The following is a 56,948-nucleotide window of genomic DNA, read 5'->3' on the forward strand; positions in this document are numbered from 1 at the left end:
CGCGAGGCGAGGGCGGGCAACCGGAGAGGCGGTCCCACGATGGCGAGCACGGCGACAGCTGACGGCAGCCCAGGCAGCGGCCGGAACTGGACATTCCTCACCAATCACGGGCATGTGCTGCTGGCCATCGCCCGCGATCCCACCGCTCGGCTGCGGGACGTGGCGGCCGAGGTCGGCGTCACCGAACGCGCCGCCCAGGCCATCGTCGCCGACCTGGAGGCAGGCGGTTACCTGCACCGCACGCGGGTCGGGCGCCGCAACGAGTACACCCTCAACCCGGCCGGCCGGTTCCGGCACCCCGCCGAGGCGTACCGCCAGGTCGGTGACCTGCTCGCGCTCTTCGCCGAAGCGCCAACCGAGGACGACGCACACCAGCCGTGACCGGTCCCCGCCGGGACGCTGCCTGATGCGGCACGGCGGTAATCTTTGCGGGTGCGCCAAAGCCTGCCGCCCAGCGCGACCACGGGATCACACCGTGGCGTTCGAGCAGTCCTCAGTGGAACGCTGGCGGCCCTGCTCGGCACCGCCCTGGTGGTCCCCGCCTCCCCCGCCGTCGCGGCACCGCCCACCTGCGGCCCGGCCGGGGAGGACGGTCTGGTGGAGATCCCGTGGGGGCTGCGCCGGCTTGACCCCGCGTCCGCCTGGCCCCTCTCCCGGGGTGCCGGAGTGACGGTCGCGGTGATCGACTCCGGGGTTTCCGCAATCCACCCCCTGCTGAAAGGTCAGGTCCTCGCGGGGCGCGACTTCAACGCCCTGCCCGCCAAGCAGGGCCAGTGCGACCTTGTCGGTCACGGCACGATGGTGGCCGGCATCATCGCCGGCCGGGACGGCACCGGGGCACCCTTCAGCGGCGTCGCCCCGGGGGCCCGCATCCTGCCGATCCGGGTCCTGCCGGACGCCAAGGGCACAAACGACGAAGCCCTACCGGGGCAGATCGCCTCGGCCATCGACTGGGCTGTCGACAACGGCGCCGACGTGATCAATCTCTCCCTGGTGACGCTGCCCCGCCCCGAGCTGGCAAAGGCCGTCGAACGCGCCCTCGCCAAGCGGGTCGTGCTGGTCGCCGCAGCCGGAAACCGGCAGGAGCAGCAGGAGGACAAACCGGCCTACCCTGCCGCGTACCCCGGCGTGATCGCGGTCGCCGGTGTGGACGAGCAGGGCGGCCACGTGGGCACCTCGGTCAGCGGCGCGTACGTCGACGTCGCCGCGCCCGGGTTGAACATCGTCGGCCCCGCACCGGGCGGCGCCGGCTACCGCGCCGAGCCGACGGGCGGCACCAGCTTCGCCGCCGCGTACGTCTCGGGCGTGGCCGCGCTGGTCCGATCCGCCCACCCGGACCTCACACCGGAACAGGTCGCCGAACGGCTGGAACGAACCGCTGACAACCCGCCGGACGGGCACAACGCGGAGGTCGGCTTCGGCGTGGTCAACCCGTACCGGGCGGTGTCGAGCCTGTTGGGCACCCGCTCGGACCCGCCTCCCGACGCGCTCCCGGCCCCTGACAACGCGGCCGACCCGCTGAGCTGGCAACGCACAGTCGCGCTCTGGGCCGCCGTGGTCGGCGGTCTGCTCGCCGGGCTGCTGCTCATCGCGCGACCGATCGTCGCGCGGGGCCGTCGACGCGGCTGGCGACCCGGCCGACGCCCCGACACGCCCGTCACCGGCTGACGACGTCCACCGGCGTCGAACAGGAAACGGTGCCGATGCGGTCGACCGCATCGGCACCGTCACACGCGGACGTTCAGCGCAGGATGCCTGACGTTCCCCCGCCGTCGGCACCCCACACGTCCTCGTCCTCCTCAAGCCAGGTGTTGCGCGAGGTGTCGTCCTCGCCGTAGCCGGCACCGCCGCCCATCCCGGCCATCCCGCCGGCACCTCTGGCACCCGCGCCCCGACCGGCCGCACCGGCACCCGCTGCGCCGCGACCCGCACCGCCCCGACCTGCACCGCCGCCACCAGCGGCGACGCCGCCCATTCCGGGCATCATCCCGCCGCCCGGCTTGCCGCCCGCGCCGAGCCGGCCACCCGCACCCCGGCCTCCACCGCGACCGGCGCCCGCGGCACCGCCGCCGCCCATCATCGGGCCCATGCCAGGGGAGACCGCTCGGCCGAGGGCGCCGCCACCGGCGGGAGCGCCACCGCCCGCTCCTGCGCTGCCCAGACCGCTGCCGCCACCGCCGACCCCACCGCCAGCGCCGAGACCCGCGGAACCGAGGCCGCCACCACCGCCGGAGCCGAGACCCGGCACACCGCCGGCGCCCGCGAGACCGCTGCTGTACTCCTCCTCGGGACCGCCAGTGCCGGGGACACCGCCGACACCCGGGTAGCTGCCCGTGCCGGGCTCACCCGAGAAGGCCGGGTGGATGCCGGACCCCCCGGACAGGTTGCCCGTCTCCGGCACCAGGCTCGCCCCGCTGATCGAGGGCTTGGCGCCCAGACCACCGCCGGGCCCGCCGCCGCCGATGTTCGGCACACCACCGACACCGCCGCCACCACCACCGCCACCACCCAGATTCGGTTGCTGACGGGTCGGGTCCGCGGTGTCACCGGGCAAGGCATTACCGGGGGTGTTCGGGGCGATGGTCTGGTACTCGCCGCTTACCCGCTGATAGACCTCGGCAGCGTCCTTGGACTGGTCGTTGATCCAGTCGGCGACGGCACTCACCGGGTCGAGCCAGCCGAGGAAGTCCGGCGAGACCTTGGCCTCGAAGAAACCGACACCGATGGTCAGCTTGGCGTTGCGCGCCTCCAGGACGTCGTTGACGCAGGTCGCCGGGATCGGGAAGTCCCGCTGGGCGGCGCTGAGGCTGTCGGCGGCTGTCTTGAGCGACTGGACGATGCCGCCGCCCTTCTCGGTGTCCGCCACGAGCTGACCGGTGTCCTTGGCGATCAGCTCGATGTGGCCCTTGAACTCCTCGTACGCCGGACCCTTCCAGGTATTGCCCAGGTCCTTGATGTTGGCTTCGAGGCTCTGCTTGACGTTGTTGAGGTTCTTGATCAGCTGTTCCCAACCGAGCGCCGCGCTCTCCACGTCACCAGGCCGGCCGTCAATGACGACCTTTTGGCACATCTCTTCCCAGCTCAGAGCCATTTGCCGTCCTCCCCGTCCTAACGGCCGTCGCCGCGGCCGGCCACGTCACCGAAGACCCGCTGCATGTCGAGGGCGGACATCCTGTTCTGTTCCTCCGCCGTCTCGTAGTTCTGCTTGACCTGACGCAACGCCTCCGCCGCGTCGTAGAGATTCTGGGCGAGCCTCTGCACACCAGCCTCGGTGTCCCGGTAGAGCCCCTGATGCTTGGCAGCCAACCGGCCCGCCCATTCGAACCCACCGAGCGGGCTCGCCTGGCCGCCGACCCCACCCGCCATGCCCGCGGTCGCTCCACCCATCAGATCCTGGATGTCGACCATCTTGTAGGTGAGCTTGTTCAGGTAGGCGGCGTGGGTTTCCAGCCAGTCGATCGCCGAATCGAGGCTGCTCGCGTCCCACTCGGTCTTGACGCCGGCCTCGCCGGGCGCGGTGACGAGACCCTCCGGCGTGGCGGCATGGTTGACGTTGTCGAATTCCAGACCGGTCAACGCCACGCCCGACACCGGATTCGTGCCCACCGGAATCGGAACGTACATGTCGTCGATCTTGAACCGTTCCGGCTGGCTGGTCCTGTCGTCCGTCATCGGTCCCCTCCCCGAAACCCTGACTTGTGGTCTGTGCTCACTACTGCTGTGGGCCGGATTGCGGCGGCACCTGGCCCGTGCCCGGCCACCCTGGTCCGCCCGGAGGCGGCGCGGCCGGCGGATAGCCCGGTGCGGGCTGGCCAGCCGGCGGCGGATAGCCCGGCGGCGGATAACCGTGCTGGCCCGGCGGCGGACCGTACCCCGGAACGGGCTGCGGCGGCGCGACGTGCCCCGGCGGGCTCTGCCAGCCGGCCGGGCCGGAGGGCCAACCGGGCGGCGGCGGCCCCTGTGCGCCGGCAGACGGGCCGGGCACGGCCGGGGTACGCCGCTTGCGGCGCCTGAGCACCACCAGCAGGACGATCAACGCGACGATCGGCACTGCCACGCAGAGCACGACCTGGACGATCGCGCCGGCCTTGTTCGACACCCCGAACTCGACAGCTGGACCGTCGTCATCGTCGGGCCGGGCGGCACCGCCGGGCCGGGTCGGCTCGGTCGCGCCCTCCAACAGCGGGTTGGCCGTCACCGCTGGCACCGAGCGGGTCAGCGCGGCGACCGGGTCGACCGCGCCGAAGCCGAACTGCTGGTCACGGCCTGCCGGCCCGGCGTCGCGGGCCGTCTTGATCAGGCGGTTGATGACGTTTGCCGCGTCGAGCTGCGGATATTTGGCGCGGATCAGTGCCACCACCCCGGAGATGATGGCGGCGGACGAACTGGTGCCGCTGCCCACCGTGTAGCCGTTGGACGAGACCGCCTTGGGTGCCGGCCCGATGATGCTCTCCATCGGTGCCGCGATCACCGTCTCCGGGCCCCGCACCGAGCCGGCGAAGAAGTTGCCCCGCTTGTCCAGACCGGACACGGCGATGACGCCGGGGATGTTTGCCGGCGAGGTGACGCGCTGATCGCCCTGCTCCACGTTTCCGGCAGACGCCACCAGCACGGCGTCCTTGCTCAACGCGTATGTGATCGCGTCGGCCAACTCCGGGGGCGGAGCGCCCTCGCCGACGCCCACGGAGAGGTTGATGACGTCGGCACCGGCGTCGGCCGCCCACCGGACGGCGCGGGTCACGTCGTCGCTGTTGAACCGGGCACCCATCGAGACCGGCAGGATCTTCGCGGCCGGGGCGATGCCCAACTGCCGCATCTGGTCACCACCACGCCCGGCGATGATGCCGGCCATCGACGTGCCGTGCCCCTTTTCCCGGTCGTCGTCACGTCGCCCGTCCGGCGCGGCGGCGGCGTTGACACCGTGCCCCGCCAACACCTGGCCGCGAAGGTCTGGATGGCTGGCGTCCACCCCACCGTCGATGACGGCGACCACGACGCCCCTGCCCTGCGTGAGCTTCTGCGCCTGGGGGATCTTCAGCGAGTCGAGATACCACTGCAGGCCCCGGACCGTGTCGGCGGCGTGAGCAGGTGCCGGTGCGACAACGGCGGGAACCAGCGCGGCACACAACGCCACTGCGGCCGCAGCCGCGAGCCGGGCCGATCGGAAACGATTCCCCGTACGCATCGCTCTCCCAGAACCTGTGCCGACGCCAACGCAATGCGGCTCCGGCCCGGTCGAACCGGACCGGAGCCGCACCGGCGATTGTCTCAGCCCCACACCTTCGAGTTGCTCATCTCGGTGGAGACGTAGTTTTCACGGGCGATGCCGACAGCACCACCGATCTCGTTCAGGACCCGGTTGATGTCCCGGACGGCCTGGTCCCACTTCGCCTGGTGCTGCTCGTAGGCGACGCGGTCCTGGCCGTCCCACTCGAGCTTCGAGAGCATCGACCGCAGCGTGTCGAGCTTCTCGTCGATGGTCTTCGAGATGGCCTGCATCTGCTGGTTGCTGCTCTCGAGGACCGCGTAGTCAACTTTGATCGCCATGTTTCCTCCTCTGCTCGCTACGGGATCACGGGTTGAGAGCAGAGTGGAACTTGTCCAGCATCTGCTGCTGCTCTTCGTCGTTGACCTGGTGCGTCGTACCCGACTTGTCGAGCAGGTCCGCGATGTCGTCCATCGCGGTCAGCAGCTTGACGGTGTCCTCGTTCCAACGCGTCATCAGCGACTGGAAGCCCGTGGACGCCTGACCCTTCCACGCCATGGCCAGGTCGTCGACTACGTTCCACAGCTTCTTCAGCTCGCCGTCGACCTCGCTACGCGTAGACCGCACGTCACTCGCGGCGGTATGCAGAGTCGCAGCTTCGACCTCGAACGCCATGCTTCACACCCTTCCGTCATGTTGTGGCGTCGGCTTTGCCGCGCCCCCTCCCCCGCGGCAAGGCAGCAAAACACCCCACCGACGGACACTCCAACAGAGACCGTAGCGGAGTCCGTCCAGTCCTCGCAGCCCTGGTAGGCAGCCGTAGGTGAATAGTGATGAATCAGCCGATGTGATTGCGGCTTTACGGGCCAGGTATTTGACGCGGGCGATAAATTCGCGGCGTCGCATTAATGCGCGACTTGACGAACGCGGTTACGACGGCTCGGACCAAGCGGTCTGGATGAGCTGTTGGCCATCGCGCCGACGGACCAGGGTGCCCCGGCCGGGTGGCTGCGGGCTCGGCCGCAGCGTGCCGAAGACCGCGCCCTCCTCCCGACTGCCGGACATCAGCAGGCCGGGCGAGTCAAGCTCCCGCAACCGTTGCAGCACCGGCTCGTAGAGCGCACGGGACACCCCGCCCACCCGCCGGGTGATGATCAGGTGCAGGCCGATGTCGCGGGCCTGCGGCAACAACTCCTGCAAAGCGCTGAGCGGATTGCTGCCACCGGAGGCCACCAGGTCGTAGTCGTCGACAAGGATGTACAGGTCCGGGCCCTTCCACCAGCTGCGGTCGCGCAGCTGGGCGGTGGTCACGTCCGGGCCGGGCAACCGGTTGGACAGCGCGCTGCGGATCGAGCCGAGCCCCTGCGCGAACGCCTGATTGGACGGCGCGTAGTCGAGCAGGTGATCGCCCTCCACCGCGCCCAGCAGCCCGCGCCGGTAGTCGGCGATCACCAACCGGGCCTGAGCGGGCGTGTACCGCTCGGTGATGCCACGGGCGATCAGCCGCAGCAGGTTGGTCTTGCCGCACTCGGCGTCGCCGAACACCGTCAGGTGCGGCTCGTTCGCCAGGTCCAGATAGACCGGGGCGAGCGCCGACTCGTTGACGCCGATCGGCAGGCCGGGCGCCGACCGGTCGATGATCCGCGCCAGCTCGGACACCGCCAGCCGACGCGGCAGCAGCCGCACCTTCGGCGCCGGGCGACCCGGCCAGTTGGCCGCCACGTGCCCGGCAAGCGCGACCGACGCCTCGCTCAGATCGTCGATGTCCCGCCGGCCGTCGATCCGCGAAATGGCGGTGAGGAAATGCAGCTTGTCCCGGGTCAGGCCACGGCCGGGTGACTTCTCCGGCACGTTCATTGCCGCCCGGCGGTCGATCTCGGATTCCGCCGCGTCCCCAAGGCGCAGTTCGAGCTTGGTGCCGAGCAGGTCCCGCATGTTGATCCGGATCTCCGCCCACCGCACCGCCGTGAGCACCACGTGCACGCCGAAGCCGAGGCCCCGGTTGGCGAGCGTCGTGATGGTCTGCTCCAGCTCCTCGTACTCCTGGCGCAGCGTGTTCCAGCCGTCCACCACCAGGAACACGTCACCGAACGGGTCGTCGGCGAACTCGCCCGTTGCCCGGCGACGGCGGTAGCTGGCCACCGAGTCGATGCCGTGCTGGGCGAAACGCGTCTCCCGGTCGTCAAGCACGGCGACGACCTCGGCCACCGTACGGCGCACCGCCTCGACGTCGCGCCGCCCGGCCACCCCCGCCATGTGCGGCAGCCGCTCCAGACTGCGCAGCGCGCCGCCACCGAAGTCCAGGCAGAAGAACTGCACCTCACGCGGCGTGTGGGTGAGCGCCAGCGAGGCGAGCAACGTCCGCAGCATCGTGCTCTTGCCGCTTAGCGAACGACCGACGATGACCACGTTGCCGCCGGCCCCGGCGAGCTCGACCATCATCGGGTCACGGCGCTGCTCGTACGGACGGTCCACAACGCCTACCGGCACCGTGAGCCGACCCCGGCCCGGCCAGGACGCGGTGCACAACCCGTACGTCGGGTCGACGGCCAGCGGGCCGAGCAGCTCGCCCAGACCCGGCGGGTCCGCAAGCGGCGGTAGCCACACCTGGTGCGCCGGGCGGCCCCGGCCCTTGAGCTGGTCGATCAGCACGTCAAGCATCGCGACGGCCTTACCGTCGGCCGGCTGCTCCGGCTCCGGCGCGGAGTCCACAGGCATCTGCGGGGCCTGCGCCGGCAGGAAGTCGACGCCGTACGGCACGATCCGGCGCTGCACCAGTGCCTGCGACGCGGATGCCTGCTGGCCGGGCGCCCGGTACGGCCCGGAGACGTACGCGGCCCGGAAGCGCAGCATCGTGCTGGTGTCGGTCTTCAGGTAGCCGTGCCCCGGCGCGTTCGGCAACTCGTACGCGTCCGGCACACCGAGCACGATCCGGCTCTCCACCGCCGAGAAGGTGCGCAGACCGATCCGGTACGACAGGTGGGTGTCCAGGCCACGCAGCTTGCCTTCTTCGAGGCGCTGGCTGGCGAGCAGCAGGTGCACGCCGAGCGACCGACCGAGCCGGCCGATCATCACGAACAGGTCGATGAAGTCGGGCTTGGCGGCCAGCAGCTCGCTGAACTCGTCACAGATGATCAGCAGGCTGGGCATCGGGGCCAGCGGCTCGCCGGCCGCGCGGGCCTTCTCGTACTCGAAGCGGGAGACGTAGTTGCCGGCCGCCCGCAGCAGCTCCTGCCTGCGCACCATCTCGCCGGCGAGCGCGTCGCGCATCCGGTCGACAAGTGGCAGCTCGTCGGCCAGGTTGGTGATGACGGCGCTTGTGTGCGGCAGCGCCTCCAGCGAGGCGAACGTCGCACCGCCCTTGAAGTCCACAAGGACGAAGTTCAGCTCCTCCGACGAGTGGGTCACAGCGAGCGCGGCCACCACGGTACGAAGCAGTTCGCTCTTGCCGGAGCCGGTCGCACCGATCACCAGACCGTGCGGTCCCATGCCCTCGTGCGCCGACTCCTTGAAGTCCAGCTCGACGACGTTGCCGTCCGGGCCGACGCCGAGCGGGATGCGCAGCCGGTCACGATGGCCACGCGGCCGCCAGGTCTGGTGGACGTCGACTGCCGCCGCGTCGCCGACGCCGAGCAGATCCGGCAGCTCCATGCTGCGGGCCAGCGGCTCCTCGCTGCTGGTCTGCTGCTGGGACAGCCGGTACGGGGCGATCTGCCGGGCCAGCCCTTCGGCGGCCTCGACGGTGAGCCGGTCCGGTCGGCCGAGTGCCGTCGACGAGGTGCCCCGGATCAGTTCGAGTGAGCTGCCGTCGCCGGCGTCAAGGCAGAGCAGCCAACGGCCGGCGTCGCGCGGCACCGTCCCGGAGAGGTCGATGGTGGTGGCGCCGAGCAGACCCTGGCCCACCAGCTGACAGGTCGGCGCGACCTCGCCGCCGTCGATCACCACGACGAGGTGCGGCGCGGTGGTCAGCGGCTTGGCCTCGGCGGTGAAGCGGGGACGCCCGCCCAGTTCGCTGTTCAGCGACTCCTCGGCCTCGGCCAGGCTGGCGAAGACCAGCCGGCGGGCACCCGCTGCGTCCGTCCGACCACTGTGGTGGGCGTGCGGAAGCCACTTCACCCACTCCCAGACGGCCTGCCGGTCGGGCGCGGCGACCACCGCGATCACCATGTCGTCGGGGGCGTGAAAGGTTGCCAGCTGGCCCAGTGCCGCCCGGGTCAGGTCGAGCACCGCCTCCCGGTCACCGCGCAGCACCACCCGGCTGAACGCGCGTACGGAGAGCGCCGTCGGCAGCTCCGGCACTGTCGAGTGCGCCCGCACGAACCGACGCAGCGCGATGGCGCTCATCGGCTCCAGGTCCTCCACCGGCTTGGTCTCCGGCGGGACGATCTCGACGGCCAACCGCTGCGGGCCGAGCGCGATGCGGGTCTCGCCGAAGTCGTCCTCGGTGATCCGCCGTTCCCAGAGCCGGCGGGACGCCGCGATCGACCAGAGCGCGTCCGGTTCCGGATGCCGCCAGGCCATCGCCGCCCGCTGCTGCTCGGCGGCCCTGCGGGTGCGCTTGCGCATCTGGGCCAGGTAGCGCATGTAGTCGCGCCGGTCGGCGTTCAGCTCGGCCTTGTCGCTGCCGCCGCTGTTGGCGAGCGAGCCGATCGCCATGCCGAGCATCGAGACGCCGAAGAGTCCACCGGCGACGTACGTCATCATGCCGCCGCCCCGGCCGGCGTAGAGGAATGCCATCGCGCCGACCCCGCAGACCATCGGCAGGATCATGAGCAGTTGCCCCATGCCGCGTGGCGTCGGCTCGGGCAGCTCGGGCGGCGACTCCAGCAGCACCTCGCCGCGTGGCAGGGCCGGCCCCGGCTGGCGCGGGAGCCGGCGGAACACGACCGTGCTCACGGCTGTCTCCTCCCCAGAAGCGGCCTGATGACGTGCCGTCGCGGATCGAAGCCCGCGGGTGGGCACTGTACGTGCTCGTCATCGTAGGTAATCTCCCGTGGGCGCGGTGCACCCGTACTGCGGCACCGCCGCCCGCCGAGCGTAGGACGACCCAGGAGGCCACTGTGGCGACGAAGACGGCGACCGGTGGCCTGAGCCGGATCACCATCGTGGCTCCCCGTACGCGGATGGACCTGGCTCTGCCGTCGGACGTACCGATGGCCGACCTGCTCCCCACGCTGCTGCGCTATGCCGGGGAGGACCTGGCCGACGAGGGTGTGCGGCACGGCGGCTGGGCGCTGTCCCGGCTGGGCGGCGCACCACTGGACGGCGGGCGTACCGCCGCGCAGTTGGGCGTACGCGACGGCGAGGTGCTGTATTTCAATCCCCGGTCGGCGGCGGCGCCGGAGATCGTCTTCGATGACGTGGTGGATGCGGTCGCGACCGCCACCAACCAGCGCCCCGGCTCCTGGCAGGCCGGCACTACCCGGTCGTTCGCGGTGCTGTTCGCCGCGGCGGCGTTCGGCGCCGGCGCGTTGGCCGCCCTCTTCACCGGTCCCCCGCACCTGCCCGGCACGATGGCCGCCCTGCTTGTCGCGGTGGCGCTCCTAGTCGGCGCAGCGGTGCTCTCCCGCGCCGCAGGCGACAGCCGGACCGGCGCGATCCTGGCCATTGTCGGTCTGGTGTACGCGGGCACCGGAGGTCTGCTGCTGCTCGCGGGTGACCTGCAACTGACCGACCTGGGCAGCCCGCACGCCCTGCTCGCGGCCACCGCCGTGGTGGTCGCCGGTGCGGTGGCGGTGCTGGCCGTCGGTGACCGGTACCCGCTCTTCTTCGCCGCGATAGGGGTGGGCGCGGGGGCCGGTCTGGGCGCACTGCTCTGCCTCGCCTTCGGGCTCGACGCGGCGGCGGCGGCAGCGGTGGTGGCGGCTGTCGCGTTCGGCGCGGTGCCTGCGCTGCCGATGATCGCCTACCGGCTGGCCCGGCTGCCGGTGCCGTCGATCCCGACCGGTCCGGAGGACCTGAAGACCGACAGCGAGTCGGTCGACGGCCGGCTGGTGCTCGAACGCAGCGACCGGGCCGACCAGTTCCTCACCGGTCTGCTGTGGACGGTGTCGATCCTGGTGCTCGGCGCGCAGTTGGTGCTGGCCCTGGATGGCCGCCTGCCGGCGGTGCTGCTGTGCCTGGTGCTGGCCCTGCTCTCGCTGCTGCGCGCCCGTCCGCTCCTGGGCCGGGCGCAGCGCACCCCGGTGCTGCTCGCCGGCACGGTCGGGCTGGGCCTGGCAGCAGCGGCCACCTTCGCCGGCGGCTCGTTGCCGGTCCGGCTGGGTCTCATCCTCGGTGGGCTGCTGCTGGCGGCCGTGATCAGCCTGATCTACGGTCTGACCGTCGCCGGCAAGCGCATCTCGCCGGTCTGGGGCCGGCTGCTCGACATCGTCGAGATCATGCTGATCATCTCGTTGGTTCCGCTCGCCTTCTGGGTCTGCGGCCTGTACGGCTGGATCGTCAACCTGCGGCCCTGACCCTGCCGGCTGCCGGGGGCGCCGCCCCACCTGCCGCAGCTGGCCGGTCAGCGGCCTGGCCTGCCGCTGGCCAGTCGGGGTGACTACCGGCGGGCGGTGCCACCCGGCGTCGACGCTACCGGCGCGCTGGCGTAGATGCCCGGGCCGTGCTGCCCGTCCATCGGCCGGGCCGGGAGGCCGGCGCGTTGTGCCACGTCCCGGACGACCTTGACCAGCGCCTCGACGTGGTTGTCCATCGCCGCGACGCGCAGCAGCGGTGCCGCCAGGCGACCGTCGGACGAGACCACCGCGGCCACCGTGTGCGACGGCGCCGACGTGGCGGTGATCGCGTCCACAAGCGGGCCGAGCGGAGTGTCGGGCCGCCCCCGCAGGGTCAGGCAGCGGTGCGTCCAGCCGCCGCCCCGCAGCCCCTGCCAGGTCTCCGCCGGCGTCTCCGGAACCAGGTCGAGGCCGGCGGCCGACACGACTGCCGCGCGCAGCTCGTCGCGGCCCAGCGGCCGGTGGGCCAGCCCGGCGGCGGTCAGCGCCTTGCCCAGCCGGCCGATCCCGGCGGCCAACGTCCGGTGTACGCCGGGCAACCCACCGCCGCGGCTGACCGTTTCGACCCGGGCGTCGCGGATCGTGAGCCGCAGCGCCACCCAGACCGACCGGTGCGCTGCCGGCGGCGCACCGGAGGCCGGGTACCAGACCAGTGTGTGCGCGACGACCTGGGCCCTGGAGACGGGTGCCGAGAATTCGGTGAGCACCCGCAACGCGCGGTCCACCACGGAGGCGTCCACCGAACCGCCCGTCGCGCCGGTACCGGGTTGCAGGGCGACCGCCGCGAACCAGCCCTGGTCGTCCTGCCCGATGCCCAGCCGGGTGCCACGGTCGGTCAGCTCGATGACGCTCAACTCGGGTGCGAGCGCGGCCAACCGGGGGTCGGCGACCGACGCGCTCGCCAGTGCCGCCGCCGCCGCGCGTTGGCGGCGACGCCGCAACCGGCGACGCAACAGCACGTCCTCGAACCACCAGCGACCACCGCGCCGGGCGAACACCGCCGCCACGACCAGCACCGCGACGGCACCTACCACGGCGAGCAGCCAGCTCGGGCCGGCCGTCGCGGCCCATACGGCGACCGCACACACCTCCAGCACGACGAGCTGGCCGACAAGCACCGGGCCGATACGACCCCGACCCGGCCGATCGACGCCCGGGGCCACCCGCGCCGGGACGTCGGACGGGCTCGTGACCGCTCGGGCGGGTCGCGCCTGAACCTGCGTCATCGCTGACTGTCCCTCCTGCACGATGTGGCTCCGCTCCGGGAACGCCCGGCGCCGACCAGGGCGGCGGGCCAGAGGGCCGGCCGTCGGCCCCTTATCGTAGGGAAGCCCGCGACGGCACCCTGACCTGATCGTCGCGGATCCATCCCGCCGGAGGTAAGTCATGCGGACCCGCCGCGATCAGGTGCAGGCGTACCGCTTCGTCACCCGCCGGATCGTCTCCGCTCTCCTGTCGGGCGATCCGGAGACCACGAACCTGCCGATGCGGCGACTCGGCATGGCCGTCTTCGGCAGCGCGATCGCCGCGGCCGTGGTGCTCGGCGGGGTGGGTGCCTACGGCCAGTTGACCGGCAACACCGCGCCGCTGGACGAGAACACGCTTGTCATCGAACGGGAGACCGGCGCGACGTACGTGTTCGTCGAGGGCAAGCTCCACCCGACGCTCAACTACACCTCCGCAAGACTGATCCTGAACGAGCCGAACCCACAGGTACGGACGATGTCGCAGACCTCGTTGCGGGACCGCCCGCGCGGTCGCACCGTCGGCATCGTCGGCGCGCCGGACGCGCTGCCCGGCCGCAAGTCGTTGACCGGTCTGCCCTGGTCGGTCTGCGACGTACCCGATCCCGTCGACCCGCGCCGGTCCACCACACGCGTCGTGATCGACCGCGCGCTGCCGGGTGGCGCCCCGTTGGATGACCGCGCGGTGCTTGTCACAGTCGACGGTCAGCGGCATCTGCTCACCGGCAATTCCCGGCTCGAGGTGCTCGGCGGTGACCAGTCGGTCGCCGCGCTGCGGATGAGCGGCACGCCGCCCCTGCCTGTCGGGCAGCAACTGCTCAACGCGCTGCCGGCCGGGCCGCCGCTGCGCAAGCCGTCGCTGCCCGGCATGGGTGACCGCAGCGGGGTGAGCGTGGCCGGCCGGCCGGCCACCATCGGGCAGGTGTTCCAGGCGGCCGGGCAGCACTACGTCCTGGCCCGCGAAGGGCTCGTCTCGATCAGTGAGATCACGGCACTGCTGATGATCAGCGGTGGCGGTCAGATCACCGACATCACGCCCGATCAGGCGGGCCGCCTGCTAACCGACCAGCGGCTGGACCCGGACGGGATGCCGCGGACGCTGCCCTCCCTGTATCCGGCCCGGGCCGGGCAGACGCTGCTCTGCGCGACTTACCGGGCCGGCAACGCCGGCGGCCCGCCGACCACCACGCTTGAGGTCTTCGACCGGGCGCCTGCCGAGTTGAGCGCCAACGAGCCGAACTCGGTGCCGGTGCGGCAGGGCAACCGCGACGCGGTCCGTACGGCCGAGTCGGTGCTGCTGCCCGGCGGCAAGGGTGTGCTGGCCCAGGCCGCGCCCGGTGCCGGGACGAGCGGGTCCGGCGCCGCCGGGTCGACTGTCTACCTGATCAGTCCGCAGGGCGTCCGGTATCCGCTCGGGTCGGCCGAGGCGCTGGGGGCGCTCGGGTACGAGGGGGTCACGCCGCTGGCGGTGCCCGGTTCCCTGCTCGCGCTGATCCCCACCGGGCCGACTCTGGACCGCGAGGACGCGCTCGCGCATTTCTCGCCGGGTGGCACGCCATCGACAGGCACCGACGGCTGAGCGAGCGCCACGGGTCGCCGCAGCTTGCAATGGTGGACTAGCCTGGTTCCGCTGACGGTTGTCGACCAGAACGACGGGGATGTTGCCATGACCGGCCGTACGGAAGTGGACCTGCTGTCCCTTGAGGACTTCCACAAGAACCTCGCGGCGCGGCTCAGCCAGGCCGAGGCGGTGCTGCGCAAGCTCAACACCGAGATGCAGTGCAGTCCTCCGGCGTTGGGCCTGTTCACCGACGCCACTCAGAACGCCCGTCGCTACAGTTCGGTCCACCAGTCTTATGTGGAGCAGGCCGAGCGGCTCCGGCAGGCTCTGCTGGCGGCGCAGCAGGCGACCAGCACCATTCTCGCCAACTACCGGACCGCCGAGGCGCGCAACGCGGCGAACGCCACCGACATCAACTCGGCACTGAACGGGGTCGACCAGGCGCTCAAGCCGAAGGGGGACGGTCGTGTCTGAGTACACCCAGCGTTATGACGGCAAAAGCCACCAGGAGCTGTACGACGCGGTGATGGCCGGCAAGCCCGAGCAGATCGACGATTTGGCCGCCAAGTGGGCCACGCTGAAGGGCATCCTGGACGGCCTGAGCCGGGAGCTGAGCGGCGACATCGAGAAGCTCGGCAACAGCTGGACAGGCTCGGCGGGCCGCGAGTTCCAGCGGCGGCTCACGTTGATCGTCAGCCACACCGACGCGCTCGGCGAGGGCATGTCCGGCGTCAAGCAGGGCCTGACCATGATGGCCGGCCAGCTTCGCACCGCCCACAAGAAGGCGGAGAGCCCGGAGGAGACCGACGACAACGACAAGGCGGTCTCCGGCGCGCTCAAGGGCGCGGCCTTCGGCCTGCCCGGTGCCGTCGTCGGCGGCATCATGGGCCACCAGCAGGACAAGGCCGAGCAGGAGAAGGCCCACAAGCGGATGGTGAACGTGGTGGCCGAGCTGGCCGCCGGTTACGACCTGTCCGCCTATGACCGCGTGGTCGACCCACCGCGTCCGGGCGACGACACGCCGAAGACTGTCAACCAGGACCCGACGACGCCCCGCAGCGTTCCGAGCACCACCACGCCCCACGCCGCCCCGACCACCAGCCGCCTCGCACACACCGGCAACGCGACGATCTCGACGCCGACCCACACGTCCGCGGCCCCGGTCGCCACCGGGTTCGTCACCGGCACCGAAGGCGGCCCGGGCACCGGCAGCACGCCCGGCGTCGTCACCGGTCCGGGCCCCTCCACTGGTAGCACCTCACTCTCCAGTGCAAACCCTCTGGTCGGCGGGGCACTGCTCGCCGGCGGCGTCGCCGGGCTGGCCAGCATGTCCGGACCGACGACGGCACCGGCCAGCGGCGGGACGACCGGCCGGGGTCTGCTCTTCAAGGCACCGGGTGGGGCACCGGCCGGCGGGGTGCTGCGCACGTCCACACTTGCCGGCTCGACGAGCACGCCCACCCCGGCGGCCCGGCCGACCGGTGGTGCGGCCGCTGCCGACACCCGTTCGGCGAGCGGTGTCGGGCGCGGCATCGATGGTCGGCGTGCTGAGGCCACCGGCCGGGCGGCCGCAGCCGGGGGCCAGGGAGCGACGGGCCGGCCGGGTTCCGGTCGCGGGGCGGGCACCAACCGTCCTGGCCTTCTCGGCGGGAACGGCCGACCGACCGACGACGAGTCCGACGATCGCCTGACCTGGCTGACCGAGGACGAGATGGTGTGGCAGGACGGCGGGGACGCGGCGCCGCCGGTGCTCGGCACCGCAAGCTGACAGCCCTCCGGGGCGACGCGCTGATCGTCCCCGAGGCGACACGGCTCGCAGCCGGGTAGCCGACGGGCGCCACTGGACCTTGACGGCCCGGCCTCACTTGAGGCCGGGCCGTTCGTCACCCGGTCCACAGTGGCCACAGTGGCAGCGGTCACCCCGGCCGGCGCGGCCGCAATGCTGCGCAACGCCGGGTCGGCGGATAGGTTGGTCGGGTGTCGTCGGCAAACCAGATCCGCCCAGCCCGGCGGGTCGTGCTGCGGTCACTTCGGGAGCTGACCCGGCTGGCGTTCACCGCGCTGGTGCTCGCGGTCGGCCTCGGCGGCGCCCTCGCCGCGACACCGCCTCCCTCCCCGACGCAGCCCCGGCCGAGCGTCGTGAGCAGCCGGGTGGACACCCTCCGGCCCGAGGCTGCGTCCGAGTCCGCTGCCCAGGCGGTCGACAGTGCGGGCCGGCCGAACCCTTCCGGGGCGGCCGAAGGAGTCGTCACCGCCACGGCGACCGGCCCGGTCACCGCTGGCCTGGAGCACGCGCCGGCAATCGAGCCCGGCCGGGGCGCACCCGCCCGGCGCGGCCCGCCCACCCGCTGACCCTGGCCGCCTGACGATCCGCGCGATCCGACCTCGGGTGACGCGCCCGGCCCATCGGGTCGCCATCGTCGGCGTGATCCGCAGCCGACGGCCACCGTCCGGTGACCGTGCCACGTCCGCCAGCGGCGATCGTTTCCGGCAGGCCATCGGAAAAACAGCTTCTCCCGACCACTCGGAGCCGACCGCGTCGACATCAGTCGATCATCGGCCCGGTGCCGTCAGGACCCATCCGTCGATACCCGTTGTTCGACCGCGAGGTGCTGATCATGCAGACCGTCCTCTCCGCCGTCCTGCCCGACGTGCCCCGGGCCGCCGTCATCTGGCTGAGCCTGCTCGGGGTGGTCGTGGCCGCTGTCGCCGTCCTCCTGCTGCGTCCCGGCCTTCTCCGCCTCGACCTGGCCGCGCGGATCCGTGCCGCGGCAATGCCCAGTCAGATCGAAGAGGCGCAGGAGGAACGGGAGCAGAGCCGCTACGCGCAGGAGGTCGCGGTGGCCGCCGAGCGCGCCACCACCACCGCGCAGCGACGGCGGGCGGAGTGGGTGGCCGCGCAGGAGACGGCCGAGGCCGCCTGGCAGGCACTGGAGGCCGCCGAGGCCGGCGTCCGCCGACTCGTCGAGGCTTCCGCGATGCCACTGCCGTACACCACCCAGACCCCCGCCGAGTACGCCGACCGCGAGCGATACCTGCATCGGGCCGCGCTTGACGCGTACTGGCGGCGGGAGCTGTCGGTGGAGCAGCTCAGCGACGTGTTCGCGCACCGCAACGGCTGGGACCCTCGGCTGCACCCGGTCGAGCAGGAACTCGTGCTCCAGCGGGCGATCCGCGACAACCTGGCGGCCCGGCACGTCGCCGCCCAGGAGCAGGAGCAGGCCGCCTGGCGGGCCGCCGAGTTGGCCGTCGCGGCGGCCCGCAGCCTCCGCGCGGAAGCCCTCGAGGCGACCGGACGGCGGGTGGCGGAGTCGTCGTCGGTGCTGCCGCTCAGCGAGGTCGGCCGGCCACTGACCGAGCCGACCCGGGAGAACGTGGTTGTCGCTCGCGGCCGCGCGGCGGTCCCCGCGTTCTGACCGCACGGCACGGCGGTCCGACAGCGGGCCGGACCGCCGTCGGTGGGTTAGCGTGACGCCATGTCCCGAGAGACGTGGGTGCTCGTGGTGATCGCCGGCATCCTGGCGATCGCCACACTTGTCGGCGCGGTGCTGCTGGCGGTGCGGGTGGTGCGTACCCGCCGGATGCTGACCGGGCTCGGTGCGAGCGGCAAGGTCGTCTTCTACGGGGCGCTCATCTACGCAATCTTCCCGGTCGACGTCCTCCCGGACCCCATCTACCTGGACGACATGGGTGTCCTGGCCGGCGCGCTGATCTACCTCACCCGGCTGGTGCAGAAACGCCGGGTGGAGGGTCGCCGGCTGCCCGGGCAGCCGGACGCGCCGCCGGCTCCGGAGGCCGCCCGACGCTCCGTACGATGATCGAGGTCGGTTCGACGGACAGGGGACGGGCGTGGCGGGCGATCACCGGCTGGACGGGCACGACGACCGGGTGGCGGCCTTCTGCGCGGAGCGGCACCTCGCGACGTTGACCACCCTGCGCGCCGACGGCACCCCGCACGTGGTGCCCGTCGGGGTCACAGTCGATCCGGAGGCCGGGCTGGCTCGGGTGATCACCTCCGGTACGTCCCGCAAGGCGCGTCACGTGGCCGCTGCCGGTCCGGCGGGCCTGCCGGTGGCGGTCTGCCACGTGGATGGCCGGCGTTGGCTCACCATCGAGGGCCGGGCGGTGCTCCGGTCGGATCGGGCGGCGGTGGCCGAGGCGGAGCGCCGCTACGCCGACCGGTATCGCACTCCGCGTCCGAATCCGGAACGTGTGGTCATCGAGATCACCGTGACCCGGCTGCTCGGGAGCCTCTGACCCGCCACCCGATCGCCGCGTTCGAGCCACCTCAGGGGCCCCTGGGTGTTTTGCGTGGTTTGGGGTGCCGCCTCGGAGCGGAATGCCGGCCGGAGCAGGGCCGTTACACCGGTACGAACCCCCGGCCGAGACCGCCGCGGGTCGACCCCCTGATGAGCCGAGCGCCATTCCCGGTGCTGCTGCCCTCCGCCCAGTCGGAGGCTCCAACCCCTCGAACGGAGACTCGACCATGAACCCGATCATGCAGAAAAGCGGTCTGTCCGTCGTCGGCCTGCTGGTCGCGGGCGGATGTGCCCTCGGCCCGGCTGCCATCGCGCAGGCCTCCGCCCCGGCACAGGTCGCCCCGACGTCGTCGAACCAGACGAACCGCAGCGGTGAGCGGGTGCTCGGGTTCGACTACCAGGCGCAGCCGAACTTCTACTACTGCGGGCCGGCCGCGACCCGGATGGCGCTCTCCACCCAGGGCAAGGCGCTGCCGCAGGACGAGGTCGCCAAGCTGCTCGGCACGACCGAGTCGGGCACCGCGTCGGCCCTGGACATCACCCGGGTGCTGAACGCGCTCACCGGCGACAGGTACCGGACGACCGAGATCAGTGACCCGGTGGCCCGCCCCGACCAGGTCGAGCAGTTGCGGCACGACGTGCTGGCCGCTGTCGACGCCGGACGGCCGGTGGTGGCCAACATCAAGGGCACTGCCGTCGACCTGAACGGCAACCCGCACTCGTACGAGGGCGGCCACTACGTGACGCTTGTCGGCTACCGCGACGGTGGGGACACCATCCGGGTCGCCGACCCTGCGAACCCGGCACTCGGCGAGTACTGGATGGGCCTGCCGAAGGTCGCCAGCTGGATCGCCGAGCGCGGCTACTCCTCCTGATCCGCACGGTTCACCGGGCCGGTCTCCCACTGTCGGGGAGGCCGGCCCTGCCGTCGTGACGCCGACGGGCGGCCAGATCGGCCCGCCGCCGGGTCCGCGCCGCACGGGTCGGCCGGATCCGGTACAGGTGTCGCCGGGTCGGCGGATGCACGCTGGCCTCGCCAGCGCCGGCGGCGGCGCGCACGATCCGGTTGGCGTCGTCCGGTGCGCAGCCGGTCGCGCGGAGCAGGTCGCTGGCCGCGGTGCGAAGGCCGGTGACGAGGGCGTCGCCGAACGACCTGACCCCACGGGCGGCCGCCCGCCCGGCAAGGTTCGCGCACTCCTCGACCTGCGTACGGGTGTTCTGGAACGCGTCGTCACCCCTGCACTCCGTACGCAGTTGCGCCACCGCCGCACCGAGCCGGGCGATCGCGTCCGGCAGCTCCGGCGGGATCGGCTCGTCGTACTGGAGTGCGGTCGTCGACCAGCGGGCCAGGGCACGGCTGTCCAGCAGCAGCCGTTCGAGATGACCCGCGCTGAGGGCGTACCTGTGGAACTGCTGGCGGCGGTGCCACCGGGCCGGCGCGATCGTCACCACCTCCTCGGCCCCGCTCAACGCGTCGTGCAGTCGGCCCAGGTCGTCGTCGCTGCCACGGAGCTGGTCGAGAACACGCAACGTCCGGTCGCTGTCGCGGTCCCGCACCGCCTGCGCGAGTTCGGCGAGCTGCTCGCAGAGGACATCGAAGATGGGTGCCGCCGCCCGGTCGAGCACCCGCATCGGGTTTACCGGCAGCAGCAGCGCGACCACCACCAGGCCGACGACGCCACCGACAAGCGCGTCGAAGATCCGGGGCACCTCCAGCCCGCTCTCCATCGGGGCCAGCGTCGTGATCAGCACCGCGGTACCGCCGGCCTGCCCGACGAGCGGGCCACCCTTGCCGGCCACGAGCAGGGCGGTGGCGATGGCGAGGGCGACGACAAGGCCGGTCTGCCACGGCCCCGAGCCGACGACGAAGCGCAGCGTGTCACCGATGATGAGGCCCAACGCGACGCCGGCCAGCAGTTCGAAGGTACGGCGGGCTCGCTGCCCGATGGCTGTGGCGATCGTACCGACGGCCGCGGCGGGGGCGAAGACGTGCGAGCCGGAGCCGAGGAAGTGCTGGGCGATCAGGGCGGCGAGCGCCGCGGCCAGCCCGGCCTGGGCGGCGATCACCAGGGTGATCTCCCACTGTCGGGCCCGGAGCCGGCCGGCCTGCCCGCTGCGGTGCCGCACTGATTCGACGAACTGGCCGCTCTTCTCGGCAGCCGTTTCGAGTCGGGACCGGTCGCGGCCGGCTGGTGGACGGTCGTCGGCCATGGCGGCGGATACCCGGGCGTCGTCCCGGCAATCCATCGGCGACCATGGGTTTGTCCCACCGTCGCGGGGTACCAGGGGCCACACACACCCACCGATCCGCAACCGGCAAGGGGACGTGAGATGAGCAATCCGCAGACCGTCGACGACCGGGACGTCGTCGACATCCTGGTCACCGACCACCATGAGGTCGAGGCGCTCTTCGTCGAGTTGGAGACGCGGCAGGGCACCCCCGAGTACCGCCGCCAACTAGTCGACGTGGTGATCGCCGAACTCGTCCGCCACGCGATCGCCGAGGAGGCGTACGTCTATCCGACGGCCCGTAAGGCGCTGCCCGACGGCGACCAGATCGCCGAGCATGAGATCGCCGAGCACGCCGACGCCGAACGGACAATGAAGGACCTGGAGTCGGTCGACCCGTCCGACCCGCGCTTCGACGAGCTGCTCGCCCACCTGACCAGCACCATCCGGCACCACGTACAGGAGGAGGAGAACGACCTCTTTCCCCGGTTGCGCGCCGCGACGGCCCGGGAGGAGCTTGTCGAGTTGGCCGGCAAGGTGACGGCGATCAAGAAGATCGCGCCGACCCGGCCGCATCCGAGCGCACCGGACCGCCCTCCGGCGAACAAGCTGCTCGCCCCCGGCACCGGCCTGGTCGATCGGATGCGCGACGCGTTGAGCGGCCGGCCGACCTCGATGGACGAGCTACGCGAAGGGCAGCACTGACCCGTCGTCGGGTAATCGGCGACGGTCCGCATGAGACATCCCGGGTCACCACCTCGGTGGCGACCCGGGATGTCTCGGCGTCTCAGCGGGCCTGGTCGCCCTCTCCGGTACGGGCCTGAGCCTGGTCCACGCCCTTGTCGATCTGGTCGTCGTACTTTCCACCGGTGCGCCGGTCGGCCATGTCGCCGGCCTTCTCGATCCCCTGGTCGACCTGCTTGTCGTGCTTGTCCGCGAAGTCCTTGGCCTTGTCCATGAAGTCGCTCATCACGGTCCTCCTCCACGTCGACTGCGTCAGTGATGGCTTCCCTGGGCCGGGTTGCCCAAACCCGGATGATCCAGACTCGCCGGCCAGGAACGGACGTCAGGTGTGCACCCGCCACGACAAGGGCCCACCTCGCGTTGGAGCGGTACGGGTGTCGGCGCGCGTCAGGCCGGGTACCGACCTCCCGGATATCGAGGAGGACCGACATGGCGGCAGAGGAACCCGGGGCGGACACCGGGGAGACAACGCACGACGCACAGCCGCGCCATCCGTGGGCGGCGCTGCCGTGGCTGGTCCGCACCGCGGTGCTGTGGAGCGCCTGCCTGGTGGTCATCGTCGCCGGGCTCTATCTGCTGGGCCGGATCGCCCTGCTGTTGGCGCCGCTTGCCATCGCGCTGGCCGCGACCATCTTCCTCACCGCTCTGCTCGACCCGGTGCTGCTCCGGCTGCGCCGGTTGCGGGTGCCCGCGGCACTCGCCGCACTGCTCACCGTCCTGCTGCTGCTCGGCATCCTGGTGGGCGTCGGCGCACTGGTGTGGAACCTGACAGCGAGCCAGTTCGACCAGCTAAGCCAGGAGTTGACGCAGGGCGTCGACCGCAGTCGGGACTTCGTCACGTCCACCCTGCCTGTCACCGACGCCCAACTGGACCGTCTGATCAGCCAGGCCAGGGAGGGGTTGAGCGGCAGTTCGCCGGACCCGGTCTCCGGAGCCCGGACGGCCACCGAGGTGTTCGGCTCCGCGCTGCTCGCTCTGGTGCTGCTCTTCTTCCTGCTCAAGGACGGCCGGTCGATGTGGCACTGGGTGCTGGCCCGGATGACCGGCCCGAACCGCGCAGTGGTCGCCGAGGCCGGTCGGGGCGGCTGGCAGACGCTCGGCGCGTACAGCCGGGGCACCATGCTGATCGCCGCTATCGACGCGATCGGCATCGGCCTGGCTCTTGTGGTGCTGCGGGTGCCGTTGGCACTGCCACTGGCGCTCATCACCTTCCTCGGCGGCTTCGTCCCGATCATCGGCGCGACGGTGGCCGGAGCGGTCGCGGTGCTCGTGGCCCTGGCTGCCAACGGGCCGACGACGGCGCTGCTCACCCTCGCGGCGGTGATCGCCGTCCAGCAGATCGAGGGCAACCTGCTCGAACCGCTGGTGATGAAGCGGCAGGTCCGACTGCACCCGGCGGTGATCCTGGTGGCCGTCACCGCCGGCACCCTGATCGCTGGCATCGCCGGTGCCTTCGTCAGCGTCCCGATCACCGCCGTCCTCTGGCGCATCATCGACACCGTCCAACGGCACCGGGCCACTGCCACCCTTACGGTTCCGCCCGCCCCGGCGGGTTGACCCGTCGACCTCAGGTGCGACGAACGGCCGCGCGGGCCAGGTGGTCGGTGAACCAGGCACCTGCCTGTTCGGCTACCTGTTCGAGCGTGCCGGGCTCCTCGAACAGGTGGGTGGCGCCCGGGACCACCCGCAGCTCGCCGACCTCACCCAACTCGGCGAGCGCCTGCTCGTTGAGCACTATCACTTCCTCGTCCAGGCCCCCGACAAGCAACAACGTGGGGGTACGCACACGCACCAGCGCCGCACCGGCCAGGTCGGGTCGACCGCCCCGGGACACCACAGCCCCCACCCGGTCCGCGCGGGACGCGGCGGCCACCAGAGCGGCGGCGGCACCCGTGCTGGCGCCGAAGAGACCGACGGGTACGTCCCCGGCGGGACGCTCGACCGCCAGCCAGTCGACGATCCCGGCCAGCCGGCCAGCCAGCAACCCGATGTCGAACCGCAGTTCGGCGGTACGCGCGTCCACCTCGTCCTCTGTCGGGGTGAGCAGGTCCACGAGCACTGTGGCGAGACCACGCCCGTTGAGCGTCCGGGCCACCGCCACGTTGCGCGGGCTGTGCCGCGAGCTGCCGCTGCCGTGCGCGAACAGCACCACGCCGGCCGGCTCGGCGGGCAGCAGCAGATCGGCGGGGAGTTGGACGTCCCCTACCGGAATGGCCACCGTGCTGCTCTGCTCGTCCATGCCGCACCTCCGCGCGCTCGCCCCTCCCACGCGTACCCCGCCTGAGGCTTCGCACTCACCCGGCAGACGTGCGGATGCCCGGGCCGGGGCCGCGTTTGTCGCAGGTGCCGCCGGGTAGCCGGGAGGTGACCGCAGACCGCGCAGGCGCAACCGCGCCCCGACGGATCGCGAGGATCGCCATGGCCAAGCAGCAGACCTCCCGGCAGCAGCAGATGGACGAGCAGAACCGGCGCGAACAGGACATCGAGCGGAGCCGGAACTTCGGGGACGAGGCCTCCGAGGCCCGCCTGCCCGACGATCCCCGGGCGATGGCGCCCAGGGACGCCCTGGGCCGCCCGTCGACCGGAGAACCCGTCTGACGTACGCGTGGAACGGCCGGGACGGGAGCATTCCCGTCCCGGCCGTTTACTCGTCGCGCTCGGGCAGCCGGAGCAGTGGCGACCGGCCCGGCGGGTGCTCCGGCGGCGCAGCCGTCGGCTCCGCCTGCGGCACGGGCACCGTCACCGGTTCGTCGGAGGTGACCCGTAGCAGCTGGTTGTGGTGGCGCAACTCCACAACGTCGTCCGGGCCGCCGTGGCGCAGCGAGTACGTCGTCTCGTGCGGTCGCACGTCCACGCGCAGCGCCAGCCCGCGCCACTGCAACGAGAACTCGAGGCGGCTGAGCCGGCTGGAGAGCCGGGGCGCGAACGACAGCTGACCGTCGTGGTCGCGCAACCCGCCGAGCCCACCGATAAGGGCGAGCCACGCGCCGGCGAGCGAGGCCATGTGCACGCCGTCGCGGGTGTTCTCGTTGAGGTCGTGCAGGTCCATCAGCGCGGCTTCGCGCAGGTAGATGTGCGCCAGCTCGGGATAGCCCACCTCGGCGGCCAGCACCGCCTGCGTGCACGCCGACAGCGACGAGTCACGGACCGTCCGGCGCTCGTAGTAGAGGAAGTTGCGCAACTTCTCCTCGGGGGTGAACGCGTCCCCCCGCCAGTGCATCGCCAGGACCAGGTCGGCCTGCTTGACCACCTGCTTGCGATACAGCTCGAAGTACGGATAGTGCAGCAGCAACGGGTACTTCTCCGCAGGCGTGTGCGCGAAGTCCCACTCCTGGAGGCGGGTGAACCCCTCCACCTGCTGGTGCACCTCCAGCTCGTCGTCGTACGGGATGTGCATCGCGGTTGCGGCGTCCCGCCAGCTCGCCGCCTCCTCGTCGGTGACACCGAGGCGGAACGCCTCGTCCCGGTAGCGCATCGCCGACTCGGCAGCGGTGAGCATGTTCCGCTGCGCCATCAGGTTCGTGTAGATGTTGTCGTTCTTCACAGCTGTGTACTCGTCCGGGCCGGTGACCCCGTCGATGTGGAACTGGCCGTGCCGGTCGTGGTGCCCGATCGAGCGCCACAGCCGGGCGGTCTCCACGAGCAGCTCGAGCCCGATCTCCCGCTCCAGCTGGGTGTCGCCGGTGACGAGGACGTACCGGCGCAGCGCGTCCGCGATGTCGGCGGCGATGTGGAACGCCGCGGTGCCGGCCGGCCAGTACCCGGAGGACTCCGGCCCCTCGATGGTTCGCCACGGGAACGCGGCGCCCTTGAGGTTGAGTGTCTCGGCCCGCTCGCGCGCCTGGTCAAGCGTGCTGTGGCGCCACTGCAACGCGCTGCGGACCGCGCTCGGCTGGGTGTAAGTCAGCACCGGCAGGACGAACATCTCGGTGTCCCAGAAGGCGTGCCCGTCGTACCCGGGGCCGGTCAACCCCTTGGCCGAGATGGGCCGCTGCTCGGCCCGGGCACCGGCCTGCAGGACGTGGAAGAGACCGAACCGGACGGCCTGCTGGATCTCCGGGTCGCCCTCGACAAGCACGTCCGCCGCGTCCCAGAACTCGTCGAGATAACTGCGCTGCTCCCGGTGCAGCCCCTCCCACCCGTCGAGGCGGGCACCGGCAAGCGCCGCGCCGACCTGGTCACGCAACGCCGGCAGGGAACGTCGGCTCGACCAGCCGTACGTCAGGTACTTGACGATCCGCAGCTTCTCACCGGGCTTGAGTACGCAGGCGATTGTCGTGCGGACCCAGTCCTCGTACCCCTCGGACTCGATCGTGGTGCGGTCCGGGCCGTGCACCTCGTGCTCCATGGCGGCGGCCACCCGCAGCCCGGAGACCTTTGTGTGGTGGATCAGCTGCCCACCGTCCGGGGTGGTCAGCTCCTCCTCGGCCTGCAGCGGCGACTCCAGGACCGCCGCGACCCGCGGGTCCTTGCTCTGCGCGGGCAGCGACTCGTTTGCCACCAGCTCGGACTGCACGATGAGGCGCAGCGGGCCGTCGACGGCCTCCACCTCGTAGTTGATCGCGGCCACCGACCGTTGGGTGAACGACACCAACCGGGTGCTGCGGACCTTTACCTCACGGCCGGCCGGGGAGCGCCAGTGCAGCTCGCGGTGCAGGGTGCCGGCCCGCATGTCGAGCACCCGCTCGTGGGAGAGCAGCTCGCCGTAGCGCACGTCGAGGGGTTCGTCGTCGACGAGCAGCCGGATCAGCTTGCCGTTCGTGACGTTGACGATGGTCTGGCCGGACTCGGGGAAGCCATAGCCGGCCTCCGCGTACGGCAGCGGGCGAAGCTCGAAGAACGAGTTGAGGTAGGTGCCGGGCAGGCCGTGCGGCTCGCCCTCGTCGAGGTTGCCGCGCAGGCCCACGTGACCGTTCGACAGCGCGAAGACCGACTCCGACTGGGCCAGCACGTCCATGTCCAGGCGGGTTTCCCGAATGTGCCAGGGCTCGACGGGATAGGCCCGTTCCCGGATCACGCGGTGCCCCGCTCGTCGCTTGTCGTCGCGTCGACCGGGCGCGTCGGTGGGTCGGCGTCGCCCGCGTCGAGCAGGTCGGCGAGGTCCTTGACCACGATGTCGGCGCCGTGCGCGAGCAACTCGTCGGCCTGACCGACCCGGTCGACGCCGACCACGAAGCCGAAACCGCCGGCACGACCGGCGGCCACGCCGGAGAGCGCGTCCTCGAAGACGGCAGCCTGGGTGGGGTCGACGCCGAGCAGGGCGGCTCCGGCCAGGAAGGTGTCCGGCTGCGGCTTGCCGCGCAGCCCCTGCTGCCGGGCGACGATCCCGTCGACCCGCGCTTCCAGCAGTCGGTCCACCCCGGCTGCGGCGACCACCTCACCCCCGTTGGCGCTCGCGGTCACCACTGCCCGACGCAGCCCGGCGGCGACCGCCGCCTCCAGGTAGCGCACCGAGCCCGGGTAGACCTCGACACCGTCGGTGCGTAGGTGCTCCAGCAGCAGGACGTTCTTGCGGTTACCGACGCCGTTCACAGTGTCGGCGTCCGGTGGGTCGTCCGGGCTGCCCTCGGGGAGCACGATCCCACGGGAGGCGAGGAACGACCGGACGCCGTCGGCGCGGGGTCGGCCGTCGACGTACCTGTTGTAGTCGGGGCCGGGGTCGAACGGCTGGAACGGAGTCCCGGTGGACGTCGCGTGCTGGCGCAGAAACTCGTCGAACGTCTGCGTCCAGGCGGCGTTGTGCACCCGGGCGGTCTGCGTCAGCACACCGTCCAGATCGAAGAGACAGGCGGTCACATGAGCAGGTAGGCCCAGCACGGTACGAATCTAACCACCCAGCCGGTCCGCAAACACCTTTCTGTGACGCGCGCCGCCGCTCAGTTCGGCCGTAGCGTCCAGAGAACGGTGAGCGCCGACGTGTGCTTGCCGTCCTCGGTGCCGATCTGCACCTCGACCGGGAACTCGGGTCGCTGGCCGGCTTCCAGCTCGTCGATCACTTCCTGAGCGGGTCGCCCGAGTCGGGCGGTGGCCAGGACGGGCCCGTACGCGCGCTTGTGGTAGGCGATGTCGGCCCGGACGACGAGCGGCACCATGCGGTCGAGCAGGTGTCCGAAGGCGACAAGCACGACAGTGCCGGAGGCCGTCTCGCCGAGCGTGAACATCGCGCCGGCGTGCGGCCCGCCGATGTGGTTGTGGATGGCCGGGGCGTCGGGCAGCCGCACGACGGCCCGCACCCCGCCGTCCGCCTCGGGTGCCACCTCGACGAATTCGATGCCGAGGGTGCGGGCGAACGGCACCGCTTCCAGCATTCCGGCCGCCACCTGGCGGGAGTCGATTGTCATGTCCCGACGTTACTCGCGGGTAACCAAGGCGGCAACCAGGGCTTCTCCATCCGCCAGCCCGGTCACAGGTTGGCGATCGTCCGCAGGATCTCGGCGTAGAAGTTGCCGTCGATGCTGCGGAAGAAGGCGAAATCCTGACCCGGGTCGCCGAAGAACGGGCGCAGTGTCCAGGCCAGCTGGGTCCCCACGAAGCCGAAGAGCAGGATCCAGATGTAGAGCAACGTCATGCTTGCCGGCCGCTGGGCCGGCTCGCTGCGGCGGGCCGGCGGGGTGCCCCACGGGCGGTTGGTCGCCGGGTAGCCGGGCGGCAGCGTGCCGGGGGCCGGCTGCCCGCCCCACTGGGCCTGGGCGGGGACCTGCGCCGGGGTCTGGACGGTCGGTGCCGCGGCGGGCGTGGCGCCGTTCGCGCCCGACCCTGCCGCCGCCGCTCCGGCCGGCACGGCGACCGGCTCGGCACCGGCGGAGGAGGTCGAACCGGCGGCCACGGTGGCCGGCACCGCGCCTGCGGACACCGGGGCCGGTGTCTGGGCGTTGACCTGGGCCGGGGCTTCGGCGGCCACCGCCGGGGCGAGCAGACCGTGGTCGTTGAGGACCTGCATCCCCCCGGTCAGGAAGCGCAGCCCGACCAGCGCCGACAGCGTCAGGATGGCGACGTTGAGCAGCTTGAAGAAGCCGTAGTCCGGAGCGGTGATCAGGAAGAAGAGGCTGATCGGCGCGAATGCCACAGCGAGCATCGAGGTGACGGTGATCGCCACCATCACCAGCGCCAGCGACTGGCGCACCGACAACCGGGCGCCGAAGACCAGGTTGAACAGGTAGAGCGTGGGCAGGCAGATGGCCAGCGTGACAAGGAACAGCAGTGGCAACTTCAGCGCGGAGGTCAGCGCCATGAGCGGGCTGTGGAAGGCACCGAGCACCGCCCCGTAGCAGGCGAGTGCGATTGCCGAGCTGGCCAGCATCCGGCCGGTCAACGCGTTGAGGTCACGCTCGGCGACGATCTGCTGCCAGATGCCCTGGCGGTCACGCAGGATGCGCTCGATGACGAGCGGGCTGGGACGGTCACCCGACACGGGTGCACCCCTCTCGGTGACTTTCACAGTGGACTGGGTGGGCAGACGGTAGGCCACCAGGTGACCGCCCCGCCACCCCGCTCCGGCGTGGCGTCACCGCCAACCCACGTCGATCCGGGCGCCGCGCTCGTCGAAGAAGTGCAGCGCGTCCATCCGCACCGAGACCGCGAGCGGATGCCCGGCGGTGACCGCCGGGTACGGCGCCAGCCGCACCGCCAACTCGGCAGGCCGGCGATGGTGCCGACCCGGATCGGGGAGCACGCTGGTGCGGGCGCCGTTGGCCTGCGGCTCCTCGGTCTCCACAGGCTTGCCGGTGAGCCGCTGCATCACCGCGCCGAACCGGCGCAGGCCCCGCTGACCCACCGGCGGCGGGTCCAGCGGCGCACCCATCTCGTCCACCATGATCGCGGTCGCCCCGATGTCGAGGAACGCAAGCGACTCGTGGCCGTGGTGCTCCAGATAGCGGATCCGGCCCCGCAGCACGTCACCGGGGGTGTCCGGAGCGACAGGCGTGAGCGCCTCCGCTCGCATTCCGACCACGATCCGCTCGCCGTGGTAGTGCGCCACCGCCCGGCTGCGGATGTCGTTCCAGGGCAGGTAGAGCGCCTGGTCGCCGAGAGTGAGCGTGACATACCGGTCGAGGTGGACGTAGACCGACGCCTCCAGCAGGTTCATCCGCGGGCTGCCGAGGAAGGCTGCCACATAGAGAGTCGCCGGACGGCCGTACACCTGGGTGGGCGTGCCCACGTCCTGGAGCACTCCGCGGCGCATGATCGCGACCCGGTCGGCCATTGTCAGTGCCTCGGCCTGGTCGTGGGTGACGTAGATGGTGGTGACGCCCAGCTCCCGGGTCAGGCCCGAGATCTCCGCGCGCAGCTCGGCGCGGAGCCCGCTGTCAAGGTTGGACAGCGGCTCGTCCATCAGGAACAACCCCGGTCGTCGGACGATTGCCCGGCCCATCGCGACCCGCTGGCGCTGCCCGCCGGACAGCTGGCCCGGCTTGCGGGCCAGAACGTCGTTGATGCCCAGCGCGCTCGCCACGTCGGTGACGCGCTCACCCCGCGGCTCCGGCTCCACTCCGGCCAGCCGCAGCGGGAAGGCGATGTTGTCGCCCACTGTCATGTGCGGGTAGAGCGCGAAGTCCTGGAAGACCATCGCGATCTTGCGATCTCGCGGTGGCAGGTCGTTCGCCAACTCGCCGTCGAGCAGGACCGCGCCCTCGGTCGGGTCCTCAAGACCGGCGATCATCCGCAGCACAGTGGACTTGCCGCAGCCGGACGGGCCCAGCAACACCATGAACTCGCCGTCGTTCACATCCAGGTTGATTTTGTCGACGGCAAGCGTGCCGTCCTTGAAAACCTTGCTCACATCCTTGAGCGCGACGGTGCTCACCGTCACCTCCCCCAGCTTGTCGGCCGAACCCCACAAGACTGTGACCAGGATCATTGCGCTCGCACATCGGGTAAACGTCTCATGTTCGGCCGATGACGTTGCTATTACATGACACTAGGCGCTCGGGTCAGGCGGTCAGCACCGGCTCGACTGCTCCGACGGCTCGCCCAGGAACACCCGGCGCACCACCCGCTCCGCCGCCCGACCGTCGTCCAAGGTGCAGAAACGGCCCCGGAAACGTTCCCGGGCAATGGTCGCCCCGGCCGACCGCACCGCGTCGGTGCGGAACAGGTTGAGCAGATCCGTGAAGGTGGTGGCCACCGCGCCCGGCGGCTCGGCGGTGACGTCGAAGTAGACCCCGCGAGCCAGACGGTACGACTCCCAGTCCGGCGCGTAGAGCACGATCGGGCGATCCAGTACCGCGTAGTCGAACATCGCCGAGGAGTAGTCGGTGACCAGAACGTCGGCCACCAGGTAGAGGTCCTCCACCCGCTGGTAGCCGCTGACGTCGCGTACCCGTTCCCAGGTTCCCGGCCGGCCGGGGCGGCGGTCCCGGTCGTGGAAGTAGTGGCTGCGCATCAGCAACTGGCCCGAGTCACCAAGCGCCTCGACGAACCGGTCCGGCTGAAAGGGGGGCCGGTAGCCGGGCAGGTGCTCGCGGTGCGTCGGGGCGTACAGCACCACCTGCTCGTCGGAGGTGAAGCCGAACTCCTCCCGCAGCCGCCGTACCTCGTTCGGACCGGCGGTGACCAGCCGGTCGTTGCGCGGATAGCCCACCTCCAGCGTGGTGTACGTGGCCGGGTACGCCCGGTCCCACATCTGGGTGGAGAAGCTGTTGGCGCTGACGCTGTAGTCCCAGCGGTCCACCCGGCGCAGCAGCCCGGCGAAGTCCATGCGCCCCGCACCGATGGGATAGCGCTGCTGGTCCAACCCCATCACCTTCACCGGAGTGCCGTGGTGGGTCTGCACGTGCACCTGGTCCGGCCGCTTGCGGACGAAGTCCGGAAAGTTCACGTTGTTGATCAGCCAGCGGGCCCGCGCCAGCACCCGGTAGTAGGCAGGAGTGCCGGCCACCACGTACTCCACCCCTGCCGGTACGGCATCCACCCGGTCGCGGCGCACGATCCACACCCCACGCACACCGGGGGCCAACCGGCGGGCGACCTCGTAGATCGCCGCCGGGTTGCAGGCGTAGCCGCGGTACCAGTAGGCGGCGTAAACAGCGAGGGCCGGATCGACAGGCCGGCGCAGCTCCGCCCGGTAGTACTCACGCAACAGGCCGTCCCGGGTCACCCGGGCACCGCGACGGGCGACCGGCCCGACCCGCCGCTTGGCGGTCCGCACCTGCCGGCGGGCCGTGTCACGGGCTCGGCTGGCAGCCCGCAGCGCAGTGAACGTCCGCCACCGGCCTGACGCGACCAGCCGGTGCTTGACCCCCTCCACCCCCTCAGGTACGGGGTAGCCGCCCTCGGGCAGCCACCGCGCGTAGTCCTCGGTGATCTGCGCGAAGAACGCCGACCGCAGCTCCGGTGCGATCCGCTGGCCGTTGCCGAGCACCGTCAGGTAGTGCCAGATCATCCGCTCGAACACCGCCGGCCGCAGTTCGTCCACAGCCGGCGACCAGGCGTCCATCAGGTGGAAGACCCGATGCCACTGCGGGAACACCTCGAAATGCCTGTCACCCCGGGTCTTGGTGATCGCGCCGGCGCGGCGCTGCCGGTAGTTGACACACACCCGATCGAGTACGCCGATCCGCCGCGCCGCCATCAGCACCGGATAGCTGAACGAGACGTCCTCGTACCAGCCGTCCGAGAAGCGCAGGCCCAGGTCGACAAGGAACTCCCGGCGGACCAGCCGGTTCCAGGCGGTGTGCAGCAGCCGCATCGCCTCCGGCCGGTCCCGCAGCCGGAACGTGGTCGTCCCGGGTGACTCGGGAAACACCTCGGCCATCGCGCTGCGGGTGACAGTGTCGTTCCAGTGCGCCCGGACGTGATCGACGAGCAGCACGTCCGGTCGGGTCGTCCGCAGCCGCTCGGCGACCTCCGGCAGGCAGTCGGGCACCAGCCAGTCGTCGCCGTCGACGAACCACACGTACTCGCCGACGGCTCGGTCCAGCCCGATGTTGCGGGCCGGACCGAGGCCGACGTTCTCCGGCAGCCGGACCGCCCGGACCCGGGGGTCGCGGGCCGCGTACTCGTCGATGATCTCGCCGCTGGCATCCGGCGAGCAGTCGTCGACGGCGATCACCTCGAGGTCGACGTCCGGCTGCCCGAGAATCGAGTCCAGGCATTCGCGCAGATATCCCTGCACCCGGAAGGCCGGCACCACGAAACTGATCAGGGCCATCCGGCCGTCCCTCCGTCAGCGGGGCGTCACACCTCCCGCGCCCAGGGATGCGGCCGACGCCCGCGCGTCACGGGCCGGTCGGACGAACCAGGCCAGGACGGCGCTCGCCACGAAGACCACGAGAAGGTACGCACCGAGTGTAGCCATGCCAATACTGACCATACCGGCAATCGCGGCGAGGGTCAGCAGCACCGAACGTCCCTCCCAGCCCAGCGTGGCCGCGTGCAGAGGCGGTGCCACCTGCCGCTTCTCCAGTCGCGCAGTCAGGTCGTAGTGGTGCACGGTGAGCACGAATACGTACCCGAAGATCAGCCACCCGGGCGCGTCGCCGACCACACCGACAGCGATGGCGAACAGGTACTCGCCTGCCCGCAACGCCGCCGGCACCAGCCAGTCCAGCGGGCCGTTGTGTGCCGCCCCGGCGCCGAGGCCACCGGCCAGCAGCACCAGCAACGCCACCGGCACCGTCCAGCGCAGACCCTCCGGCGAGTCGCCCAGCAGCGCAACGACGAGCAGCACCGCAGGGCCGAGCGCGGCGATCACCGCCAGGGTGAGCGGCCCCATCGGGCGTACCACCGGCAACCGGCGGGCCAACGGCCCGTCATCGCGGTGCAGTGTCGCGTCGACAGTGTCCAGCACCGGCACCCACATCCAGCGGGCCCGCAGCGTACGCAGCGCACCCGTGTACGCGAACGCCAACGTGCCCCACACGAGCACCGCCACCAGGCTGACAAGCGGGTTGAACAGCGCCACTGTGATCGCGATCAGCGCCCACCGCTCGCCGATCGGGAACACAACTGTCCGCTTCAGCCAGTACGACAGCGAACCCGTGTCCGCCTGCACCCGTGTCGACGCCGCGTTGAGCCGGTCACCGATCCCGCCGCTGGCACCCGTCGCCGACCGGGGCCGGCGTGCCGCCTCGTCGTGCAGCACCCCGTACCAGGTGTCGGTCATGTGCCGGACGGTCTGCAACGTCATCGCCGCGATCGCCAGCGCCCAGCCGTTGCCCAGCCCGGCGTGGCTCACCCCGAAGCCCAGACCGGCGTAGACGAGGTATTCCTTCGCCCGGTCGGCCATCGTGTCCAGCCAACCGCCCCAGGCGCTGAAGTGCCTTGTGTAGCGGGCCAACTGACCGTCCACGCAGTCCAGCACGAACCCGAGGTAGAGCAGCACCGCGCCGCCCACCAGCGCGGGTCGCCCGCCGACGCCGAACAGCACGGCGGCAGCCAGCGCGAACAGCACCGAGATCACCGTCACCCCGGTCGGGGTGAGCCGCATCCGCGCCGCCAGCCGCACCACGTACGGCGACCAGGTGCTCACGAAGTACGTGGAGAAGAAGTCGTCCTTCTCCTTCACCGACAGCCGCAACTCGGCCCGGTCCTCGTCCACAGCCGTCACCGCCGCCTCGGCAACGGCAAGCCCGGCGGCGTCCTCGACCCGGTGCGCGACGAGCAGGCGTACCCGCTGGGCGAAGATCAGTGTGCCGAGCCCCGCGAGACCCGCGACGAGCCGGTCCACGGCGGACCCGGGACCACCGGCGGCGGACGAGCCGGCGGAGCCCACGCCGCCGGCCACCGGCAGCGGCGACACGTCACCGGCCGGGCCGATCGGGGCGGCGACGGGGAGCACCCCGGACGCGGCGGCGCGGGCGGCAGCGGCGAGATTCGGCAGGTCGTCCACGCCGACCCGCAGCGCACCACCGAACACGCCGGTGGCGTCGCCGTCCAGGTCGCCCACCGCGCCGGCGTCGACTACCTGCCCGCGCTCCTCGCGCACCGCAGTCCGCCCCGGCACCGGCGGGTCGGTCAGCACCAGAGCCACCGTCGGCCCCACCGGGCTGGTGGCCAGATGCCGCAGCACGGCGGTGTGCGCCACCAGGTCGGTGCCTGTGACAAGTAACGGGCCGGTGGCGGCGTCGGCAAGCGACGCCAACTCGTCGAGGGTGGCGGCGAAACGCACCTCGTCCGCCCCGGCCCGGCGCAACTGGCCGGCGAGCCGGTCGGCAAGCGGCTCGCCGGTCGCGGTGGTCAGGCCCGCCGCGGGCGTCCCGGCGGCGAGCACTATCGCGAGCGTCACCGCGGGACCGCGGCGTGGTACGCGTCGAGCGCCTCGGCGATGGTGCCGTCGAGCGTCAACCGGCCCGCGTCGAGGTACAACCCCCGACGGCAGAACCGGGTCAGGTCCTTTTCGTTGTGTGACACCAGCACCAAGGTGCGCCCCTCCCCGAGCAGACGATCAATCGTCGCGTAACACTTCTTGCGGAACTCCGCGTCGCCAACCGCGGTCACCTCGTCCATCAGCAGGATCGGGTGCGGCAGGTGCGAGATGATCGCGAAGCCGAGCCGTACCTTCATCCCCGACGAGTAGTGCCGCACGGACGTGTCGATGGCCCGTTCCACCTGCTCACCGGCGAACTCGACGATCTCGTCGAAGTGCCGCTTCAGGTAGCTCGTCGACAGCCCGTGCAGACCACCGACCAGGTGCAGGTTCTCCCGCCCGGTCAGGTCGTTGGAGAAACCAGCGGACAACTCCAGCAGCGGGGCCACCGCCCCGTGCACCCGGATGCTGCCCTCGTCCGGGATGAGTACCCCGGCGATCAGCCGCAGCAGTGTGCTCTTACCTGTGCCGTTGCGGCCGATCACCCCGACGGTCTCGCCCGGCTCGACGGTGAACGACACGTCGCGCAGCGGCCAGAACTGGCCCGGCAGGGCACCCCGTGCGCCCCGGTGGATGAACAGCTCCCGCAGCCGCAGCTGGCGACGACGGTTGCGGACGAACCGGATGCCCAGCTGGTCGGCCTCGATGATCGGCGCCATCTCAGAGTTCCTTGAGCACTGCGGGTTCCAACCGGCGGAACGACCACCAGCCGGCGGCCAGCACCAGCAGGCTGCCGGCGACCGTGGTGGCGAGCAGGCGGGCGTCCGGGAACTCGTCCGGGTACCAGATCGCGTGGTGCAGCTGGAAGATCCCGACCAGCGGATTCAGCTCGTACACCACCTTCAGCCAGCCAGGCAGGCTGGACTCCCGGACCAGGCTGAGCGGGTAGATGATCGGCGTGGCGTAGAAGAGCACCCGGATGATCAGCCGCATGAGCCGCTCCACGTCGCGCATCAGCACGTTCCACGCCGACAGCAGCAGGGCCAGCCCGATCAGCAGGGCCGCCTGGACGGCCACCGCGAGCGGCAGAGCGAGCAGCGACCAGCCGGGGTGGATCCGACCGTGCACCGTGTAGATCACCGCGATGGCGGCGAGGATCGGCAGGCCGGCCGCGTACTCGGCGAACCGACCGGTGACCCGCCCGATCGGGAAGACCTGCCGGGGCACGTTCATCGTGGTGATCAGCCGGGACTGGCCGGTCAGGGCGTTAGTGGCCTCGCTCAGCGCCGAACTGGTCCACATCCAGGCGAAGATCCCCGTGATCAGGAACAGCGGGTACGACCCGGCCGCCTCACCGAGGTGCCGCCCGGTGTCCCGGGAGTACAGCACCCCGAAGACGAACCAGTAGATGGCGCCCATGCCGAGCGGCTCGATGAGCGACCAGAAGTAGCCGAGCACCGACTGCTGGTACTTCACCGCCAGATCACGCCGGACCAGGATGCGCAGTGAGTTGCGGTGCGACCACAACGCCGCGACGCCAGCGGTCACCGCAGCCTCCCGCCTCCTGAAACGGACGACAGGTTAGCAGTCGGTGAACGAATGCCCCGAATCGGCCGACTCAGCACTCGATCACGTTGACGGCCAGACCGCCACGCGCCGTTTCCTTGTACTTGACCTTCATGTCGGCGCCCGTCTCCCGCATGGTCTTGATGACCTTGTCCAGCGACACCGCGTGCACACCGTCACCGCGCAGCGCGAGCCGGGCGGCCGTGATCGCCTTGATGCTAGCCACCGCGTTCCGCTCGATGCAGGGGATCTGCACCAGGCCACCTACCGGGTCACACGTCAACCCGAGGTTGTGCTCCATCCCGATCTCGGCGGCGTTCTCCACCTGCTCCGGAGTGCCCCCGAGCGCCTCGGCCAGCCCGGCGGCGGCCATCGAACACGCCGAACCGACCTCACCCTGGCAGCCCACCTCCGCGCCCGAGATCGAGGCGTTCTCCTTGAACAGCACACCGATCGCCCCGGCCGCCAGCAGGAACCGCACCACGCCGTCCTCGTCGGCACCCGGCACGAACCACGTGTAGTAGTGCAGCACCGCCGGGATGATCCCCGCCGCGCCGTTGGTCGGCGCGGTGACCACCCGACCGCCGGCAGCGTTCTCCTCGTTCACCGCCAGCGCGAACAGCGTCACCCAGTCCATCACGCGCAGCGGGTCGGTGCTCCCGGTGTCCGCCTCCAGGCTGCGCCGCAGCTCCGCCGCGCGCCGCCGAACCTTCAACCCCCCAGGGAGTACGCCGTCCCGCTCGCAGCCCTGCTGCACGCACTCCCGCATCACCCGCCAGATGTCCAGCAGACCCGCCCGGATCTCCGCCTCGCTGCGCCAGGAACGCTCGTTGGCAAGCATCACCTCGCTGATCGACAAGCCCGTCGCGTTGGTGACCTCCAGCAACTGCGCCCCGGTCAGGAACGGGTACCGCACCCGCGTGCTGTCCGGCTTGATCCGATCCGCGCCGGCCGCCGCCTCGTCCACAACGAAGCCGCCGCCCACCGAGTAGTAGGTGCGGCTGCGCAGCTCGGCGCCCGCCCCGTCGTACGCAGCGAACGTCATCCCGTTCGGGTGGTACGGCAACGAGCGGCGACGATGCAGCGTCAGATCTCGGTCCGGGTCGAAGTCGATCTCGTGCGCGTCCAGCAGGCTGATCCGCCGCTCGGCGCGAATCCGTTCGACCCGGGAGCCGACAGAGTCCGTGTCGACCGTCTCCGGCGCCTCGCCCGCCAGCCCCAGCAGCACCGCCTGACCACTGCCGTGCCCGTGCCCGGTCGCGCCCAGCGAACCGAACAGCTCGGCCTGCACCCGCGCCGTATCGGTGAGCAACCCGTCGGCCTTGAGCCCCGACACGAACGTACGGGCGGCCCGCATCGGCCCCACCGTGTGCGAGCTGGACGGCCCGATACCGACGCTGAAGAGGTCGAAAACACTGATCATGGCTGCGCTTCCTCGCCGTCGTCCCGTCGTATGGGATCCGGCCCGGTCGTGGCCACCGGTCAGGCGGCCCCGCTCGTGGTCGCCCGGTCGGGCGCCCGCCGGCCACCCGGGGTGGTGGGTGCCCGACCTGCGAGCCTACCCGCCCAGACCACCGCCCACCGGACCACGCGACCGCAGTACCTCCCGGCGACCCGGTGCCCCCGGAGCGACCTGACCGCCACCCCGTCGCGACCACCGCGCCGCGCCCGAACACGGTCGCGAGCACCCCGTCACAAGCGGGCGCCCCGTCACAGGCAAGCGCCTTCAAGAGCGCGCTTGATCCAGGATCTAGTGGCCTCGAGCCGGGATGAGGCCACTAGATCCAGGATCGAGCACGATCTCCCTCCGGGGCGCGAGGCGCGGGGCGTGAGGCGTGAGGTCGGGCGCGGGAGGCGTTGGAGGGGGACCGCACGGGTATGTACCTACGGGTCCACGGGTCGCCGATCCTCCTCGAGACCGAGGGCAAGGGTGGCCATCCCTTCGTACCGTGGATTGCAGACGCGGTGCATTGCCGCAGAGTGGGAGTACGACGATGAGTCGCAAACTGGTTCGGCCCCGCCAGGGGCGCATGCTCGCCGGTGTCTGCGCCGGCCTCGGTCAGCGGTTCGGTATGTCCGCCGGGATGGTGCGGCTGCTGTTCCTGCTGTCGCTGCTGCTGCCCGGCACCCAGGTGATCGTCTACCTGATCCTCTGGGTCCTCATGCCCAACGAGGACCGCTACCTAGCCTCCACCGGCCGCTGACCCCCGCCTCTCCTGACTGAGCGGCGGCGTCGAGGCAGCAACAACACCGAAGTTGCTGCCTCGGCGGCGCCCGACACAACAACATCCCTGAAGTTGCGCGGATCTTGGCGCCTGGGGCGGTAAGCGAACAGAGCGGCCGGCGGAACGGGCGGTGTGAATATCACAAGGTCTGCCAGGCGCACCCGATGCCAGGGACATGCGAAACGCCCGCTCCGACGAAGGTCGGGGCGGGCGTTTGCGCGTACGGAACGTACGTAGCTCAGGGAGCCGTGAAGGTGACAGTGACCTGCTGGTAGCCGAGGGAGCGCATCAACCCTTCCAGCATCTTGCGGGTGTTCTCCTGGGCGCGGGCGGAGAGCCCGCTGTCCCGGGCGGCGGCGGTGATCCGTTCCTCGGCGAGCTGGTAGACCTGCTGCTGCCGGTTGGGATCGTTGCCGACCAGGTCGCCGAGCCGGTTGAGCAGGCCGCGCTGCTCGGCGAAGACGTAGCTCTTCTCCATGTCGAGGTTGGTCTTGCCGAGCTGCGGCGCGGGCAGCTTGATCTCGACGGACTTACCGTCGGCGGACTGCACGATGGCACCTTCACCGATCTTGGTGAAGTCGACGTACGCCTCGACACTGCCTGCTCCGACGAACAGGGTGCGCTCGTTGAGCAGGAAGTCGGGAACGTTGCGCCTGTCGTTCTGGGTGTCGACCACGACCTGGAAGTTGCCCTCGGCGGCAACGTAGCGGCTGAGGTCCTGAATCGACTTCAGCAGTGGCGGCTGGCTGCGGTCGGTCTGCTCCTTGGCGAACGGGTTGCGGAAGTCCGGCAGGAAGCCGGTCGCCTGCACGCCCAGCAGCACCACCACTGCCAGCGCGGCGGCACCGAGCAGCAGGAGCAGGCCACGGGCCGCCCCACCTGCTCCGCCGGGCGTCGGGCCGCCGGTGTCGCCGGGTGTGTCCGCGGGCGGTTCGGGTGCCGCGGTCGAGCGCTCCTTGAGATCGTCGCCGGTCGGGTAACCGGGGAACTCCCTGGTGGGCTCGTTGATGTCAGCGTCGCGAGCCATCACACTCACCGTCCTCGTCAGACACGTCGTCTGTCAATGACGGTACGGCCCCCGTACGACAGCCGCGCGGTGAGCGGCCGGAAAGCACAAAAGGGCAGGTCAGGCGAATGCTGAGAGCCCGGTGAGCCGCTGCCCGACGACCAGTTGGTGAATCTCCGAGGTGCCCTCGTACGTCAGCACGCTCTCCAGGTTGTTCGCGTGCCGCATCACCGGGTATTCGCCGGAGACGCCGTTGGCGCCGAGGATGGTGCGGCACTGCCGGGCGATGGCCAGGGCCTCCCGCACGTTGTTCAGTTTGCCCACGCTTACCTGCTCGGGGCGCAGCCGGCCGGCGTCGGCGAGCCGGCCGAGGTGCAGGGCGAGCAGTTGGCTCTTGACCAGCTCGACCGCCATGTCGGCGAGCTTGGCCTGGGTGAGCTGGAACCCGGCGAGCGGGCGGCCGAACTGGGTGCGGGTGGTGGCGTACGCCAATGTGGTTTCCAGGCAGTCGCGGGCGGCGCCGACAGAGCCCCAGACGATGCCGTAGCGGGCTTCGGTGAGGCAGCTCAGCGGTGCCTTCAGGCCGACCGCCTCGGGCAGTTGCGCCGCCGCCGGAACCCGGACGTCGTCGAGGGAGATCTCGCCGGTCACCGAGGCGCGCAGCGACATCTTGCGGGGGATCTCCCGGGTCGTGACACCGGGCATGTCCATGGGTACGGCGAAGCCGCGCACACCGGACTCGGTACGCGCCCAGATCACCCCGACGTCGGCGATCGGCGCGTTGGTGATCCACATCTTGCCGCCGCTGAGCACCCAGTCGTCGCCGTCGCGGCGTGCGCGGGTGGCCATCGAGGCCGGGTCGGAGCCGTGGTCGGGCTCGGTGAGGCCGAAGCAGCCGATCGCCTCGCCGGTGGCCATCGCGGGGAGCCAACGCCGTTTCTGGTCCTCGCTGCCGTAGCGCCAGATGGCGTACATGGCAAGGGAGCCCTGCACCGAGACCAGCGAGCGGACGCCGGAGTCGGCGGCCTCCAGCTCCTGGCAGGCCAGCCCGTACGCGACGGCGGAGGCGCCAGCACAGCCGTACCCGGTCAGGTGCATGCCGAGCAGCCCCAGCTTGCCGAACTCCTGGGCCAGCTCCCGGGCCGGCACGCGACCCTGCTCGTACCAGTCGGCGACGTGCGGGCGGACCCGGTCGTCGACGAGCTGGCGGACGACGTCCCGGATCTGCCGCTCCTCCTCGCTGAGCGACGGGTCCAGGTCGAGCAGGTCCAGTGGAGCGGTCATGGACGCCACCCTAACGAAGCTTCAGGCGGGACCGCTCACTCGATGGGCTCGGAGAGCACAAGCACCCGGGCGTGGATCTGGTTGCGCTGCTGAAGGGCCGCGCGCAGGGCGCGGTGCAGACCGTCCTCCAGATAGAGCCCGCCGTTCCACTGCACGACGTGCGGAAAGAGGTCACCGTAGAAGGTGGAATCCTCGGCGAGCAGCTTGTCGAGCGCCAACTCCCGCTTGGTGGTGATCAACTGATCCAGGCGCAGCGGGCGGGGCGGAATCTCCGCCCACTGCTTGAGCGTCAGGTTGTGCTCCGGATAGGGACGCCCGTCCCGGACCGCTCTGAAGATCACGACGGCACGCTCCCCTCCCCGTGGCCGGGCCGACCGACGGCGCCGAGCCGGGCCGCGGCGGGCACCGCGCGGCGCGGCACCGATGACCGTGCCAGCCTAGCGGCCCAGTGCACGCCGCGTTCTGCTCCCTGATGTCAGTTTCGCTACCCGTCGTCCGTTCCTCAGCCGGACAACTGGGAGGAATGACTCAGCTCCACCGCCCACGTCGCACCACGTCGTCCACTCCGCGACGCCCTCGGCGCAGCGATGGTGACCGATGGTCGGGTGCGGGATAACCGATTGTGACCGCGCCGATGGGGCGGAACTCCGCCGGCACGCCGAACGCCTCCCGGTACGGGGCCAGCCGCTGCGGCGGAATGCCGAAGAAGCACGCCCCCAGCCCTTCGTCCACGGCCGTGAGCAACATCAGCAGCGAGGCGAAACCGGTGTCCACGTACCAGTAGGGCACCGGCCAGCGGTCGGCGGACTGATCCGTCCAGCCCTTGTCCGACTCCGCGTACCGCCGTAGGTAGGCCGACTCGTTGGCGTGCGGCACCACGATCAGCGGTGCCTTGCGCATGCCGGCCAGCCAGCGCTCCCGCCCTCCGCCTCCGGGCGTCGCGACCGCCCAGAAACGCTCCCGGTCGGCCGGCTCCTCCAGCACCAGGAAACCCCAGCCCTGGGTGAAGCCGGCCGATGGCGCACGGATCGCGTGGTCGAGCAGCCGGTCCACCACGTCGGGCGGGACCGGACGGTCCGGGTCGTAGTTGCGCACCATCCTCCGGCGTCGGACGACCTCGGCGAACTCCATCTCCCGCCCTCTTCTCCGGCCCGCTCAGGCCCCGGGCCGGATGCCCCAGGCGCCCCGCCAGGTGGTGCCGGGCTTGAGCGTGAGTACGTCCCTGCCGGAGCGGAAAGCGTCCGGCGGGCAGGTCATCGGCTCGATCGCCACCGAACGCCGGTGCCGCTCGCCGGTGAGCGCGTCGCCGGTGAACACCTGCCACCAGCCGAACTCCGCGTCCGCCCAGATGCTCACCCCCGAGGAGCCGTCCGGCGCGGCAAGGCTCACCGAGGAGCCGCCGTCGGCGTCCCTGATGACGTCACCAAAGCAGAGATCCAACTCGACCCCGCCGATCCGGCGCGGGCTGGTCCAGTCGTACTCCGTGCCGGCCACCGGGGTGACCCCCACCGGCAGCAGCCGGCCGTCCACAAGCACCCGGCTGCGCGTGGGCAGCCGCATCACCAGGTCGTCGACCGCGACGCCCGGCACCTGCAGGTACGGGTGCACCGAGAAGCCGAACGGCGCCACCTCGGCACCGATGTTCGTCACCTCGTGCTCGGCGCGTAGGCCGTCCGCGCCGACGCTCCACCGGCTGAGCAGTCGCAGCGGCCACGCGTAGCCGGGCTGCGGTGGCAGGTCGTAGCCGATCGTCACGGAGTCCGCCGTCTGCTCCAACAGCCGCCACGGCACCCAGTTGACAAGCCCGTGGATGGCCACGTGCCGTTCCGGTTCGGTAAGCGCGAGCTGGTGCGTCTGGTCGGCGAACGGGTATTGGCCGTCCCGGATCCGGTTCGGCCAGGGTGCCAGCACCTGTCCGGCGCAGCCGGGGCAGACCTCGTCGGTCGCGTACCCGTCGAGCAGGTCGACGCCGTCCTTCCGGTACGTCCGCAGGCCGCCGCCCACCTCGACGATGACGGCCTCGTGGCCGGCGGCGGCGATGGTCCACTGGGCGCCGGAAAAGGGGCGCTGGTCGGGGGTGTCCATGCCGGCGACCCTAACCGGTCACCCCCGCACGCCGCTCGACACGGTCACGCCCGATCGCCGCTCGACGCCGTCGCCGCGCGGTAGCGCACCAGGGCCGGGAAGGCGACCGCAAGCACCACCACGAGCGCCGCCGAGGCGAGACCGCCGGCCACCCAGGCCACCCCGCCACCGAAGCCTGCGGCCATGGTGCCGGCCCGCAGGTCACCAAGTCGCGGCCCGCCAGCCACCACCACCGTGTTGACGCCCTGGAGCCGGCCACGCATCCGGTCCGGCGCATAGATCAGTAGCATGGACTGCCGCAGGACCGCGCTGACCAGGTCGGCAGCGCCGGCGACGGCGAGCAGCACCACCATCAGCCAGAGGTGGTGGGCCAATCCGGCGGCTGCGATCGCCAGGCCCCAGGCGACCACCGCGACCACCAGGCCGAGCCCCTGCCTGCGGAGTCGGCCGATCCAACCGGAGGTCAGGCCTCCGATCATCGAGCCGATCGCGATGGCGGCGTAGAGCAGGCCGACCGCGCCACCACCTCCGAAGCGTTCGTGGGCGATCTCCGGGAACAGGGCCCGGGGCATGGCCAGGATCATCGCGATCAGGTCCACCCCGAAGGAGAGCAGAAGCACCGGAGTGGTGGCGAGATAGCGGAACCCGTCGACAACGCTTGCCAGGCCGGCGCGGCGGGGCTCGCCGTCGGCGCTCGGCTCGGGCGGCAGCGACGGCAGGCGTAGCGCGGCCCAGAGCATCGCTGTGAACAGCACCGCGTCCACGCCGTACGCGACCGACAGGACGAGCCTGGTGTCGGTGGAGGCGGCGAGGATCAGGCCGGCGGCGAGTGGTCCGGCCACCGAGGCGGCGGTGAACGTCGTGTAGTTCAGGGTGCTGGCAGCCGGCACGAGATTGTCCGGCACCAGTCGGGGAAGCATGGCGCTGCGGGCCGGCGAACTGATCGCGAACGCCACAGACTGCACCGCCATCAGCGCCAGCAGCAGCACCGGGCTGCCCACGTCCAGCAGCGCCTGCACCAGCAGACCAAGGGTGGACGCCCAGAGCAGCACCGACCCGCCGAGCAGCACCACCCGGCGGTCGCGGGCGTCGGCGATGGCGCCGCCCCAGAGCCCGAAGATCAGCAGGGGCACGAAGGCCGCCACGCCCAGCAGGCCGACCCAGAAGGAGTCCTTCGTCAGGGCGTACATCTCCACAGGCACCGCGACGGCAGTGAACTGGAAGCCGAACATCGCCACGGTGTTGCCGAGCCAGAGCCGCCGGTACGCGGGCACGCGCAGCGGACGTACGTCGATCGCCCAGCGGCGTCCTCCCCGCCGCCGGGCCTCCTGCACGCCCGTCACGGTGCCAGCCGCTCGACGATCCAGCTCCCGTCGCCGCTCGGGACGCCACCGGGTGGCCCGTCGTCGGTGCGGCGGAAGCGCAACCTGTCGTGCAGCCGACCGGCCCTGCCCTGCCAGAACTCCACCGAATCGGGCCGGACCCGCAGGCCACCCCAGTTCGGCGGGGGCGGGATGACGGCCTCGTCGGCGAACCGCTCGTCCACCTCCCGGTAGCGCTCCTCGAGCGCGGCCCGATCCGGCACCACCTGCGACTGCGGGCTGGCCCAGGCGCCCAGCTGTGAGCCGCGCGGCCGGCTGGCGAAGTACGCCTCGGTCACCGACGCCTCGACCGGCGCGATGCGACCCGCCACTACCACCTGCCGCTGCATGGCGAACCACGGAAAGACCAGACTGGCGTACGGGTTGGCGGCCGCCTCGACTCCCTTGCGGGACAGGTGGTTGGTGAAGAAGACGAAGCCGTCGGAGTCGTACCCCTTCAGCAGCACGGTCCGGCCGCTCGGCCGGCCCGCGGCGTCGGCGGTGCCCACCACCATCGCGTTCGGCTCGGGTAGCCCGAAGGCAACCGCGTCGGCGAACCAGCTGTCGAACTGGGTGTGCCAGTCACCGGCCAGGTCGGCCTCGGTCAGGCCCAGCTCCGCGCCGTACTCGTTACGCATCGCGGCCGGACCAGGTGTGTTGCCCGTCACGTCCTACTCCTTCTCGGCGGGCCCGTCGGCGCACCCCCGCGCTGACCAGCCCGCACCGCCCAGTCTCACCGAGCGGCGCGGGAAATGCGCGCCCGGGGATGTCGTGTGCGGCACAGTCGCCGTGGGTCGCGTATCCGGTTACACAGCAGGCAAGATGTTCCGAACACATCCCTGAGGGTCGCCTAAGGCGCCCGGCCGACCGGGCCGGATGAGCTGATCGGGCGCACCGAGCAGATCCAGGAGAGCGACATGGCCGATTTCAAACCCGGGCTGGAAGGCGTCGTAGCCTTCGAGACCGAGATCGCCGAACCAGACCGCGAGGGTGGCGCGCTGCGCTATCGCGGGGTCGACATCGAAGATCTGATCGGCCAGGTCTCGTTCGGCAATGTGTGGGCGCTGCTTGTCGACGGCCGGTTCGGGCCGGGCCTGCCGCCGGCGGAGCCGTTCCCGGTGCCTGTGCACTCCGGTGACATCCGGGTCGACGTGCAGTCGGCTGTCGCCATGCTGGCCCCGTACTGGGGGCTCAACCAACTGCTCGACATCTCCGACGAGCAGGCCCGTGAGGACCTCGCCCGGGTCTCGGTGACAGCGCTCTCCTTCGTCGCGCAGTCCGCCCGGGGTCTCGGCCTGCCGGCCGTGCCGCAGAAGGAGATCGACAAGGCGCAGACCATCGTCGAGCGGTTCATGAAGCGCTGGCGTGGCGAGCCCGACCCCCGTCACGTCAAGGCCGTCGACGCGTACTTCATCTCGGCCGCCGAGCACGGCCTGAACGCCTCCACCTTCACCGCCCGCATCGTCGCCTCCACCGGGGCGGACGCGGCTGCGTGCATCTCCTCCGGCATCGGCGCCCTATCCGGCCCGCTGCACGGCGGCGCACCGTCCCGGGTGCTCAGCATGCTGGAGGCCGTGGAGCGCAGCGGCGACGCCGAGGGGTACGTGAAGGGTGTCCTCGACCGCGGCGAGCGGCTGATGGGCTTCGGCCACCGGGTCTACCGTGCCGAGGACCCGCGCGCCCGCGTGCTCCGCCGCACCGCCAAGGAGCTGGGCGCGCCGCGCTTCGAGATCGCCGAGGCGCTGGAGAAGGCGGCTCTCGCCGAGTTGCAGTCCCGCCGCCCGGACCGGGTGCTCGCCACAAACGTCGAGTTCTGGTCGGCTGTCGTGCTGGACTTCGCCGAGGTGCCGGCGCACATGTTCACCTCGATGTTCACCTGCGCCCGGATGGGCGGCTGGAGCGCGCACATCCTGGAGCAGAAGCGCCTTCAGCGGCTGGTCCGCCCGTCCGCCCGCTACGTCGGTCCGGAGACCCGCAAGCCGTCCGACGTCGAAGGCTGGGCCGCCATCCCCCACGGCGTCTGAGGTGTAAGGAAGGGCCCCTTCTTAACGCCTGGCGTAGAGGAGGGGCCCCTTCTTAACGCCTGCTGTTAAAAAGGGGCCCCTCCTTCGTGGAGGTGGGAGGGGGAATGTGGTGAAGGACTCATGACCTGCACGTGAGGGCTTGGCCTCTACCGCCGGATCCTGGTGCGAGGATGGGGGCCGGCAGTGTCGCCGGGCCCGCCCTAGCCCTTGCGGAAGGACCTTCATACCGTGGCTGACGCCTCGATCATCCGGATTCCCGACGAGATCAAGCCCGCTGACGGCCGGTTCGGCTGCGGCCCGTCCAAGGTCCGGCCGGCGGCCGTGTCCGCTCTCGCCGACGTGGCCACCAGCTTCCTGGGCACCTCGCACCGGCAGAAGACGGTCCGCGACCAGGTGGCCCGGCTGCGCTCCGGCATCGCCGAGTTCTTCTCGCTGCCCGAGGGCTACGAGGTCGTGATCGGCAACGGCGGCACCACCGCGTTCTGGGAGGTCGCCACGTTCGGCCTCGTCCGGGACCGGGCGCAGTTCGCCAGCTTCGGCGAGTTCGGCGCCAAGTTCGCGAAGTCGGTAAAGGACGCCCCGTTCCTGGGCGAGCCGACCGTCCGCAAGGCCGACGCGGGCAGCGCGCCCACCCTTGTCGCCGAGGCCGGCGTGGACGTCTACGCGACGCCGCACAACGAGACCTCGACCGGTGTGGCAGTACCGATCAGTCGGGTCGCGGGCGCGGACGAGGGCTCGTTGCTGCTTGTCGACGCCACCTCCGGCGCCGGTGGCCTGGAGGTCAACGTCGGCGAGACCGACGTCTACTACTTCGCGCCGCAGAAGTGCTTCGGCTCCGACGGTGGCCTCTGGCTGGCGCTGATGTCGCCTGCCGCGCTGGAGCGGGCCGCCGAGATCAAGGCGTCCGGGCGCTACATCCCGGCCTTCCTGGACCTGACCACCGCGATCGACAACTCGCGGCTGGAGCAGACGTACAACACGCCGGCGCTGGCGACCATCTTCCTGGCCGCCGAGCAGACCGACTGGATGAACGCGCAGGGTGGCCTGGCCTGGGCGGCGAAGCGCACCGCCGAGAGCGCCGCGACGGTGTACGGCTGGGCGGAGCGGTCCACAGTGGCCACTCCGTTCGTGACCGACCCTGCGCTGCGGTCCAACGTGGTCGCGACGATCGACTTCGCCGACGGTGTGGACGCCACCGCGATCGCCAAGGCGCTGCGCGCCAACGGCATCGTCGATACCGAGCCATACCGCAAGCTCGGCCGCAACCAGCTGCGGGTGGCGCTGTTCCCGGCCGTCGAGCCGGCCGATGTCGAGGCGCTCACCGCCTCCATCGACTACGTGGTCGAGCGCCTCTGACGATCGTCACGGTCGGTGTTGGTCGGGGCTCCGACCGACACCGACCGTGATCATCGCCGCAGCTCAGTCGCGACATGCGGGGTGTCGCTTCCCCCACCCCGAGACAGATGCGCGTACGGTGGTCAGAGACGCCTGGGTGGCCGACTCGTGGCGTGCGGCCAGCGAAGCGGGACGGAGGCAACGCAATGCGCCCAGTACGCTTCGTCGCCCTCTCCGAGGACGGCCATGCCCTGGTTCTCGCCGACGAGGTCGGGCGGCTGCTCGCCCTGCCGATCGACGAGCGGATCGCCGGCGCGCTGCACGCCGAGCCCGGCGCACCGCCGCTTCCGGCGGCGCCGACGACCGTCGACCCGGTTCCCTCGCTGTCCCCTCGGGACATCCAGGCCCGCATCCGCTCCGGTGAGTCCGCCGAGGACGTCGCCCGGATCGCCGGTGTGCCTGTCGACCGCGTGCTGCGCTACGCCGGGCCGGTGCTCCAGGAGCGGGCGATGCTCGCCCAGCACGCCCGCCGCACCCGGCTCAAGGGCGCCGAGAAGCCGACCCCGCTCGCCGAGGTGGTGAACGGCCGGCTGAGCCAGCACGGCATCGACACCGAGAAGATCTCCTGGGACGCCTACCGGCGCGACGACGGCACCTGGCGGATCATCGCCACCTGGCCGTCCGGCAAGGCCACCGCCCAGGCCATCTGGGATCTCGACAAGACCCGGCAGGCGGTCACGCCGCACGACGACATGGCGCAGTACCTGTGCGCCGAGCGGCCCACGCCGATCCTCGGTCAGGAGCCGGCACCGGAGCGGGGTGGGCACGCCCTGCCCGGTCCATCCCGTGGTGAGCCGAGCCGTGGTGGGCACGGGTTGCCGGCCGCGTCCGAGCACCCGCGCCCGGGTCGGGACCCGATCCGGGCCGGCCGGGACGCCCTGCTCGCCTCACTGGACCGTCCGCTCGGCGCCTCGTCGGGTCGTGGCTTGGAACCGCGTACTCCGGCTGCTCTGGCCGGGTCGGACGCGCCCCGGCAGCGACCGGTCGGCGGCGGCGCCGCCGCGCTTCTCGGCGGCGGTCAGGGGTCGGCCTTCGACGATGACGCGGATGCGCCGAAGGAGGTCCCGGCCGTGCCGTCGCTTGCGGTGCTGCGGCCTCGGCGGACGGGTGCCGCGGCTGCGGCCGGTGGCGAGTCCACCGACGCTGCCGGCAAGCCGCGCAAGCGGCTGCCGAGCTGGGACGACGTTCTCTTCGGCAGCGGTCCGGCCGCACGCGAGTCTTCCTGACGCTCCGCGTCGACGGGTGGCGATCCGCCTCCTGTCGACGCGGGGCCGCGCGACCTCACCCACCGGCTCGACGCAGCCGGCCTCAGTTTCACAGGGGCCAGGCGGCGAGTCGCTCGTAGCGCGGGCCAGGGTGGCTGCGGACGAGTAGCAGTTCGGTGACCGACCATTCCGGCCCCTCGTAGTCGTCGAGGGTGACCCGGTCGGCCTCGATGTCGGCCGGTGTCATCCGGTCACCGGGCCGGGCGATGGTCAGGTGCGGCCGGAAGGGCTTCTCGTCATAGGGCAGGCGGGCGTGCCGCAACCGGTCCCGGGTCAGTCGGGCCAGTGTCCGCAACGCCTCGACGTCACCCCGCACGTCCGTCCAGAGCACTGTGCGCCGGCCATCGCCGAACAGGCCACCGCCGCCGAGCCGCAGCCTGGGCTGGGTGTCCCGACCGTCGCGGAACCGTTCGGCGGCCAGCCCCAGAGCGCTGAAGACCTCGACCAGCCGGGCTGCCTCGACCTCGCCGAGAAAGGCAGCTGTGAGGTGGAGGTTGGCCGGGTCGGCGAGCCGGACCGGGATGCCTGCGGCAGCCGCCGCACCGACACGCAGCCCGGCGACCCGCGTGCCGAGGTGGGTGACCGCCTCGATCGGCGGGTAGACCGCGACGAAGAGCCGCAACGACGGACCGCTCAGCGGTGCCGTTGACGGTGCCCGGCGCGGGCCGCAGGGAGGGCCAGGCCCGCAGCGTGCAGCACTCCTTCGACCCGTACGCGTTCGATTTCCTGGTCGACGCCTGTCAGTTCGGCGAGGTGTTCAGGGATGCCGAGGGCGCGGCAGGCCAGTCGGAGCCGGTCGTCGTACGCCTGGAGCACCCCCGCGTACCAGACCATGGACCGGCCGCTGCTGCCGAGCCGCTGGCCACCGAGGCGACGCAGGTCGGCGGCGAGTTGCTCCAGAGGACGCCTGTCGGTGCTGTCGAACTCGCTGAGGTCGATGTCGCGGGTCAGCGAGTCGGCCTCGACGGCGCGGTCGAGGCGGGCGATGGTGCGCCGTTCCCGACGGCGTTCACGCCATTCCGACCAGCCACAGACCACCCGGTCGATGATTTCGTCGGCGCAGAAGAGCAGGGCGAACGCCGCCGGCAGGCTGGCCACGGCGATGAGCGCCAGGGCGAGCGTCAGCGCGCGTCCGACTTCCACATATCGACGCTAAGCCCCGTCGTGCCGCCTCGCCAGCGATTTGGCAGCATCCGCGCCATCCGCCGATCGGGACCCGCTCCGGCACCCGTAACAGGGAACGGCCCCCTCCTCGCGGGTTTCGAGAGGAGGGGGCCGTTCCTGACGCGCTCAGCTGTTGGCGGAGACGACGTAGAAGCGGGGCATGGGCAGCACCCGGAAGCGCAGCCGGGCATGGGAGCGGCGCAGCTGCCAGGCCAGCGCGATGAGCGCTGTGGCCAGCGAGATCAGCCCGCCCATCCAGATGCTCGCGCCGGCGCCGAAGTGCTCGGCGACCCAGCCGATCAGCGGCGCGCCGACCGGGTTGGTGCCCAGGAACACCAGCACCCACAGGGCCATCACCCGTCCCCGGAAGGCGGCGTCCACGCCGAGCTGGACGCGCTGGTTGGCGGCCTGGGCGAAGAAGACCATGAAGAAGCCGGTGGGCACCAGCAGCGCCACGACCAGCCAGTACGCCCCCGCGAAGCCGACCAGGGTGCCGAAGCTGGCGCAGGCGACAGCGGCACCGAGCACCAGCCACACCGACGGTCGGCTGCGCCGGCCGGTGCCGCTGAGAGCACCGCCGAGCGCGCCGACGGCCAGTGCCGTGCTGAACAGGCCGAAGGAGGCGGCACCGGTGTGGAAGACCGTCTTGGCCAGCGCTGCGAGGGTGAGCTGGAAGTTGAACAGGGACATGCCGATCACCGACATGACCGCCATCGGCAGCAGCAGGTCCGGCCTGCGCCACACGTACCGCAGCCCGTCGATCACCCGGGCGGAGTCCCGTTCGTCGCGCGGCAGCAGGGCGGCGCGGTGCAGCTCGGAGGTCCGCATCTGGACCACGGTGACAAGCGGGGCGATCGAGCTGAGGGCGGTGACGAGGAACACCGGGCCCACGTCGAAGGCGGCGATGGCAAGGCCGGCTACGGCCGGGCCGACGATCCGGGCGGAGTTGAACACTGCGGCGTTCAGCGACAGCGCATTGGGCAGCAGCGGCGTGCCGACCAGCTCGGAGACGAAGGCCTGGCGGACCGGGGTCTCGACGGCGTTGGCGGTGCCGAGCAGCGCGGCGAACGCGAAGACGTGCCAGAGCTGCACCAGGTCGGTGAGGACCAGCACTGCCATACCGAGCGCCAGCACCGTCCAGAAGGCGTTGGCGACGAAGAGCAGCACCCGCTTGTCGTACCGGTCGGCGAGCCGGCCGGAGAGCAGCGTGAGCAGCAGCACGGGGGTGAACTGAAGGGCGGTCACCACACCGAGAGCGGTGGCCGAGTTGTCGGAGAGCTCGAGGACCAGCCAGTCCTGGGCGATGAACATCATCCAGACGCCGATCAGTTTGATCAGCTGCCCGGACGCGAAGAGCCGGTAGTTACGGACCTGTAGGGACTGGAACATCGTGCTCAGCTTGGCCTGCACTCTTGGTGCGCCTCCTTGGACGTACGCGTCATCGACACGTGACGGCACGGCCCAGTGGCGCGGGCTCAGGCGCGAGCGAGCTGCTGGAGAATCCCGGCGGCCCTGAGCAGGGTCTCCCGTTGGTCCTCGTCGAGCGCGGCCAGCCGGTGGGCCAGCCACTCATCGCGGGCCCGCTCGAACTGGTCGAGCACGGCCTGCCCTCCTTCGGTCGCCGCGAGGATGACCTGCCGGCCGTCGGTCGGGTGGGGGGTCCGCCGCACGAGGCCGCGTTCCTCCAACTTCGCAACGATCTTGGTCATCGTCGGTGGCTGCACCCGTTCGACGTCGGCCAGTTCCCGGGGTGTCATCGTGCCCGCCAGCCGGATGCTGGTGAGCGCCGAGAGCTGGGTGACCGTCAGGTCGCCAACCGGTCGGGCCTGGCGGACCCGTCGGTTGAGTCGGGTGATCGCATCACGCAACTGGGGAGCCAGTTGCGCCGGTGGCACGCGTTCCGCCGTCACCGTCCGCTCCATCACGATTGTTAGCCTAACTAATAAGCCTGGCTAATGACATCCAATATGACTCGGCTCACGAGAACATTTGCGTCGTTCCGGGCGGGAAGTCCGATCCGCTCCCCGCCCGGAACAGACGTCAGAGCACCAGGGACTCCACCGGCCCACGCAGGAAGTACAGCACGAACAGCGCGGCCACCCCGTACAGCAACGGGTGGATCTCCCGGGCCTTGCCCTTGGCCAGCTTGACCACCACGAAGGTGATCAGACCAGCACCGATCCCGTTGGAGATCGAGTAGGTGAACGGCATCAGCACGATGGTGAGGAACGCCGGAATGGCGATCTCGTAGTCGGACCAGTCGATCGTCCGCACCGCAGTCATCATGAGGAAACCGACCACCACCAGGGCCGTCGACGCCGCCTCGAACGGCACGACCACCACAAGCGGCGCCAGGAACATCGCCATCAGGAACAGGGCGCCGGTGACCAGGTTGGCCGCGCCGGTCCGGGCACCCTCCGCGACACCTGCGGCACTCTCGATGTACGACGTGTTGCTGGAAGTGCTGGCAGCACCACCCGCCGCCGCCGCGATCGAGTCGACGAGCAGGATCTCCTTCGCCCTCGGCGGAGTGCCCTTCTCGTCGAGCAGGCCACCCTCCTGGCCGACCGCCACCATCGTGCCCATGGTGTCGAAGAAGTCCGTGATCAGCAGGGTGAAGACGAACATCAACACGACCAGCCAGCCAGCCCGACTCCACGAGTCGAGCACGTTGAACTTGCCGAGCAGCGACAGGTCCGGCAGGTCCACCACAGTCTTCGGCAACTCCGGCACGTTCAGCGACCAGCCCTTCGGGTTGGGCTGCCCGTTGACGAACGACGGACCGATGTTGCCGACCGCCTCCACGATCACCGCGAGCACCGTGGACGCCAGGATGCCGATCAGGATCGCGCCCTTCACCCGCCGCACCACGAGGACCAGGGTGATCAGCAGTCCCACCACGAAGACCAGCATCGGCCAGCTCACCAGCTTGCCGCCGATACCCAGCCCGACCGGGACGGTCGTGTTGGCGTCGTCCGGGATCCGCCGGACGAAACCGGCGTCCACCAGACCGATGATGGTCAGGAAGAGGCCGATACCGACGCCGATCGCGGTCTTCATCTGCGTCGGCACCGCACGGAACACGGCAGTACGCAGGCCGGTCAGCACCAGAATCGCGATGAGCACACCCTCGATCACCACGAGGCCCATCGCGTCGGCCCAGGTCATCTCCGGCGCGATCTCGTACGCCACCAGGGCATTCACACCCAGGCCCGCGGCGAGCGCGAGCGGGAAACGGCCGACAACACCCATCAGGATGGTCATCAGACCGGCGACCAACGCGGTCGCCGCCGCAAGAGCCGGAATCGGAAGGGACTTTCCGTCGCCGTCGACGGCACCGCCCAGGATCAGGGGATTGAGCACCACGATGTACGCCATCGTGAAGAAGGTCGCCAGGCCACCACGTACCTCACGGCTCAACGTTGAGCCACGGGCGGAAATCTCGAAGAAGCGGTCAAAGCCGTTACGTGGATGAGCGGGGTCGGGTGGTGTGCCGTTCTCGGGCGGCAGAACTGCCATCAGGTCCTCGCAGGTGATCTTTCCGGTTGACGCCGGCATCGTCCCAGATCGCTGGTGGGCAGGGGAAGTAGATCCCGTACGCTTGCCGCGTGCCGAACGACCAGCAACCGCGGCCCGCGCCGCTGGACCCACCGATGGTGCCGTTCGCCGTCGCCGGGCTGATCGCCTGGGCGGTCGCCGGGCTGGTGCTACTGATCTTCTTCCGGGGCTGGCTGACCGAAAACGGCCACCAGAACTGGCTCTGGACCTGCCTCGCCGGATTCCTGTGGGGCTTCCCCGGTCTCGCCGTGATGATGCGTCACGACGCCAAGCGGCGGCGCCGCCGAGCAAGCTGACGTCAGCGGCGGCCGGCCCGGCCACCGCCGCGCACGGTCCTGGCCGCCCGGCCACCGCGCACGGTCAGGAATGCCCGTACGGCTCCGCAGGCTCGGTCGACTCCACCGAACCGGGGGCACGGCTGACCGACATGGCCTCCACCGCGCTGTCGTCGTACACCGTCGGAAGATCCTCGACAGCGGTCTCGGCGGCCTCGATAAGCGTCTCGGAGTGGGCGCCGCAACCATGGTCGGCGCTCACCACACGACCGTCGTCAGGCGCGTAGAAGTTGCCGCACGCGCCGAACGCCTGGCGCATCGCACCCGCCAACGGCAGATAGAAACCGCAGGTGCCACACCGGGCAGCGGCCGGGGCGGCGGTGGAGATGGCCGCCGTGGGGCCGTGATCGCCGTCGTACCAGCGCTGCGCCGCGTCGGCACGGCCCTCCCGGGAGAGCACCCGCGCCCGGCCGAGGCCCAACTCCCAGGCGGTCTCCTCGACCGCAGGATCGTCGGAGAGCAGATAGCCGGGAGCCAGCCGCTCGTCCTCCGGAGACGTCGGCAGCAGGTCGCCCGGGCCGAGGTCGCCCGGCTTGAGTCGCTCCTGCCAGGGCAGCCAGCCGGGCGCGAGCAGCGCGTCCGGGCCGGGCAGCAGCACCGTCTCGCAGATCGTCACCGTCCGGCTGCGCGGCACCCGGGTCACAGTGACCGCCCACCGCCAGCCCCGGTAGCCCGCGAGACGGCAGTCGAAGTAGTGGGTGACCAGCCGGTCACCTTCGGCCACAACCTGCAGGTGATCGCCGACGTCGTCGGCGTCCACCTCGGTGATGCCGGCGCGGGCCACCTCGACGGCGGCGGCGCAGACCTGGTCGAGGCGGGCGGCACGGGTGGAGACGGGCCTGGTCACCTCCCCATTGTTCCCCATGCGCCCCGCACGGGTGACAGGGACTCCCAGGGAACGTTTCCCCGCAGTGGTGCGGCGTAGGTGGGGCGGATGGGCGAGGATGGTGCACATGCCGCCGCACTCCCGCTCCGGGCGATCTCTCCTCGGGCGTACCGTCGGCACCGGCATCCGGGCCGTACGCCTGCTCCTGCGTGGTTCGGTGGGCAGCGGACGCTGGGTGACCCGCCACGCCGGCCGGGCCCGGACCAGGGGCGCAGGCGGCGAGGTCGGCATGGTCCGCCTGTTCGACCTGCACGCGGTCTCCTGCGCGGGCGACACCCTGATCGCCATCGGCCTGGCCGGGACGATCTTCTTCAACGTGCCTTTGGGCGAGGCCCGCAGCAAGGTCGCGCTCTACCTGCTGGTGACGATGGTTCCGTTCGCGATGCTCGCCCCCGTGGTGGGTCCGCTGCTTGACCACTTCCGGCACGGCCGGCGGTACGCGCTGGCCGCCACGATGCTCGGCCGGGCGTTCCTGGCGTGGCTGATCTCCGACTACATCCACGGCTTCGGGCTCTATCCGGCCGCCTTCGGGGTGCTCGCGCTGTCCCGGGCGTACGGCGTGGCCCGGTCCGCAGCTGTGCCCCGACTGCTGCCGGAAGGGCTCGGCCTCTCCCAGGTGGGCGCGCGGGCCAGCGTCTACGGCACTGTGGCGGGCGCGCTCGTGGCACCGATCGGGTTGGCGGCGTTCTGGTTCGGCCCACAGTGGCCACTGCGTGTCGCGTCGGTGATCTTCCTCGTCGGCATGGTCATCTCGCTACGACTGCCACCGAAGGCGGATTCGGAGCCACCGGAGCGGGTCCCCCGGCCGCTGCGGGCGTTCGGCCGGCGGCGGGGCGAACGGCCGTTGGGCCGTGGCCGCCCGGCCGGCCGGCTGGTGATGGCCAGCCTGATCGGCGCCGCCACCCTGCGCGCGATGTACGGCTTCCTGCTGCTGTTCCTCGCCTTCGCGATCAAGAAGGGCGACCTGACCACCGGGGTGTTCGGCCGCGATCTGGGGGCGGAGTGGGCGCTGGGGCTGGTCGGCGCCGCGCTGGCGGTGGGCACGTTCCTGGCCACCGCCGTCGGCACCCGTCTGCGCATCCACCGGCCGACCGCCATCCAGTCCAGCAGCATGATCATCGTGGCCGGGGTGGGTGTACTTGCCGTCATCCAGTTCTCACTGCTGATGGTGGCGCTGCTCTGCCTGGTCACCGCGCTGGTCAGCGGAATTTCCAAGCTCGCCGTCGACGCCTCCATCCAGGAACGCATCCCGGAACGGCTGCGGGCCAGCTCGTTCGCCCACTCCGAGACGGTGCTGATGCTCGCCTTCGTAGCCGGTGGAGGGCTCGGACTGGTCCCGTTCAACGGTCGAATGGGCATCGCGGTCGCTGCCGGTGTGGGCATCCTGGCCGCCGTCCGAGGAGTCCTGGTCGCCACCCGGCTACGCGCCGAGAAGCTGGCCGGTCGACCGCTGGGTGACGACGAACTGGCCACCGACGAGCCGGCCGACGAGCCCGCCTCCTCGCCGCAGGACGCCGCTCCCACCTCGCCGGCGCCGGCCCAGGCCAGCTCGCCGCAGTACGACGAACCGGGGCTCGCTCCGCCGGGCTACCACATCTACCGGCCCTCCTCCGCTGTCGGCGGCCCGGGAACCAGCGCCGACGACGAGACCCGCCGGGAGTCCCCCGGCCCGGTGTCGTGACCGCCGCTGGCGTGACCGACGCTGGCGTGACCGACGCTGGCGTGACCGGACTGCTGGTGGTGACGGCGGTGCCAGCCGAGGCCGACGCGGTGCGCGCCGGCCTGGTCGACGCCACGGTGACAGTCAC

General features: G+C 71.2%; 54 protein-coding genes (1 of these 54 running past the window's edge). 21 read left to right on the forward strand and 33 right to left on the reverse strand.

Features of this window, described 5'->3' with window-relative positions; translation table 11 throughout:
• The first annotated feature begins 39 nt into the window (after positions 1-39).
• Both ACLQ23_RS03320 and mycP read left to right on the forward strand, forming a co-directional pair.
• Complete coding sequence (locus ACLQ23_RS03320; protein ID WP_355588323.1) at positions 40-381, forward strand: helix-turn-helix transcriptional regulator; 342 nt, start codon at positions 40-42, stop codon at positions 379-381.
• Between the two features lie 51 nt (positions 382-432).
• Positions 433-1,668, forward strand: coding sequence for a type VII secretion-associated serine protease mycosin (gene mycP / locus ACLQ23_RS03325; protein ID WP_355632339.1), 1,236 nt, complete (start codon positions 433-435; stop codon positions 1,666-1,668).
• A 73-nt stretch (positions 1,669-1,741) separates the two neighbouring features.
• Here the strand turns inward: mycP and ACLQ23_RS03330 are convergent, their stop codons facing one another.
• The 6 genes from ACLQ23_RS03330 to eccCa form a co-directional block, all read right to left on the reverse strand.
• Entirely contained in the window at positions 1,742-3,091 is a 1,350-nt protein-coding gene (locus tag ACLQ23_RS03330; protein ID WP_355628289.1) for a WXG100 family type VII secretion target, read from the reverse strand.
• 17 nt (positions 3,092-3,108) lie between these two features.
• Positions 3,109-3,672 (reverse strand): WXG100 family type VII secretion target, encoded by a 564-nt coding sequence (locus ACLQ23_RS03335; RefSeq protein ID WP_355588317.1) that lies wholly within the window; start codon positions 3,670-3,672, stop codon positions 3,109-3,111.
• Between the two features lie 40 nt (positions 3,673-3,712).
• Entirely contained in the window at positions 3,713-5,185 is a 1,473-nt protein-coding gene (locus tag ACLQ23_RS03340) for a S8 family serine peptidase (RefSeq protein ID WP_355588315.1), read from the reverse strand.
• A gap of 83 nt (positions 5,186-5,268) precedes the next feature.
• Entirely contained in the window at positions 5,269-5,547 is a 279-nt protein-coding gene (locus ACLQ23_RS03345) for a WXG100 family type VII secretion target (RefSeq protein WP_053658911.1), read from the reverse strand.
• Positions 5,548-5,572: 25 nt separating this feature from the next.
• Positions 5,573-5,881: a WXG100 family type VII secretion target gene (locus ACLQ23_RS03350; protein WP_053658909.1), complete on the reverse strand. Its 309-nt coding sequence runs from the start codon at positions 5,879-5,881 to the stop codon at positions 5,573-5,575.
• A 255-nt stretch (positions 5,882-6,136) separates the two neighbouring features.
• The gene (gene eccCa / locus ACLQ23_RS03355; RefSeq protein ID WP_355628287.1) at positions 6,137-10,102 is read right to left on the reverse strand and encodes a type VII secretion protein EccCa; all 3,966 of its coding nucleotides are present in this window, start codon (positions 10,100-10,102) and stop codon (positions 6,137-6,139) included.
• A gap of 164 nt (positions 10,103-10,266) precedes the next feature.
• On the opposite strand from eccCa, the gene eccD reads away from it, so the two are divergent.
• Positions 10,267-11,664, forward strand: coding sequence for a type VII secretion integral membrane protein EccD (gene eccD / locus ACLQ23_RS03360; protein ID WP_355588311.1), 1,398 nt, complete (start codon positions 10,267-10,269; stop codon positions 11,662-11,664).
• A gap of 83 nt (positions 11,665-11,747) precedes the next feature.
• On the opposite strand, the gene ACLQ23_RS03365 is transcribed toward eccD, so the two are convergent.
• Complete coding sequence (locus ACLQ23_RS03365) at positions 11,748-12,929, reverse strand: type VII secretion protein EccE (protein ID WP_355588309.1); 1,182 nt, start codon at positions 12,927-12,929, stop codon at positions 11,748-11,750.
• 160 nt (positions 12,930-13,089) lie between these two features.
• On the opposite strand from ACLQ23_RS03365, the gene eccB reads away from it, so the two are divergent.
• The 8 genes from eccB (at position 13,090) to ACLQ23_RS03405 (ending at position 19,642) form a co-directional block, all read left to right on the forward strand.
• Positions 13,090-14,526: a type VII secretion protein EccB gene (gene eccB, locus ACLQ23_RS03370; protein WP_355588308.1), complete on the forward strand. Its 1,437-nt coding sequence runs from the start codon at positions 13,090-13,092 to the stop codon at positions 14,524-14,526.
• 87 nt (positions 14,527-14,613) lie between these two features.
• Positions 14,614-14,982: a hypothetical protein gene (locus ACLQ23_RS03375; RefSeq protein ID WP_355628285.1), complete on the forward strand. Its 369-nt coding sequence runs from the start codon at positions 14,614-14,616 to the stop codon at positions 14,980-14,982.
• Complete coding sequence (locus tag ACLQ23_RS03380) at positions 14,975-16,276, forward strand: WXG100 family type VII secretion target (protein ID WP_355588304.1); 1,302 nt, start codon at positions 14,975-14,977, stop codon at positions 16,274-16,276. The genes ACLQ23_RS03375 and ACLQ23_RS03380 overlap by 8 nt, the downstream gene beginning before the upstream one ends.
• A 209-nt stretch (positions 16,277-16,485) precedes the next feature.
• Positions 16,486-16,860, forward strand: a complete 375-nt coding sequence (locus ACLQ23_RS03385) for a hypothetical protein (protein ID WP_355588302.1) — start codon at positions 16,486-16,488, stop codon at positions 16,858-16,860.
• 212 nt (positions 16,861-17,072) lie between these two features.
• Positions 17,073-17,924 (forward strand): hypothetical protein, encoded by an 852-nt coding sequence (locus tag ACLQ23_RS03390; RefSeq protein ID WP_355588300.1) that lies wholly within the window; start codon positions 17,073-17,075, stop codon positions 17,922-17,924.
• Positions 17,925-17,984: 60 nt separating this feature from the next.
• Positions 17,985-18,326, forward strand: a complete 342-nt coding sequence (locus ACLQ23_RS03395) for a YkvA family protein (RefSeq protein WP_355588298.1) — start codon at positions 17,985-17,987, stop codon at positions 18,324-18,326.
• 31 nt (positions 18,327-18,357) lie between these two features.
• Entirely contained in the window at positions 18,358-18,765 is a 408-nt protein-coding gene (locus ACLQ23_RS03400) for a pyridoxamine 5'-phosphate oxidase family protein (RefSeq protein ID WP_355588296.1), read from the forward strand.
• A 229-nt stretch (positions 18,766-18,994) separates the two neighbouring features.
• On the forward strand, positions 18,995-19,642 hold the full coding sequence (locus ACLQ23_RS03405) for a C39 family peptidase (RefSeq protein ID WP_355588295.1): 648 nt from the start codon (positions 18,995-18,997) through the stop codon (positions 19,640-19,642).
• A gap of 10 nt (positions 19,643-19,652) precedes the next feature.
• On the opposite strand, the gene ACLQ23_RS03410 is transcribed toward ACLQ23_RS03405, so the two are convergent.
• Positions 19,653-20,978 (reverse strand): FUSC family protein, encoded by a 1,326-nt coding sequence (locus ACLQ23_RS03410; protein ID WP_355588293.1) that lies wholly within the window; start codon positions 20,976-20,978, stop codon positions 19,653-19,655.
• Positions 20,979-21,098: 120 nt separating this feature from the next.
• Between ACLQ23_RS03410 and ACLQ23_RS03415 the strand changes: the two genes are divergently transcribed.
• Positions 21,099-21,701, forward strand: a complete 603-nt coding sequence (locus ACLQ23_RS03415; protein ID WP_355588291.1) for a hemerythrin domain-containing protein — start codon at positions 21,099-21,101, stop codon at positions 21,699-21,701.
• A gap of 82 nt (positions 21,702-21,783) precedes the next feature.
• Here ACLQ23_RS03415 and ACLQ23_RS03420 read toward each other — a convergent pair whose 3' ends face one another.
• Positions 21,784-21,966, reverse strand: a complete 183-nt coding sequence (locus ACLQ23_RS03420) for an antitoxin (RefSeq protein WP_355588289.1) — start codon at positions 21,964-21,966, stop codon at positions 21,784-21,786.
• A 203-nt stretch (positions 21,967-22,169) separates the two neighbouring features.
• On the opposite strand from ACLQ23_RS03420, the gene ACLQ23_RS03425 reads away from it, so the two are divergent.
• Positions 22,170-23,297: an AI-2E family transporter gene (locus tag ACLQ23_RS03425; RefSeq protein WP_355588287.1), complete on the forward strand. Its 1,128-nt coding sequence runs from the start codon at positions 22,170-22,172 to the stop codon at positions 23,295-23,297.
• Between the two features lie 10 nt (positions 23,298-23,307).
• Here ACLQ23_RS03425 and ACLQ23_RS03430 read toward each other — a convergent pair whose 3' ends face one another.
• Complete coding sequence (locus tag ACLQ23_RS03430; protein ID WP_355588285.1) at positions 23,308-23,979, reverse strand: dienelactone hydrolase family protein; 672 nt, start codon at positions 23,977-23,979, stop codon at positions 23,308-23,310.
• Positions 23,980-24,158: 179 nt separating this feature from the next.
• On the opposite strand from ACLQ23_RS03430, the gene ACLQ23_RS03435 reads away from it, so the two are divergent.
• The gene (locus ACLQ23_RS03435; protein WP_355588283.1) at positions 24,159-24,338 is read left to right on the forward strand and encodes a hypothetical protein; all 180 of its coding nucleotides are present in this window, start codon (positions 24,159-24,161) and stop codon (positions 24,336-24,338) included.
• Between the two features lie 46 nt (positions 24,339-24,384).
• Here ACLQ23_RS03435 and ACLQ23_RS03440 read toward each other — a convergent pair whose 3' ends face one another.
• The 10 genes from ACLQ23_RS03440 to ACLQ23_RS03485 all read right to left on the reverse strand — a co-directional run bounded on the left by ACLQ23_RS03440 (position 24,385) and on the right by ACLQ23_RS03485 (position 37,975).
• Positions 24,385-26,757 (reverse strand): glycoside hydrolase family 65 protein, encoded by a 2,373-nt coding sequence (locus ACLQ23_RS03440; RefSeq protein ID WP_355628276.1) that lies wholly within the window; start codon positions 26,755-26,757, stop codon positions 24,385-24,387.
• Positions 26,754-27,557 (reverse strand): HAD family hydrolase, encoded by an 804-nt coding sequence (locus tag ACLQ23_RS03445; RefSeq protein ID WP_355588279.1) that lies wholly within the window; start codon positions 27,555-27,557, stop codon positions 26,754-26,756. Before ACLQ23_RS03445 ends, ACLQ23_RS03440 begins: the two co-directional genes overlap by 4 nt.
• 59 nt (positions 27,558-27,616) lie before the next feature.
• On the reverse strand, positions 27,617-28,081 hold the full coding sequence (locus tag ACLQ23_RS03450; protein WP_355588277.1) for a DUF4442 domain-containing protein: 465 nt from the start codon (positions 28,079-28,081) through the stop codon (positions 27,617-27,619).
• Between the two features lie 62 nt (positions 28,082-28,143).
• Positions 28,144-29,151 (reverse strand): hypothetical protein, encoded by a 1,008-nt coding sequence (locus ACLQ23_RS03455; RefSeq protein ID WP_355628273.1) that lies wholly within the window; start codon positions 29,149-29,151, stop codon positions 28,144-28,146.
• Positions 29,152-29,244: 93 nt separating this feature from the next.
• Complete coding sequence (locus ACLQ23_RS03460; RefSeq protein WP_355588273.1) at positions 29,245-30,597, reverse strand: ABC transporter ATP-binding protein; 1,353 nt, start codon at positions 30,595-30,597, stop codon at positions 29,245-29,247.
• A gap of 81 nt (positions 30,598-30,678) precedes the next feature.
• On the reverse strand, positions 30,679-32,889 hold the full coding sequence (locus tag ACLQ23_RS03465; protein ID WP_355588271.1) for a bifunctional glycosyltransferase/CDP-glycerol:glycerophosphate glycerophosphotransferase: 2,211 nt from the start codon (positions 32,887-32,889) through the stop codon (positions 30,679-30,681).
• A 15-nt stretch (positions 32,890-32,904) separates the two neighbouring features.
• Positions 32,905-34,965 carry a DUF5941 domain-containing protein gene (locus tag ACLQ23_RS03470; RefSeq protein WP_425880327.1) on the reverse strand — a complete coding sequence of 687 codons (2,061 nt, stop codon included), beginning with the start codon at positions 34,963-34,965 and terminating at the stop codon, positions 32,905-32,907.
• The gene (locus tag ACLQ23_RS03475; RefSeq protein WP_355588269.1) at positions 34,962-35,705 is read right to left on the reverse strand and encodes an ABC transporter ATP-binding protein; all 744 of its coding nucleotides are present in this window, start codon (positions 35,703-35,705) and stop codon (positions 34,962-34,964) included. The genes ACLQ23_RS03470 and ACLQ23_RS03475 overlap by 4 nt, the downstream gene beginning before the upstream one ends.
• Position 35,706: 1 nt before the next feature.
• Positions 35,707-36,534 carry an ABC transporter permease gene (locus ACLQ23_RS03480; RefSeq protein ID WP_355588267.1) on the reverse strand — a complete coding sequence of 276 codons (828 nt, stop codon included), beginning with the start codon at positions 36,532-36,534 and terminating at the stop codon, positions 35,707-35,709.
• 70 nt (positions 36,535-36,604) lie between these two features.
• Complete coding sequence (locus tag ACLQ23_RS03485; RefSeq protein ID WP_355628270.1) at positions 36,605-37,975, reverse strand: L-serine ammonia-lyase; 1,371 nt, start codon at positions 37,973-37,975, stop codon at positions 36,605-36,607.
• Between the two features lie 571 nt (positions 37,976-38,546).
• On the opposite strand from ACLQ23_RS03485, the gene ACLQ23_RS03490 reads away from it, so the two are divergent.
• Entirely contained in the window at positions 38,547-38,756 is a 210-nt protein-coding gene (locus tag ACLQ23_RS03490; RefSeq protein ID WP_355588263.1) for a PspC domain-containing protein, read from the forward strand.
• Between the two features lie 259 nt (positions 38,757-39,015).
• Here ACLQ23_RS03490 and ACLQ23_RS03495 read toward each other — a convergent pair whose 3' ends face one another.
• The 7 genes from ACLQ23_RS03495 to pdxH all read right to left on the reverse strand — a co-directional run bounded on the left by ACLQ23_RS03495 (position 39,016) and on the right by pdxH (position 45,151).
• Positions 39,016-39,804, reverse strand: a complete 789-nt coding sequence (locus ACLQ23_RS03495) for a DUF4230 domain-containing protein (protein WP_355588261.1) — start codon at positions 39,802-39,804, stop codon at positions 39,016-39,018.
• Positions 39,805-39,903: 99 nt separating this feature from the next.
• Positions 39,904-41,067, reverse strand: a complete 1,164-nt coding sequence (locus tag ACLQ23_RS03500; protein ID WP_355588259.1) for an acyl-CoA dehydrogenase family protein — start codon at positions 41,065-41,067, stop codon at positions 39,904-39,906.
• 35 nt (positions 41,068-41,102) lie between these two features.
• A complete protein-coding gene (locus tag ACLQ23_RS03505) occupies positions 41,103-41,408 on the reverse strand; it encodes a type II toxin-antitoxin system VapB family antitoxin (protein ID WP_007454850.1) in 306 nt (101 codons plus the stop codon).
• Between the two features lie 187 nt (positions 41,409-41,595).
• On the reverse strand, positions 41,596-42,198 hold the full coding sequence (locus ACLQ23_RS03510) for a nitroreductase family protein (RefSeq protein ID WP_355628267.1): 603 nt from the start codon (positions 42,196-42,198) through the stop codon (positions 41,596-41,598).
• Positions 42,199-42,222: 24 nt separating this feature from the next.
• Complete coding sequence (locus ACLQ23_RS03515) at positions 42,223-43,152, reverse strand: aldose 1-epimerase family protein (RefSeq protein WP_355588255.1); 930 nt, start codon at positions 43,150-43,152, stop codon at positions 42,223-42,225.
• Positions 43,153-43,196: 44 nt separating this feature from the next.
• Positions 43,197-44,495: an MFS transporter gene (locus ACLQ23_RS03520; protein ID WP_355588254.1), complete on the reverse strand. Its 1,299-nt coding sequence runs from the start codon at positions 44,493-44,495 to the stop codon at positions 43,197-43,199.
• Positions 44,492-45,151: a pyridoxamine 5'-phosphate oxidase gene (gene pdxH / locus ACLQ23_RS03525; RefSeq protein ID WP_355628298.1), complete on the reverse strand. Its 660-nt coding sequence runs from the start codon at positions 45,149-45,151 to the stop codon at positions 44,492-44,494. Before pdxH ends, ACLQ23_RS03520 begins: the two co-directional genes overlap by 4 nt.
• Before the next feature lie 279 nt (positions 45,152-45,430).
• Here pdxH and ACLQ23_RS03530 point away from each other — a divergent pair, with 279 nt between their 5' ends.
• From ACLQ23_RS03530 to sepH, 3 genes are all read left to right on the forward strand, one after another.
• Positions 45,431-46,537: a citrate synthase 2 gene (locus ACLQ23_RS03530; protein ID WP_355588252.1), complete on the forward strand. Its 1,107-nt coding sequence runs from the start codon at positions 45,431-45,433 to the stop codon at positions 46,535-46,537.
• A gap of 228 nt (positions 46,538-46,765) precedes the next feature.
• Positions 46,766-47,893, forward strand: coding sequence for a phosphoserine transaminase (gene serC, locus ACLQ23_RS03535; protein ID WP_425734653.1), 1,128 nt, complete (start codon positions 46,766-46,768; stop codon positions 47,891-47,893).
• 185 nt (positions 47,894-48,078) lie between these two features.
• Entirely contained in the window at positions 48,079-49,158 is a 1,080-nt protein-coding gene (gene sepH / locus ACLQ23_RS03540; RefSeq protein ID WP_355588250.1) for a septation protein SepH, read from the forward strand.
• A gap of 88 nt (positions 49,159-49,246) precedes the next feature.
• Here the strand turns inward: sepH and thpR are convergent, their stop codons facing one another.
• The 5 genes from thpR to ACLQ23_RS03565 form a co-directional block, all read right to left on the reverse strand.
• Positions 49,247-49,819 (reverse strand): RNA 2',3'-cyclic phosphodiesterase, encoded by a 573-nt coding sequence (gene thpR, locus ACLQ23_RS03545; protein WP_425734652.1) that lies wholly within the window; start codon positions 49,817-49,819, stop codon positions 49,247-49,249.
• 11 nt (positions 49,820-49,830) lie between these two features.
• Positions 49,831-50,340 carry a hypothetical protein gene (locus ACLQ23_RS03550; RefSeq protein ID WP_425734651.1) on the reverse strand — a complete coding sequence of 170 codons (510 nt, stop codon included), beginning with the start codon at positions 50,338-50,340 and terminating at the stop codon, positions 49,831-49,833.
• A gap of 147 nt (positions 50,341-50,487) precedes the next feature.
• Positions 50,488-51,771: an MFS transporter gene (locus ACLQ23_RS03555; RefSeq protein ID WP_355588244.1), complete on the reverse strand. Its 1,284-nt coding sequence runs from the start codon at positions 51,769-51,771 to the stop codon at positions 50,488-50,490.
• Between the two features lie 65 nt (positions 51,772-51,836).
• Positions 51,837-52,286, reverse strand: coding sequence for a MarR family winged helix-turn-helix transcriptional regulator (locus ACLQ23_RS03560; RefSeq protein ID WP_306272943.1), 450 nt, complete (start codon positions 52,284-52,286; stop codon positions 51,837-51,839).
• A gap of 115 nt (positions 52,287-52,401) precedes the next feature.
• Positions 52,402-53,880, reverse strand: coding sequence for an NCS2 family permease (locus ACLQ23_RS03565; RefSeq protein WP_355588520.1), 1,479 nt, complete (start codon positions 53,878-53,880; stop codon positions 52,402-52,404).
• A 134-nt stretch (positions 53,881-54,014) separates the two neighbouring features.
• On the opposite strand from ACLQ23_RS03565, the gene ACLQ23_RS03570 reads away from it, so the two are divergent.
• Positions 54,015-54,215 (forward strand): DUF2530 domain-containing protein, encoded by a 201-nt coding sequence (locus tag ACLQ23_RS03570; RefSeq protein WP_425734762.1) that lies wholly within the window; start codon positions 54,015-54,017, stop codon positions 54,213-54,215.
• 64 nt (positions 54,216-54,279) lie between these two features.
• Here the strand turns inward: ACLQ23_RS03570 and ACLQ23_RS03575 are convergent, their stop codons facing one another.
• Positions 54,280-55,119 carry a DUF3027 domain-containing protein gene (locus ACLQ23_RS03575; RefSeq protein ID WP_355588240.1) on the reverse strand — a complete coding sequence of 280 codons (840 nt, stop codon included), beginning with the start codon at positions 55,117-55,119 and terminating at the stop codon, positions 54,280-54,282.
• An 88-nt stretch (positions 55,120-55,207) separates the two neighbouring features.
• Between ACLQ23_RS03575 and ACLQ23_RS03580 the strand changes: the two genes are divergently transcribed.
• Positions 55,208-56,821 (forward strand): MFS transporter, encoded by a 1,614-nt coding sequence (locus tag ACLQ23_RS03580; protein ID WP_355588238.1) that lies wholly within the window; start codon positions 55,208-55,210, stop codon positions 56,819-56,821.
• A gap of 41 nt (positions 56,822-56,862) precedes the next feature.
• On the forward strand, positions 56,863-56,948 hold part of the coding region annotated (locus ACLQ23_RS03585; RefSeq protein ID WP_425880344.1) for a futalosine hydrolase (this coding region is incomplete at its 3' end). Its footprint extends 396 nt past the window's final position; 86 of 482 annotated nt are visible.

It is taken from the genome of Micromonospora sp. DT41 (genome assembly GCF_049841715.1).
GTDB lineage: Bacteria > Actinomycetota > Actinomycetes > Mycobacteriales > Micromonosporaceae > Micromonospora > Micromonospora profundi.

Bases quoted from the DNA above. Each gene is read 5' to 3' on its own strand.
- ACLQ23_RS03460 (WP_355588273.1), bottom strand. From the start codon at position 30,597: ATGATCCTGGTCACAGTCTTGTGGGGTTCGGCCGACAAGCTGGGGGAG.
- ACLQ23_RS03495 (WP_355588261.1), bottom strand. From the start codon at position 39,804: ATGGCTCGCGACGCTGACATCAACGAGCCCACCAGGGAGTTCCCCGGT.
- ACLQ23_RS03500 (WP_355588259.1), bottom strand. From the start codon at position 41,067: ATGACCGCTCCACTGGACCTGCTCGACCTGGACCCGTCGCTCAGCGAG.
- eccB (WP_355588308.1), top strand. From the start codon at position 13,090: ATGCGGACCCGCCGCGATCAGGTGCAGGCGTACCGCTTCGTCACCCGC.
- ACLQ23_RS03425 (WP_355588287.1), top strand. From the start codon at position 22,170: ATGGCGGCAGAGGAACCCGGGGCGGACACCGGGGAGACAACGCACGAC.
- ACLQ23_RS03430 (WP_355588285.1), bottom strand. From the start codon at position 23,979: ATGGACGAGCAGAGCAGCACGGTGGCCATTCCGGTAGGGGACGTCCAA.
- ACLQ23_RS03375 (WP_355628285.1), top strand. From the start codon at position 14,614: ATGACCGGCCGTACGGAAGTGGACCTGCTGTCCCTTGAGGACTTCCAC.
- pdxH (WP_355628298.1), bottom strand. From the start codon at position 45,151: ATGCGTAACGAGTACGGCGCGGAGCTGGGCCTGACCGAGGCCGACCTG.
- ACLQ23_RS03450 (WP_355588277.1), bottom strand. From the start codon at position 28,081: ATGACAATCGACTCCCGCCAGGTGGCGGCCGGAATGCTGGAAGCGGTG.
- ACLQ23_RS03320 (WP_355588323.1), top strand. From the start codon at position 40: ATGGCGAGCACGGCGACAGCTGACGGCAGCCCAGGCAGCGGCCGGAAC.
- ACLQ23_RS03575 (WP_355588240.1), bottom strand. From the start codon at position 55,119: ATGGGGAACAATGGGGAGGTGACCAGGCCCGTCTCCACCCGTGCCGCC.
- ACLQ23_RS03330 (WP_355628289.1), bottom strand. From the start codon at position 3,091: ATGGCTCTGAGCTGGGAAGAGATGTGCCAAAAGGTCGTCATTGACGGC.
- ACLQ23_RS03530 (WP_355588252.1), top strand. From the start codon at position 45,431: ATGGCCGATTTCAAACCCGGGCTGGAAGGCGTCGTAGCCTTCGAGACC.
- ACLQ23_RS03335 (WP_355588317.1), bottom strand. From the start codon at position 3,672: ATGACGGACGACAGGACCAGCCAGCCGGAACGGTTCAAGATCGACGAC.
- ACLQ23_RS03415 (WP_355588291.1), top strand. From the start codon at position 21,099: ATGAGCAATCCGCAGACCGTCGACGACCGGGACGTCGTCGACATCCTG.
- ACLQ23_RS03490 (WP_355588263.1), top strand. From the start codon at position 38,547: ATGAGTCGCAAACTGGTTCGGCCCCGCCAGGGGCGCATGCTCGCCGGT.
- ACLQ23_RS03350 (WP_053658909.1), bottom strand. From the start codon at position 5,881: ATGGCGTTCGAGGTCGAAGCTGCGACTCTGCATACCGCCGCGAGTGAC.
- ACLQ23_RS03420 (WP_355588289.1), bottom strand. From the start codon at position 21,966: ATGAGCGACTTCATGGACAAGGCCAAGGACTTCGCGGACAAGCACGAC.
- ACLQ23_RS03515 (WP_355588255.1), bottom strand. From the start codon at position 43,152: ATGGACACCCCCGACCAGCGCCCCTTTTCCGGCGCCCAGTGGACCATC.
- ACLQ23_RS03345 (WP_053658911.1), bottom strand. From the start codon at position 5,547: ATGGCGATCAAAGTTGACTACGCGGTCCTCGAGAGCAGCAACCAGCAG.
- ACLQ23_RS03405 (WP_355588295.1), top strand. From the start codon at position 18,995: ATGAACCCGATCATGCAGAAAAGCGGTCTGTCCGTCGTCGGCCTGCTG.
- ACLQ23_RS03435 (WP_355588283.1), top strand. From the start codon at position 24,159: ATGGCCAAGCAGCAGACCTCCCGGCAGCAGCAGATGGACGAGCAGAAC.
- ACLQ23_RS03510 (WP_355628267.1), bottom strand. From the start codon at position 42,198: ATGGAGTTCGCCGAGGTCGTCCGACGCCGGAGGATGGTGCGCAACTAC.
- ACLQ23_RS03570 (WP_425734762.1), top strand. From the start codon at position 54,015: ATGGTGCCGTTCGCCGTCGCCGGGCTGATCGCCTGGGCGGTCGCCGGG.
- ACLQ23_RS03365 (WP_355588309.1), bottom strand. From the start codon at position 12,929: ATGACGCAGGTTCAGGCGCGACCCGCCCGAGCGGTCACGAGCCCGTCC.
- ACLQ23_RS03465 (WP_355588271.1), bottom strand. From the start codon at position 32,889: ATGGCCCTGATCAGTTTCGTGGTGCCGGCCTTCCGGGTGCAGGGATAT.
- sepH (WP_355588250.1), top strand. From the start codon at position 48,079: ATGCGCCCAGTACGCTTCGTCGCCCTCTCCGAGGACGGCCATGCCCTG.
- ACLQ23_RS03485 (WP_355628270.1), bottom strand. From the start codon at position 37,975: ATGATCAGTGTTTTCGACCTCTTCAGCGTCGGTATCGGGCCGTCCAGC.
- ACLQ23_RS03340 (WP_355588315.1), bottom strand. From the start codon at position 5,185: ATGCGTACGGGGAATCGTTTCCGATCGGCCCGGCTCGCGGCTGCGGCC.
- ACLQ23_RS03395 (WP_355588298.1), top strand. From the start codon at position 17,985: ATGTCCCGAGAGACGTGGGTGCTCGTGGTGATCGCCGGCATCCTGGCG.
- ACLQ23_RS03410 (WP_355588293.1), bottom strand. From the start codon at position 20,978: ATGGCCGACGACCGTCCACCAGCCGGCCGCGACCGGTCCCGACTCGAA.
- ACLQ23_RS03580 (WP_355588238.1), top strand. From the start codon at position 55,208: ATGCCGCCGCACTCCCGCTCCGGGCGATCTCTCCTCGGGCGTACCGTC.
- ACLQ23_RS03475 (WP_355588269.1), bottom strand. From the start codon at position 35,705: ATGGCGCCGATCATCGAGGCCGACCAGCTGGGCATCCGGTTCGTCCGC.
- ACLQ23_RS03565 (WP_355588520.1), bottom strand. From the start codon at position 53,880: ATGGCAGTTCTGCCGCCCGAGAACGGCACACCACCCGACCCCGCTCAT.